Below are 57,671 nucleotides of genomic sequence, written 5' to 3' on the forward strand. Positions count from 1 at the left end.
TTTGCTTTCGCGGATGAAGAAAATGGGTATGTGAACCGGTAAAGGTCTCTGGGGTTAATGGCACGTTATTATAAAAAGGGCGGCATTTAATGAGACGCTTATAATTAACGCTGAAATTATCCCTGGGTATTTTTATCATTAACGTTACTGACACCTCTGGCTTGATGATTTTTTTAATGGCGCTCTGGCGAGTTTATAATACGTCACCTATAACTTACCGAGTGATTTTATTGGTGAGACGCTAAGTATGCTATCAATTCCAAGTGTATTAATATCCAACAGACACAGTATATTATTAAAGGATGATGTCAGATTGTTGCTCACGGCGCTCGAGGGCATTGAGGGAAACTTTCTGGTAAATATGGAACCTGCGTGCCGACAGATATTGAAGTTTTTAAATCACGAGGTGGCGAGGGCGGAAAAGGTCAGTAATGAAGTCTTCAGTATTTTTGATGATTACTTCGGTATAACACGAACCTCGGATCGGCCGTTAGACGTTTATATTTCATCAGGCATTCATTGTGCATTGCTTTTTAGTGAGGAAATAAAGGTGTCTGAAACGGCACTGCGGATTGATGAGCAAGAAAGATTATTGCAAGGAATACATGAAGCACTGTTAATTGGCGTTGATTACCTCAGTGCTTCACAACAGCATGTCAGGGAGCGGATATGAAGAGTCCAGAGTTAACCCGTTGGAAGGTTGGGCATAAGATTTTCACCCTTTTTATTCAGGCGGCCTTGTTGGCATTGCATAATGTTGAAGCGTATTTCCTGCAGGGTAACAGGCATGAGGGTATTCTCTCACTGAGAAATGCGGCCAATATGATGAGAATGTCGGCACTGGCAATGAAATACAGCGCTGACTTTCAGAAAGGAAAGTATGAAAGCATTATCCGGCCCTCTATGCCCGAGAGGTTCAGCGGGTTGGGGAGTATGGATCATGCTTATTTAATTAAAGTCATGGCACGCATAAAAAAGAATAAAGAACGAATGCGGGATTTTTTTGGTGAGGAATACGATGATTTTGTTGCCTCGGTACAGCAAGCCTACGATGCCCACATTTTTGTCTGCGAGCGCTTTGTGGAAAACCAAAATAGCCTGAGAAGCGCAAATTTACACCCTGCGGCTGAAGTGCTCACTGAGTTTAAAATTAAACGTTTGTCTTTTATTCAACCTAAATGATCGGGGGTAAGGAAACCATGTTTAATCAAGAGGAATTGGCCCTATTGGCCAGACAGCTTTCCGCCCTGGAGGCGAGTTTCTCCCTGTTGCCTGAGTATAAGGAAAATGAAGCCTTGGCGCCGATGGAGGCGGTATTGAGTGAGCTATCTTCAAGAATGGCCGATAATTACCCCTATTTTCACCCCTTTTATTTGGGGCAAATGCTGAAACCCCCTCATCCCATTGCGCGTCTCGCTTATTCCTTATGCCTGTATATCAACCCTAATAATCATGCACTTGATGGTGGAAGAGCCACCTCGGCGATGGAAAAGGAAGCGGTTGCCGAAATAGCCCGCATGTTTGGCTGGTCCGAGCATCTTGGCCATCTGACCAGTGGCGGGACTTTTGCCAATCTGGAAGCGCTCTGGATTGCGAAAATGCTGCGTCCAGGGACGACGGTGGCCGCTTCAGAACTGGCGCATTACACCCATGAGCGTATTAGTCAGGTGTTGGGCATGGGGTTTGAAAAGATCCCCTGCGATGCCGCCGGGCGGATGGATATCGTCGAGCTGGAAGCGAGGTTGCAACAAGGCAATATAGGTACCCTGGTCGTGACATTAGGCACCACCGCCGCAGGAACGCTTGATCCCCTGGATGCCATTCTCGCGCTAAAAAGAAAGTATCACTTCAGAATTCACGTCGATGCCGCCTATGGAGGCTATTTTTCTCTGTGCGAGGGGCTGTCGGTGGCGAGTCGGAGTGCGTTTGAGGCCATGGCGCAAGCGGATTCTATCGTTGTCGATCCGCATAAACATGGCATGCAGCCCTATGGATGCGGCTGTGTCTTGTTTAAGGACCCAGGGGTAGGAATACATTACAAGCACGATTCGCCGTACACCTATTTCAGTTCGGATGAATTGCATTTAGGGGAGATCAGTTTGGAATGCTCACGGGCAGGCGCATCGGCCGGCGCGCTTTGGGCCACCCAAAAACTGCTGCCTTTGGTGGCGGGCGGCACCTTTGCTGCTGCGCTTCAATGTTCCAGGGACGCCGCCATGTCACTGTTCCAGTGGTTGGAGGAAGAAGCGGACTGCGTGACGGTTTTGGAACCCGCGCTGGATATTGTGCTGTGGTTTGTGGCTGGCGCCAGTGCCCAGGCCAGTTCAGCACTGTCGCAAAGGGTGTTTGACAAGGCCGCTGAAATGAATCTCCATCTGGCATTGGCACGCGTCCCTAAAAAATTGCTGCGGGATAAAATCGCGCCGGACAGCGCATTTTGGGATGCGGAGTCGGTGTTGTGTTTACGGGTATGTTTGATGAAGCCGGCGCATATTGCCTGGTTGCCGCAGATTAAAACGCACCTGCGGGTGGCGATGAATGAGGCAGTCAGGACACCGGCGGAAAAAGCATAAATCATCAGTTGGGAAACCCTATTAAAAACCTTACGGGAGTTCAATGTATGACAGCAGATCTTCAGGCGCGTTTTGCTTATAGCGTGTTGGATGAGACTCACACCGAACAGACTATTGCATGTCTGTGTACGGTATTTAGCGCTCAGGAACCGCTGGGGAAGGCGATAGGCATATCGTCAGACGAGTTGACGCCTTTCGTAACGGATTTGGTTCATCACGCGATAAAAACCCAGCTGTCTTGGGTGGCAATAGAAAAAACCTCATCCCGGTTGGTGGGGGTAAGGATATTGACGGATTTTCATAATGACTTTATCCCCGGCGATTATGAAAGCCAAAAGTTGAATACCATCTTCGCTTTTCTTGAGTCGCTTTATGAGTTTCAACACTCTGACGAGGAAAACGAAAGTAAACCGCAGCTGCATTGCTGGATGACCGCAGTGTTGCCGGCATTTCAGCGGCAAGGGATTTTGCGAAGCCTTTATCGGGCGGCGAGTTTGTCGGCCATTGAAAAGGGATTTAGATTTGGTATTTCGGAGGTGACCAGCCCGTATAACCTCGCTTTTCTGGAAAGCGACGTGACTGTGAAGAAATTGAATACCCTTCATTATACGAAATATCAAAAAGACGGTGTTTTTCCTTTTTCATTGGCTGAAGACAGCGAGCTGTGCGTGTTATGCCGATATCCCCTGGTAGTACGATAGCCCTTTTCCAGGGCTGTGGATGATTGTCGGGCAGATGGCGGAAACGATGCGTGGATCGCCGACGGCCGATCAGTGCGCCGCTGGCGCCAAAATCAGGGTGATGACTTCGCTGTCGCGGACTAAGTAACGGCCTCTGACGCGATATCCTGCGGGCAGCCTGGGGGCCAGCCTCCGGGTCAGTTGTAAAGTAAACGCGTTCTGTTGCGGATTAAGTTCACATAGCCAAGCGGCTTCGAAACCAAACATATGCTGAACCTGCGGGAAAAGTGCTTTAAATAAACTTTCCTTGGCGGAAAAAGTGATCAGCAGCGCGGTTTCGTAGGGAAGCGGGCTCTTGGCCAGCAGCGCACGTTCATCTGGCGTGGTAAAAGTCGTCGCGATTTCTCGCATAACTTCCGGCTGGAGCCGCTCAATATCAACGCCCGGATTGACGCGATAACGCTGAGGAGAAAGCACCGCGATGGCCCATTTGCCGGTATGCGAAATACTGCCGCACCAGCCGGCTGGCCAGACCGGCGCACGATCGGGGCCGACAGCAACGGCATCGCGGCAGCCGGCATTCATCAACAGCTGACGCGCGGCATAACGCCCGGAAAGATAGTCGGCCCGCCGTTTCGCCACCGCCGAACTCAGCACGCCCGGCAAGGGGATCGACAGTTGGGCAAACAGCGCATTGTGGTAACCGCAGCCATCAAATTCCACAAGACATGCCGTAACGGCGGGAACATCGGTGACAAAGCCCGTGCTCTGTTGGCGTATAAAAGCGGAGGCGATAAACGCCGTTTCAAAAGTAAACATATGCCCAGCGTAATACGTTTATAGGCGGACATCGCAACCGATGCCCTTCGGCGCCTGGCACCCCATCAGGTTACCCCTCGCGTGCCGTCGCGTCGGGTTTATCCGCCGGCAAAATACGCACCAGTACGCGCTGCCCGATACGAATCTGCGGCGCATCCAGGGTCAGTACGCATTCAATAACCCGCGTATCCTGATTCACATTGGGGTCGTCCGTGGGTTGTCGGGCGCCAAACACTTCGCTCAGGCGCAAGACCTGCGCTTTATAGATGCGCTTATCGTTATTCTCCAGAGTGACCTCCGCATGCTGTCCAGGCTGAACGGCGTTAACGAAAACGTCCTCCAGCTCGGCGCGTACGATGCGTGGTGCATTGGGGGCCAGCATAAACAGCCGGGTCACATTCAGCGTGGACGCGCCTTCGCCCGGTTTGGCGTCGCGTTTGACAATGCGGCCATCCGCCGGCGCAACGACCAGATATTTTTCCACTTCCAGCTCAGCGGCTTTGACCCCCGCGTTTGCCGTTTCCAGCGTGGCTTTCTTCATCGCCAGCTCGCGCTGTTGCAGTGCCATCTGATCCGCTGCGTTGTCATGCTGCTGCTCGGAAATCACCGTGGTATTCAGCTTTGCCAAGCGGTTGAACTCCCGTGTCGCTATTATCAGCTTCTGCTGTGCCCACTCCAGATCGCGCACTGCCTCGATTTGTTGTTTGATCTTGATGTTTAGTGCATCAAGCGCTTCGTTATCTTCGATGCGCGCCAGCAGTTGGCCTTTTTTTACCACCGCGCCTTCTTCTACCAGAATCTCTTTGATAATGCCGGGGCGGGGGGCATCGATACTGATTAAGCCGCCTTCGATGCTGATATAGCCTTTAGCCACGGCGGCCCAAGGGGAGGGCGTGGCGGTGGCGGCAGCGGCGAGAGGGGTGTCATCGCAGCCACTCAAGCTCAGAGCCAGAGACATTGCCAGTAAGCAGAGACGCAGGACGTTTTTCATAGGGTGCACGATCTCTCAGGAATAGGACGAGTGTCGTCGGTTATGTGTCCATCTTCGATGGTAATTACCCGGTCGGCATGATCGATCAGGCGGCTGTCGTGGGATACGGCAAGCACGGTGTAGCCTTTTTCGCGGGCGATATTGTGCAGCAGGTCCACCACCGTCTGCCCGTTGTGCTTATCAAGCGCGCTGGTGGGTTCGTCGGCAAAAAGAAAAGGCGGATCTTTTACCAACGCGCGCGCAATCGCCACGCGTTGCTTTTCTCCCCCGGAAAGCTCGGTTGGACGCAGGGTTTTGCGCTGGCTCAGGCCAACGATGTCCAGCGCCTCGCTTGCCCGCCGGGTGGCTTCTTTTTTCGGGACTTTCGCGCCGTAGACCAGCGGCAGGATGACATTATCCAGCGCGGTCATCGCAGCGAACAGGTTAAAGCCCTGAAACACGAAGCCGCAGTTCATCAGCCGAAAATATTCCAGCTCATGGCGCGACATGGTCGTCAGCGTTGCGTCATTAACCTGTACGCGACCGCTATCTGGGCGCAGCAGCCCCGAAAGAATCGCCAGCAGCGTACTTTTTCCGGAGCCTGATGGCCCGATAATCAGGGTCAGCTCCCCATTGAAAATGCTGAGGTCAACATTTCTGATCACCGGCTGTACGATTTTCCCCACGGTGAAGCCGTGGGAAATCTGCTCGGCCAGAATTGTGGCAGTTTTTTTCATCGTATTTCTCAGCGTAGTAACGTAAAGGGTTCGGCACGATTAAGCGCGCGCAGGGCAGAAAGCCCGGAGAGCAGCGTAATGATCATCACCAACAGCAGAATGCCGGCAGCGGCAACCAACGGAATGGTAAAGGTGACATAAAACAGCTCAGCCCCGGCGGCGATAAGCACGCTGACCAGTGCGGCAATGCACAATCCCACCACGCCAATCCAGAAAGATTGTTCCAGCACTACGGCGCGCAGGGATGCGGACGATACCCCGAGCGCGCGAAGCGTGGCGTATTCGCGCAGTGCGGAAACAATAGCCGCCATCAGCGTCTGGCTGGTGATCACTACGCCTACGATAAAGCCAAGCACGGAGGAGAACAGGAATCCCCCGCCCGCGCCTGATTCAAACAGCCAGTACGCGACCGATTGAATGGAAAATTCCTCGGTGGTCCAGATTTGGTAATGGCGAAACGAACCGTGCGGCTGGAGCCGATCGCGTACCGCCTCAGCCTGCGTCGGGTCTTTTATTTTCACCAGGAAGTAGTCGACGTCGTTATTGAGCAGGCTCTTATCGATGGTGCGTGCGGTGGTGAGTGAAGAGATGACGTTGGCGCCGCCCATGGAGCGCATCCCTCTGACCGTCCCGGCCACATGTACCCGCTTGCCTTGCAGTTCGGTATAGTCGCCCACTTTCACGCCCAGCTTGTCGAGATCGCTTTCATCAACCAGCAGATTGCCGGGCACCCGCAACAGCTGTCTGAGTTGGGGGTTCAGCAGGCGCGAAAATGTCATGGATTCTGCTTTTGGATTGATGCCTATCAGGGTGGCGGAGATGCGACCGCCGGTCGGTCGTTTCCAGTCAGCCAGCGTCCAGGTATAACGTTCGACGTCGATGACGTCGGGATCCATGCGCAATTGATTTTCAACTTTTTCAGGAATGGAGCGCGGCTGATCGACACTTTGCGTACCGGGAAACCCAACCCATAAATCGGCAGAGGAACGATCGATATAAACGCTGACGGCGCTGAACATGCCGAGCAGTAATCCAAACTGAATCAGCACCAGTAATCCTGCAAAAGCCACGGCTAGCACGGCCGGTAAAAACCGTCGCCACTCGTAAATCAAAATAGCTCGGGCTAATGAAAACATAGGGCGGCTATTCCTTACCAGATAATGGGCCTGTGTCATAACAATGGGGTGATGTCATTAACCGGACAGGCGGCGTAGCGCGTCTTTCGGTTAACGCATGAATGAATTAATTCCCCTTCTAATTATTTTTAATTAATTAATTGGCTATAATTTTCTCCGTAATGCCCAATGGCAGGCCATATTTCTGCCTGCGTTGATAATAAAAAATACAGCGCTCGGACTATAGCACTTGCGATTTGTTTATGTAAAGGCCTTTTTATGAATATTTAATGAACCTAATGTCTTATTTTTGAAGTTGGTCAATAAAATGCACTATCTATTTGATTTTAATGGTTAAGTTGATAAGGTGTAAAATTCTGTTTTTCTATTTTTATTGGGTTGTAAATTCTAAAAAAAAGAATAAATGCAGATTTATGTAACAATCTGGTCAGGTTAAATCAAGCTAAGTGATTAATTTTTAAGTTGATATTCTTTTTTGGTTTCTAAGATTACGCAGACTATCGGTTAAGTTGAAATATAAGCTTTAGGCATGTATACCGTTATTTCATAAATTTGATGTGATATTATTCCCCACATAATTCATATGCATTATTTAACTTGTTTGTAACACTTCTTTGTTTGGCTATATATGGCGGGACTGGGTTCGTTATGACGCACATTTCTACGTATAACAGGTTGTCTGGGGCGGCTTTCATGAATGTCGCCATTCGCAGTGCACTGGATTGTCTAATAATCGGCGGTATTTTTTTTTACGTTAATCCGTCGGGGGGATTTACTTCTGTAGGAATTTTCCTAGCCTTGTTCCCGCTGGTGGCGATTATTTCCATCTCGGGTGAGGTTGTTTATGATCTCCTCAAAGGGTACGCAACAGAAGATTATGCTGTTCATCGCCGAACGTCTGAAGACATATCGCCTGCGGGCTGGGGGGAAACGCTCTGGGGGCGAATCGCCGGCTGCGCGATACTGCTGGCGCTGATTACCGTGCCACCGCTTTATTGGTTGCTACAAGCGTTTTCACCCGAAGGAAAAACGTTAACGGGCTGGGTGCTGGGTGCGGTCTGCCTGGTGGTTATCGCGGCGTGTTGCCTCACCCTGCGTATCGTCGGCGATCGGATTATCGACTGGTATGTCGGGCGGCTGGCCATGCCGCAGCAGGAGGCCAGCAAAGAAGCCAGCGACAGATTTATGGTCTTTAATTATTTTCTTCCCTGGGCCGTGATCGCGGCAATCATTGCCGGCCTGCTGTCGTGGGGATATTTTTCACCGAGAAGCGAACAGGCTCCCGCCTATATTGACGTTGCAGAAATGGCCTTCAGCTGCGGCGGAACCGCTTATATTATTGCCCTGTGGATCGCCTATATCACGCAAAAACAGGCAACCATCGATATTAGAGCCCATTTATTACGTTTCGACGACGATGACACTCTGGATGAAGGAACGATGTATTTTCTGATCCATGCATGGAGTGGCTGCATTATCGTCGCGATTTTCATCATTAGTCGCTTTTTTTCCTGGGCATCTTTTACGCCGCTGCAGGTGACGCTGATTGACGCACTGGTCGCGGCGCTTAGCGCTATCGTAGGTGCGCTGGGGGGATTGCTAAGAGCAAGGACCAGTTTGTTAACGCAGGAACTCAAGAAATAATAACGTAAAGCTTCATTCACTTTATTGAAATAAAACAGCGCTTATTACGCTGCCAATAATGGCAGTGATTGTACTGTGCCCGTAAGAAAATTATGGGCGGGACATGGGGTCCATTCATCTGAATCGCGAGGAATATATGTCAGAGACATATCTAACGCATGGTCAGAAAACACATGGCGATATTGCTATTGTCGGCATGGCCAGTCATTTTCCTGATGCATCTAACCTGCATGAATTCTGGGAAAATATTACCAATAAATGTGATTCGCTAACGGATATCAGTTCAATGTCCGACGCTGCATATTGGCGGAAAGAGGATTTCTACGATCCTGATGCGACGGCTGCGGATAAAACCTACGGCTATAAAGCGGGTTTCGTTCCCGCGATTGAATTTGATCCTGTCGCATTTAAGATCCCGCCGGCCATTATGGACTCCATCAGCACCGCCCAACTTTTCTCGCTCTATATGGCAAGGCAGGTGATGCAGGATGCAGGGCTGGCGGATAAAAAAGACGCTCAGGTCGATCGCGACCGTATCGGCGTCATTCTGGGGGGAGGAGGCAACGGCAATACCTCGTTCTCGCTGGCGGCGCGTCAGCAGGCTCCTTATCTGCGCGAAATCATGATCAAATCCGGCCTTTCCACGGAAGTGGCCGACGATGTGATCGCCCGTGCGCATGAACTCTACCTGGAGTGGAACGAAGACAGTTTTCCCGGTTTTCTGGGGAATGTCGCCTGTGGACGCATCGCCAGCTATTTTGATCTTGGCGGCACGTCATACATGGTTGACGCCGCCTGCGCCAGCAGCCTGGCGGCGATCAAGGCGGCGATAGGCGAGCTGAATTCCGGCAGCTGCGATGCGGTATTAACCGGTGGCGTTAATCTTGAAAACTCGGCCTTCTCGTTTCTTTGCTTCAGCAAAACGCCCGCGCTTTCAAAAAGCAATCGTTCACGTCCGTTTGATCGTGACTCAGACGGCATCATGCTCGGCGATGGCGTTGGGCTGCTTGTGTTGAAGCGGCTTGAAGATGCCGAACTGGCTGGCGATCGCATCTATGCGGTAATCAAATCTCTTGAAGCCTCCAGCGATGGCCGGGCAAAAAGTATTTTCGCTCCACGCTACGAGGGGCAAATCAAAGCGCTTAAGCGCGCCTACGCCAGCGCGGGTATCCTGCCTGGCGATATTCAACTGATTGAGGCGCATGGCACGGGCACGGCATCTGGCGATGGCACCGAACTCAAGAGCCTGCGCGCGGTATTTGACGAGTATCGTCTGCCGGCGCATTCGATTGCCGTCGGCAGCGTAAAATCTCAGATCGGGCACACCCGTTGCGCGGCGGGCGCGGCCTCGATGATTAAAGTGGCGCTGGCGTTACACCACAAAGTGCTGCCGCCTTCCATTAACGTCCAGCAGCCGATGGAAGCGCTGAGCGTTGAAGATAGCCCGTTTTATCTCAACAGCGAGACGCGGCCCTGGCTGCGTCCACTTGACGATTCACCGCGTCGCGCAGCGTTAAGCGCCTTTGGTTTTGGCGGCACTAATTTCCACGCCATTCTCGAAGAGTACGAACAGGATGCGCACGGCGCTTACCGGTTGAACGAGTCGACCTACACCCTGCTGTTCAGCGGCGATAATGCCGACCAGCTTTTGCAGCGTTGTGAAACGGCGCTGGAGAGCTTCAGTAGCGGCTCGGCCGCACGGGCTTTGCGGCAGCATCTTGCCGCCCAGGACATCAACACGCTGGAAGCGCATCAGGCACGCTTGTTGCTGGTCGCTACCTCGGCCGAGCATGCCGGGCAACTGTTGCAAACCGCCGTAAAACAGCTGCGAAATAACCAGGACAAGGGCTGGGAGCACCCGCAAGGCATCTATTTCCAGCCGAAAGGGAAGGATCTGGGCGGCAAAGTCGTGGCGCTTTTCCCGGGGCAGGGATCGCAGTATGTCAACATGGGACGTGAAGTCGCCATCGATTATCCAGAGATGCGCCAGGCGCTGGAAACCTTGGATAAATTTGCCGCTGATGTGCGCGGTCATGGCTTGTCAGACATTGTTTATCCGACCCCCGCATTTTCGGATGCCGAACGCACAGCGCAGCGGGAGCGTTTAACGGATACCGCCAACGCGCAGCCTGCCATTGGTGCGGTTAGCGCGGGTTATTACGCTATTTTGAAATCCAACGGCTTTACGCCCGATTTCGTCGCGGGCCATAGCTACGGCGAAGTGACCGCGCTATGGGCGGCGGGCGCGCTTTGCGATGCGGACTTTTATCGCGCCTCACTGGCTCGCGGTATGGCGGCAGCTTCGGCCGTCGCACAAAACGAGGGCGACGGCGGTGCCATGTTGGCTGCCGCCCTGACGGTTGAGGCATGTGAAAAGCTGCTGGTGCGCTACCCCGATATCGTGCTGGCTAACGACAACTCACCGGCCCAGGTGGTCTTGGGCGGCGCCACGGCGCGCATCCACGCGCTGTACGACGAACTGAAAGCCGGCGATGTTCAGTGCCGTATTTTACCGGTTTCCGCCGCGTTCCATACGCCCTTCCTGCAGGCTGCCTGCGCGCCATTCCTGGAAAGTCTGTCATCCATCCGCTTCGACACTACGCACTGCACCGCTTTCTCAAGCGCATCTGCGGCACCCTGGCCTGCCGACACCGCAACATACGCGGAAACCCTGGCCCAGCAGATGATCATGCCGGTTCGTTTCCGGGAAACCATTGAAGCCCTTTATCAGCGCGGCGGACGGCTGTTTGTTGAAATCGGGCCGAAAGGGGTGCTGGGAAAACTGGTGGCAGACATCCTGAAAGGGCGTGAGCACACGCTGATCTCACTGAATACCGGCGATTCGGGAGACGATCGCCTTCAGTTGGCCCGTGCCCAGGCTCGGTTATTGGCCGAGGGGGTCAAGCTGAACGCCCTGGATCGCTACGTGCGCCCGGCTCCAGAGCAGGGTGATCTTACCGGACGTTTGAGTTGCCGTCTGAACGGCGGCTTTTACCTGTCAGAAAAAAACCAGCGTCGGCGGCAGCATGCGCTGCGTGAAGGTGATACCGAAGTGGTCGAGAGCTTCATCCGTGCGCGACAGGGTGCAGCGCTGCCCGCGGCCCCCGTGCCCGCAGCCCCCGTGACCGCAGCGGCGAAAGCGCAGCCTGCCGTAGCGCCCCTGCCTGCCGCGGTGGTGTCACCCCTGTTTCAATCCACCAAATCCAACACGTCGGAAGCCCTTCACAAGCGAGATCAAGCTATGGAACAGATTAATCAGCGAGTTGAAAGTAACGATAACACCCCGTTGAATGGGGTTCTGCAGGCTCAGCAGGTGATGAGCCAACTGCATCAGCAGTTCCAGACCAATCAAAAAGAGTATATTCAGCTACTGGACTCGCTGCTGAATAAGCAGTACGCGCTGCTGGAAAACTTCCGCGATCACCACAACTTACCGACGATCCTTGCCAGCCTTGGGCAAAGCGTGCAACTGCTGGATAAAAATCTGGAGTTGTATCACAGCAACCATGAGCGCTATTTCTCGACTCAACAAAGTCTGTTCCAGCCGGGCCAGGCGCCGATGCCTGTTGCGCCTCGCGCGCTGAACACGCCGGTGCAGGCTTACCCTCAGGCCGCCGTAGTGTCCGTGTCGCCTGTCGCAGCGCCTGTTCATCCTGTCGCGGCGCCGGTCAGCCTCTCGGCACCGCGTCCTTCCGTCCCTGAAATGCCTGCCGTAGCCAAGGCACCGTCAGCCCCAGCTCCGTCAGCGCCTGCACCGCAGGCGGCGAAACCGACCGCCAGCCCAATGTCGCCGGACGTTGAAGCGCAGCTTTCCCGCTTTGCCAGCATCACGGAGGCCGAAATCACGGCGCGGTTGGTCACCATTGTCAGCGATCGCACCGGCTATCCGCAGGACATGATAGACGCGAACATGGATCTGGAAGCCGATCTCGGCATTGACTCCATCAAGCGCCTGGAAATTTTCGGTGCCATGTTTGACGCCTTCTCCGCCGATGCCGGCATCTACCACGACGCGTCGAAAAATAAGGACCTGGAGACGTTCGACATCGAGGCGCTGAGCAATGTCCACAAAATGTCGTTGTTCTTCAAAGAGATGATTGATGAAATCATTGCCGATATCCGTCGCAAGCAGGGCCTGGATGAAGGGGGTGAAACGCCGGATAGCGCGTCCTCTAAAGACTTCTTTACTGAAGATAATCAGCGCGAAAGCGAAGCGGAGTTGCCTGCGGATGCGTTGCGCGCTTCCGAAGATATCGGTGGCGACGCCAAACTGCGCACGCTCGGCTTTGTCACCTCTACGGTAGACGTCGCAGAGGTTGAATCGGCAAAAAAGTCTTCAACTGAATCGCAGCAGTATGTGGCGCCTGCGGTTCAGTCTGCAACAGAAGAAACAGTAAGCGTAAAGCCGCATACACAACGTTTTAGCGTGACTTCGCAACCCCTGCCGACGCCGGATTGCGATACGCAGACTTTTGCCGTTAAACGTCACTGGCTGATTGTCGATGAAGGAAAAACGTTCATCGATGACGTAACGAAACAGCTGACGCAACGGGGACAAACGGTCTCGGTGCTGGCGCTGCATTCGGCCGCCGCCAAAAATAAAAAGCAGGGGAAAACGCAACACGTCTACAGCCTCGCTCATCCGAATGAGGCGACGCTGGATACCGCCATCACGGAAATTGAGCAGGCTCGCGGCGCGTTAGATGGCGTGATCTGGCTGCAGGCCACGCGCGAAAAAGTGAAAAAGGTTACCGACGTTTTCAGCGCCAATGGCTACCGTTCGCTGGAAACCGCCTTCCTGTTGGCGAAGCGGCTGCAGGAGAGCCTGAACCGCGGTGAACAGCACCCAGGCTGGTTCTTTGTGGTCACTCGCGGTGACGGTCAGCTGTCCCTTTCAAGGGCAGGCGGTCTCTCCGCCATGCTCCCGGCGGGCATTAGCGGGCTGACCAAATCGCTGAATATTGAATGGAAAACGGCATTTTGCCGCACGCTTGATATCGACGCCGGGCTGAAAAACGGCGAGGCGGTGAGCATTCTGCTGGAGGAACTCCAGGATGCGCGCCGCGATCTGGCGGAGGTCGGGTGCAGTGCTCAAGGCGAACGGATGACGCTGGCTTTGAGCGCAGCGCCGACGGCGAACGAAGAGACGCCGCCCGACGTTAGCGAGCGGGATGTGCTGGTGGTCACCGGCGGCGCACGCGGGATAACCGCAAAATGCGTGATTGAATTGGCGCAGCGCAGCCAGGCTCATTTTATCTTGCTTGGCCGCACCGACATCGATGCACCGTTGCCGGCGTGGGCGCAGGGCACAGCCACGGTAGCGGAACGCAAGGCAGCGGCGATAGCCCAACTGCAATCTGAAGGCGTGCAACCAACGCCGGTAAAAATCGACGCCATGCTGAGCGGCTTGCTGCATAGCGACGAAATCAACGCCACTCTGCACCAGATTGCTCAGGCTGGCGGAGAGGCGATTTATCGCCACTGCGATATTACCGATGCGCAACAGGTTGCGGCGGTACTGAACGAGGCGCAGCAGGTTGTCGGTCCCATCACCGGCATTATCCACGGTGCGGGCAACCTGGCCGACAAGCGCATTGAGAAAAAAACGCTGGGTGATTTACGTTCCGTGTTTGACGTGAAGGTTCGAGGGCTGGAAAACCTCTGCCGCGCGCTGGATATCACCGGGTTAAGGCACGTGATGCTGTTCTCTTCCGTGTCAGGTTTCTTTGGCAACGCCGGCCAAACGGATTACGCGATGGCCAACGAGACGCTGAACAAGTTTGCATGGCTGCCGCTGCAGGCGGAGGGGCAACCGACAGTGCGCGCCATCAATTGGGGCCCGTGGGACGGCGGTATGGTGAACGATACGCTGAAGCGCGCCTACGATACCCATAACATGGTGATCATTCCGCTGGAGACCGGCACTGAATTGTTTGTGCGCGAGTTTACGGACGCGGCGCACCCTCAGGTCATCATCGGCGGAGACAACTATCGTGCGAAACGACGTTTGACGGCGCTCGCGGAAGGGTACGAAGCCACGCGCCTGCTCCAGCCGCAGAACAATCCGTTTTTGCAACATCATGTGATCAACGATAACCCCGTGTTGCCTGCCACCGCAGCCATCGCGTGGATGACGCGCGTCTGTGAAGAGCGGTTCCCAGGCTATCAATTGCGACGGGTCAGCCACTTTACCGTCCTGAAAGGCATCGTGTTCGACGGCAGCGAAGCGGAACGTTATCGCGTGAGCATGACGCCTCATGCCGGCGACAGGCCTGACGACGATCATCTGGCAGTCGATCTGATCATCAGCAGCCAGCAGGAGATGAAGCACTATCAGGCCACGCTGTTGCTCGCCCTACAGGGAAGAGAAGCGCAGTTTGCAGAATTGCACGGGGATCTCGACGTCGCGATCCCGCTGGCGGTACCGTTTTATGGCGATATGACGCAGGGCGCGCAGCTGTTTCACGGTAACGCTTTCCGCGGCATTCAGCAGGTGGTGCACATCGATGAGCAGAGCCTGATCCTCAAATGTCGCTTACCGTCGCTGGCGGCCCGGGAGCAAGGGCAGTTCCCGGCCAACTCCTTCAACCTGTTTATTAACGATGTCGGTCTTCAACTGCCGCTGCTGTGGTTGATGCAGCAATCGGACAAGGCGGGGCTGCCTGCGGCGATAGGGGCTATCGAGCAATATTCGCCGCTGGATTTTGACCAGACATTCTACGCCTCCATGCGCATTACCAGTCAGACGGCAACCCTGCTGCTGGCGGATATCACTTTGCACGACAAACTGGGCAACGTTTATAGCCGGTTTGAAAAAGTGAAATTCACCGTCTCCACCACGCTTCGGTCGCTGTTTACCTGCGCCGACGCAGCGCTGGAAAAAAAAGAGCACCGCTAAACGGCGCGCTTAACCGCTGACGATGTTCATCCGGGCGCGGTTAAGCGCCCGGCAACAGGCTTATGTTCAGGAGTGGCTGGTAATGGAAAATATTGCGATCGTGGGGTTGGGCTGCCTGTTTCCGGGGGCGGATTCCACGCAGAAATACTGGGAGAATTTGATTCAGTGCCGGGACTGCGCCTCGCCGCTTTCCGCTGCGGAAACCGGCATCGACCCTGCGGTTTATTACCATCCGGTGGCGGGAACGGCGGATAAAATCGGCTATAACCGCAATGGGCACATCCGCGATTTTCACTTTGATACCTCCGGCTACGCGCTACCGGCGCAAGAGCTGGAGACGCTGGATAACTTGTTCAAGTGGACCCTGCACGCCGCAGCGCAGGCGTTAAACGATAGCGGCTATCGCGGGCAGCCGCAGACGCTGGCAAAAACCGGCCTGCTTATTGGCAACATCGGCATGCCGACGCACAGCGGCAAGCGGCTGATGAGCCGTTTTTATCACCAGATGCTGACTCCCTATCTGCGTCAGTTGCTTGGTCGGGACGATTTTGCCTTCGACCGCGTCTGGCCTGAAGAGACGCTGTCCGACTTGAATCTTATCACGGGTGGCCATAATGCCACCGTCGCCGCCCAGGCGCTGGGGTTGCAGGGGCCGAGCTACGCGTTGGATGCGGCCTGCTCTTCTGCGTTCTACGCCATCAAAATGGCCAGTGATTACCTTGCCAGCGGCAAAGCCGACATGATGTTGGCGGGGGCGGTGTGCCATGCCGACCACATCTATATCGATCACGGTTTCAATGTGTTGCAGGCGTTTCCGCAGAAAGGGCAGTCGATCCCCTTTGACCGCACGTCGGAAGGCTTGAAGGCGGGAGAGGGCGCAGGCGTGATCGCCATGAAACGCTACGCTGACGCCATTCGCGACAACGATAAAATTTACGGCGTTATCGAGGCGGTCGGTCTCTCCAACGATGCAGGCAGCCGCCATATGCTGGTGCCCGACAGCAACGGACAGCAGCTGGCGCTGACACGCGCCTATGGCAAGGCCGAGCCGGATATCGATTATCTGGAGTGCCATGCCACGGGCACGCCGGTGGGCGATCAGATCGAGCTGGCGGCCATGGAAGCCTTCTTCGCGCAGGCGCCGACGCGCCCTCTGCTTGGCGCCAACAAAGGGATCAACGGCCATATGCTTACGGCCTCCGGCATGGGCAGCCTGTTCAAAGTGATCCTCGCCATGCAGCACAATCTCATTCCGCCTACGCCTGGCGTGCAGCAACTGGTTAACACGCCTGCCGGCCAACTCGGCCTGGAGGATGTGGTCCGCGAGGCCCGCCCCTGGCCGCAGCGCGATCGGCAAAAACGCGCCGGCATCAACGCCTTCGGTTTCGGCGGCGTCAACGCCCATCTGGTGCTGAGCGAGGATCACCCTGCGCTGCGTGCGGCGCTGCCGCAAGCCACAGAGCCATTAAAAGCAGAGCCGCTGGCGCTGGTCGGTATCGGCGTACACGCCGCCGATACCGAGGATACGCTAAGTCTCGATCGCACCTTCCGCGAGGGCAGGCAACATCAGCGCCCACTGCCCGCTACGCGCTGGTTGGGCGTAGAGCGCCAGCAGGATCTGCTGGCCACGCGCGGTATCGAACAGATCCCGCAGGGGGCCTGGATCGAGACGTTTGAATTTGACTGTAAACGCTTCCGGCTGCCGCCAAATGTGGTCGGCCCTCATCTGCTTTCGCATCTGTTTCTTCTGCCGGTGGCGGAACGCGCTTTTCTCGACGCGGGTTATGCCCTGGATGGCACGCGCCGTAATCTGGCCGTGATTGTCGCAGGCGGGGTGGATTACAGCTGTTTGCGTTATCAGGCGCGTAACGAGATTAGCTGGCAGCTGGAACAGAGTCTGCGCAGCCAGGGCATTGCGTTGAGCGAAGAGGATCTTCAGGCATTGCAGAATGTCGTGAAGGACAGCCTGTTCCCTGCGCCTTACCCCGAAGGTATCACCGGTGGCATCGGTAATGTGGTCGCCAGCCGGCTGGCTGCCCATTTGCACCTGAACGGACCGGCGTTCTCCCTTTACAGCGAAGAAAACGCCGCGTTTAAGGCCATTGAACTGGCGCAGTTCCTGCTGGCGCGCCACGAGGTCGAGGGCGTGCTGATCGCCAGTTGCAGCTTTGGCGGCGCGCTGGAGAATGTGCTGTGGGATCATCAATCCGTGCAGGCGAACCAGACGCCGGGCGATGGCGGCAGTGTGGTGGTCGTGCGCCGCGAGCAGGATGCGCAGCAGGCAGGAACGCCGATTTACGCCGTTATCGACGGGCTGGCCGTTGGGCACGAGTTGAGCCCGACGCTGGCTTACACCGCCAGCCGCCAGGGGATTGCCGATAGCGCCAGTCGCGCATTGCAGGCCGCTGGCTGTAGCGCGGCGGATGTCGACTATCTCGAACTCTATTCCGGAGCACGCCCGGGGGAGATGGAAACGGAACTGGCCGCACTGGCCGGCGTCTATGCCACGCCGGAACGGCAGGCGCCCGTGACGGTGGGAACGCTGAAGGCGCACTATGGCCATCTCGCTGCCGCTGCGGGGTTGCTGGGGATCGTGAAATGCGCGTTGCAGTTGTCGCAGCGCTATCTGCCCGCGGTGCCTGCGTTCAATCAGCACTCCTCGTTGGCGAAGCAGGCAGACGGACGCTTTAGACTGCCGCAGCAGACGCAGGAATGGGCACCGCCGAGGGGCGCTTTGCGTCGCGCGGCGGTCAACCATATCGGCATCGATCGCGCCTGTAGCCATCTGTTATTACGCGAGCCGCTGAGCGGGCCTCGCGCGCAGCCGGCCGCGGCGAACTCCGCAGCGAGAGGCGGGTTGACGGTCACCGTCTATACCGGGCGGGAGAAGCCGCTGGGCGAGTTCATCGTCAATGCGGATACGCTGGCGCGTTTTGCGCCGAGCAGCCCGAGGCAGACGCCGGCCGGGAATAGCCTGGCGAACAACATGGCCCTGCACCATCTGACGCGTCATGCGCAGACGCATCTGCATTACCTGCATGTTCAGCAAAATTACTATCATCTGATCCGCCAACTGCTGGCGGGGCAAGGCCCGGTCGCCGAGCCGCTGTTTAATGAGCAGCAGGTGATCGAGCTGACGGATGGGCTGGTGAGCAACGTTCTGGGGCAAGACTACGCGGGGGTGGATCAGTATCCGGTACGTACCCGAATGCCGTCGCCGCCCTACCTGTTTGTCTCCCGCATTACCGCCCTGAGCGCGAAAAAGGATCGGCTGGAACCCTGCTTTATCGAATGGGAATACGATATTGCGCCGGACGCCTGGTTCCTGGTCGACGGCAAAACGCCTCCCTTCGTCGCGCTGGAATCCTCGCATGCCATGATTGTCGCCTTCACCGTTATCGGTTGCGATCACCTGTTCAAAGGGCAGCTTTGCTACCGGGCGGTCGACAGCCAGACCACGGTCTACAGCGAAATGCCGCGTGCGGGCGAAATGTTGCGCGGGCGGGTAAATATCACCTCCTTTGTCAGGGCCGGCGGCGTGGCGCTGATTGCTTATGAATACTTCTGCTACGTCGGCGATCGGCTGGTGTTTAAGCTGGTCGCCAACTCGGGCTTCTTCGGCAAGCGCGAAATCGCCAACGCGCGGCAGATTGATACCACCGGCTATTTCGCGCGCGCCGCGCAGGCACGACCTTTTACGCCGCTGTTGCGTTGCGAGCGCCGCGAATTTGATGACGCTGCGCTGGATGCTTTGATCCGTGGGGACGTCGCCACCTGTTTTGGCCCGCACTACGCGGGGCACGCGGCCGGCACGCTGTGCGCACCCGATGCACGCATGCTGAACCGGGTCACATCGATCGATCCTTGCGGCGGTGCCTGGGGGCTGGGTGAGGCGATGGGCGAAGTGGATATCGATCCCGATCACTGGGTGTTCCGCGCTCACTTCAAGAATGACCCGGTGATGCCGGGCACCTTCCTTGTGGAGGGGTGTGAACAACTGGTGAAATTCTTCCTTATTACCTCGGCCTGAATGCCAGCCCCGACCTGGTGGCGCATACGCTATGTCACCACCAGTACAGCGCCAAGTTCCGCGGCGAAGTGAAATGCGAACGCGACGTGCTGCGCTACCGGCTGACCTGCAAGTCAATCGATGCGCGCTGGCGGCCCGATGGCAAAACGCCTGATGCCATCGCGTTGGTTTTCATCGTGGAAATTCTCTATCGCGGCTGCGTAATCGGCCTGTGCGATAACCTTGGCGCGGGCTACACGCACCGCCTTTCTCAAGACGCCAGTGCCCTGACGGCGCTTCAGACACAGGAAGTTTCATCATGAGCCCGCGTTTCTCCGTCAATCATTCGGGCGGTAAACGCCCGTTCGATGCCCTGCCGCTGGTGGCAGGTTCAGCCGCGCTTTATGACCTCGGACAAGCTTTACAGGTGGTTCAGTCCGGCGATGAGGCGCACCTCTGCGCCTTGGGCGAGGCGTTACCTTCGGCAGAGGCAAAGCCGATCGGCACCTTGCCTGCGGTAACGGAAGCGGAATTGGGTGACGGCAGCTTCTGCCGCGACTATGGCGTACGCATGGCTTACTACGCCGGCGCGATGGCGAACGGTATCCATTCGGAGGCGATGGCTATCGCGTTGGGGCAGCAAAAAATTCTGGGGATTTTCGGCGCGGGGGGGCTCGATATTCCCCGTATTGCCCAGGCCATAGCCACCCTGCGTCAGCATCTGCCCGATGGGCCTTTTGGCATTAACCTGCTGCATAACCCCGGCAACCCAGCCTGGGAAATGGCCTGCGTACAGCTTTGCCTTGAGCATCAGGTGACGATTGTGGAGGCCTCAGCCTATATCAACCTCAGCCCGGCGCTGGTCTGCTATCGCGCCTGCGGTCTGACGCGTGGACGCGACGGCACCATTGCACGCCGCAACCGCATTATCGCCAAGGTCTCGCGTCGCGAGGTGGCGCAATGTTTTCTGCGGCCGGCGCCGGAAAATATCCTGAAAAAACTGCTTGCCGACAACCTGATCAATGCCGAACAGGCTGAGCTGGCGCGTCAGGTGCCGATGGCGGACGACATTACCGTGGAGGGGGATTCTGGCGGCCATACCGATCAGGGCACGCTCGCCTGCATATTCCGCTCAGTGGTTCAGTTGCGAGACGACATTGAACGCGAATCGGGTCACCGCCATCGGGTGCGCATCGGCGCGGCCGGCGGCATTGGCACGCCGCACGCGGTGCGAGCCGCGTTCGCCCTCGGGGCCGCCTATGTAGTGACCGGTTCGATAAACCAGGCCTGCGTAGAAGCAGGCACGTCCGACGCGGCCAAACAGATGCTGGGGCGAGTGCGGATTGGCGATGTGGCGACCGCGCCTTCTGCCGACATGTTTGAGATGGGCGCCAAAGTTCAGGTGCTTAAGCAAGGCAGCATGTACCCGGTACGCGCGCAGAAACTCTATGCGCTCTACAAGCAGTATGAGGGTCTTGCTGCGTTGCCCGCCGACGACGTCACCCAACTGGAAAAACAGATTTTCCGTCAACCGCTGGCCAACGTCTGGCAGGAAACCGTGGCGTATTTTCAGCGCTGCGGCCGCCCGGAGGTCATTGAGAAGGCGCTGCAGCAGCCAAAGAAACAGATGGCGCTGGTGTTCCAATGGTATCTCGGACAGTCCTCGCGTTGGGCGATCCAGGGCGAAGCCGGTCGCGAAATGGATTATCAGATCTGGTGTGGCTCGGCGATGGGCGCCATGAACGAATGGCTACAGGGCACGCCGCTGGAAGATCCGGCCCAGCGTCACGTCGCGGAACTGGCGCATTTGCTGATGAGCGGCGCGGCCTGGCTGACGCGCACCGCACTGCTGGAACTGATGCACATCGCGCTGCCCGACACGCTCGGTCGCTATTCCCCCTTTAACCTGACGGTCGGCAGCGAGAGCCAGCCCGCCAGGCAGTCGCTGTCTATCCTTTCATCTTCCTGTAAACAAACGGAGAACGCACAGAATATGGACGCATCAACCAAGTTGTCCCTGGATGTATCGAAGAATTTTTATAAAAAATGCTGGGATCTGCTGCCCGGCGGCACGCACTACAACTTTGGCGATCCCGAACGACCGCTGGTGATTCCGTTCAATCGGGGGCGTAATTCGCGCGTCTGGGATCTGGACGGCAATGAACATCTCGATCTGTTCTGCAAGTTTGGCGCGCTTTTCGTTGGCCACCACAACGAAGCCTACAACGCGGCGTTGATGGATTACATGGGCAAAGTCACCTCGGTGGACACCTGCGATCTGGAGGTCGAGGTTTGCGAAACGCTGGTGAAACATATTCCCAGCGCGGAGATGGTGCGCTTCTGCCTGAGCGGTACCGAAGCGGTACAAAACGCATTGCGTCTGGCGCGCGGCTTCACCGGTAAAAACCGCTTTATCCGCTTCCACGGCCATTATCACGGCAACGCCGACAATATTATGGGGTGGCGCAAAAAACAGGATTTGAGTTACCCGGTACCGGAGCAGTTCAAAGGCGATCTGCTGGACACCTGGGGCCGCGCGACCGGGGCGATTGCCGATCAATCCTTTATGCTGCCGTGGAACGACATCGAGGTGCTGACCGCCACCATTGAGCGCTACCACGATGAGATTGCCGCCGTGTTGATGGAGCCGATCTGCATCAACGGCGGCGGTATTTTCCCGCGTGAAGGCTATCTGGAAAAAGCCAAGGCGCTGTGTGAAAAGTACAATATCGTCCTGATTTTCGACGAGATCATTACCGGCGTGCGTCTTGGCCTGGGCGGCGCGCAACAGCTGCTGGGCGTTACGCCGCATCTGTCGACTTTCGGTAAAGCGCTGGGCGGCGGCTCCATGCCGATCTCCGCCATCGTCGGGCGTCGCGACATTATGAACCTGTATACGCGCGGTAAGGTTATCCATGCCGGCACCTTCAACGGTTATCCGCTGGGCCTGGCCGCCATCAAGGCGACCTTCTCGCTGATAGAACAAGATCCCGGCTGTTATGAGCGCATGGCCGGCTTCACCCGCCAGATCTCGAACATCTTCGTTAAAGCCGCCGAATCGGTAGAGCTGCCGCTGGTGGTTCAGGGGATGCCGACGGCGCTGGTTTACCACTCGCAGAACTCGCCGGTCGATCGTTCCGAAGGGTACAGCGATAAGGTGAAATTCTGCGACATCATCATTCGTGAAATTTCCAAACGCTACGGTATCCAGTTCTCTCCGTTATCGCGCATTTACGCCAACATGCTGATGTCCCAGGACGATGTGCAGTTCTTTGAAGAGCGCATTTATGACGCAATGGCTAATGCGAGAAAAATCATCGACATCACCTTTAAAGAGGGCGTTGACGCATGAGCCATCAGGTCGCCGTGGTGACCGGTGCCGCAGGAGGGTTCGGCACGGCCATCGCCAGGGTGTTGCTGGATATCGGCTACCAGGTCGCCGCCGCAGACGTCAGTGCAGAACGGCTGACGCAACTGGCTGAGCGCCTGGGACACCCGGAAGGGTTGCATACCTTCGTTATGGATGTCACGCAGGAGGAGTCCATTGCCCAAGCCGCGCGCGAAATCGAAGCGCGCCTTGGCGCTGCGTTGACCGTGCTGGTGAATAACGCCGGCGTTATCGAACGCAGCTTCTGTCTTTCCGAGCGTGGTCTCAGCGGCGCGGCGCGCGTGCTGAACGTCAACCTGCTGGGCACCTTCAACTGTACCGCCGTGTTCTCCCGTTATATGGCGCGCCTGAAGTACGGGCGCATCATCAATATCGCCTCCATCGCCGGTATCTGGGGCGCTGCCGGCGGATCCGCTTACGCGGCCTCGAAGGCGGGCGTGATCTCGGCTACCGAGTCATGGGGGCGCGAACTGGGGCCGCTCAATATCAGCGTTACGGCGGTTGCGCCGGGCATCTGCAAAACCGAAATGCTCGCGCAATTCGTCGACCCGCACATGATCGATACCCCCGAAGAAGAGAAGATCGTGCGCTCCATCGTGCCGGTAGGCCGATGGGGCACGCCGGAGGATGTGGCGGAGGTTGTTGGCTTCCTCGCCAGCTGTAAAACCAATTACCTCAATACCACGGTGATCCCGCTGGATGGGGGGATGCGTGTCGGCACCCTTTAGCCGTCGCGGGTCAGGCTCATTTAATCGCTTTGTTGAGGGATGAACATGGTCAATGTTAATCAACAGGTAAAAAATATACTGCTTACCGGTGCAACGGGGGTATTGGGCGGCCGTATCCTGCTCGAAATCCTGCTGAGTACCGACGCCTGCGTGTACTGTCTGGTACGCGCCGCCAGCCCGCAGCAGGCGCTGGAGAGGCTGGAACAACTTCTCTATACCTACGATCCCGAACGGCGCAGCCGGGAACATCTCTGGCGCGTGATCCCGCTGATCGGGGACATCACCCAGCCACGGCTCGGGTTGAACCCGGCGGATTACCAGGAACTGGCAATGGGGATCGATCGCGTTATCCATTGTGCCGCTAACGTCAGCCTGGTGGCGTCGTACGGCAAAATCGCGCCGGTCAACGTCGGCGGTACGCAAAACCTGATTGCGCTGTGTCTGCTGGGCAATGTGCCGCTGCTCTATACCTCAAGCTTCAGCATCGTCGGCGATAAGCTTTACCAGGACGGGTTCACGCTGCAGGAAACGGATTTGGACGTCGGCCAGTCGTTTAATGACATGGACTACGAACGCTCCAAGTTCGAAGCGGAGCAGGCGGTACACGAGGCGGGTAAGCGCGGGCTGCGTTGGGTTATCACCCGGCCGGGCAATATCTGGGGCGACAGCCTCAGCGGGCGCTACCCGCTGGTGGAGACCCGGGTGAAGGGCATCTACTACGAGATGATCAAAGCGCTGGTGGAAACCGGCCTGACGTTTAGCTCGCGGGAAGATTTTGATATTACGCCGGTGGATTACGTTGCCCGCGCATCGCTTTGCGCGATAGTGGAAATAGACCGCTTCCAGGGCCGTACGCTCAACCTGACCCATCCCAACCCCATTACCTATGACGATATCGTCGACTTCCTGCGGCAGTACGGCTATCGCATCAGCACGCTGATCAACGCCGATTATTTCGACGCTCTGACCGAGAACCGCCTCTGGTTACAAGGCAAAGCTTATCGCTCCACCTTCACCGATCTGCTGGCGCTGTTCTACTGCGGCAGCGAAATCAGCGAGAAGGCCCGTTACGCCACGCAGCACACCCGTCAGCAGTTGTCGCATGCCGGGATTACCTGCGCGCCATGCGATCGGGCGCTGCTGTTCCGCTACTTCGATTATCTGGTGGAAAGTGGATTTATCGCCGCGCCCGGGCAGCAGGGGCCTGCCGCTGAAATTCGGGAAATCGTGCGTCAGGGCGGCTTCCTGGAGCAACTGTATGACGCCGATCTGCGCTGAAAACATCACACATTATTGAGGGAGATTAGAGACATGACAGATCAGGATCTGCGCGTCACCTTGGTCCAGAGCGACATTATCTGGGAAGACGCCGAACGCAATCGCCGCCGTATGGCGGAGCACATCGCCAAGGCCGAAGCCAGCGACATTATTATCCTGCCGGAAATGTTCACCACCGGCTTTTCCATGGCGCCGCGGGGGATCGCGGAAACCATGCAGGGGCCTGGGGTCGCGTGGATGCAGGAGCGCGCCTCTCATTCCGGCAGCGCGTTGGTAGGCAGCATGATCATCACCGAAGAAGGGCGCTTTTATAACCGCCTGCTGTTTGTCACGCCGGACGGCGGCATTGCGCACTACGACAAAAAACACCTTTTCTCTTTTGCCGAAGAGGACCGGGAATATACCGCGGGCGAGGCTCAGTTGGTGGTTAAGCATCGCGGCTGGCGCATTGCGCCTTTTATCTGCTACGACCTGCGCTTTCCCCTCTGGTCGCGCAATGCGGACGCTCGCTACGACGTCGCTCTCTATATCGCCAGCTGGCCGGAAAAGCGCGCGGCGCATTGGCAAGCCCTGCTCACCGCGCGGGCGATTGAAAATCAGAGCTACGTGATTGGCGTCAACCGCGTGGGAGAGGACGGTAACCGGCTGCGCTACAACGGCCACTCGATGCTTATCGACCCGCTCGGCGAGGTTCTGATCGATGAGGTGGAGGTGGAAAGCGTGCGCAACGCCACGCTGTCACGTGAGCATTTGCTGGGCGTCAGGGAGCAATTGCCTTTCCTCAGGGATGCAGACGCGTTTGCGCTGATCTAACCCCTTTTACCGTTATCCCCGTCAAGAAAAGCAAAGGAAGGATGGCAAATGTCTGTTTCCGCAGTATTTGAGCAGTCTGTAAATCGTGATCCGCAGCAGGTCGCCATTAGTCAGGGCGAAACGCGGGTAACCTATCAACAGCTATTGCAACGGGTCACCGCATTGAGCGCCGCGCTGCGTCGGCAGCCGGGTAGCCCCTTTACGCTGGTGCTGTTGGAGGAAGGGGCCGCGCTGGTGACGGCGGCGCTCGCGATTATGCATGCGGGGCAGGCATTTGTTCCTTTATCGCCGACGTTGCCTCGGCAGCGACTGGAAACCCTGTTGGCGCAGTTCCCCGATGCGCGGTTGATCTCGACGTCGCACGGGCTGGCTTCGGTTCGCCATCTTACCGACCGGCTGAACGTTGTCGAGGTGGATGAGCTGGGCGTGCCCGCGCTGTCCACCGGCGAGCCCCTTCCCTTAGCGCCGACGCGAACGCAGCCGTTGGCCTACGTCTATTTCACTTCCGGCTCCACCGGCATACCCAAAGCGGTGCTGGGGCGCAGTGACAGCCTGCTGCATTTTATCGAGTGGGAGAGCCGGGAACTGGCTATCACGCCGGACGATCGCGTCAGTATGCTGACGTCGCAGATGTTCGATCCTTTTTTGCGCGACATGCTGCTGCCTTTGCTCAATGGCGCCACCCTGTGTATTCCGCCGTCCCGCGAACTGATCCACACGCCCGCCGCGCTGCTGGCCTGGATGCAGGCGCAGCGGATTACCGTCACCCACCAGATCCCCTCGTTGCTGCAGGTTTTGCTGGAGTATCCCGATGCGGCGCAGCGGCTGCACGATGTGCGCTATGTGCTGCTGGCGGGCGAGATGCTGAAAGGTTCGCTGGTGGCGCGCTTTTATCAGAACGGCCCGGCAAACGCCCAGCTCCTCAACCTTTACGGCCCGACGGAAACCACGCTGGCTAAGCTGTTTTATCGCGTAACGCCGGCCGATGCCGCGCGCGCGGGCGTGCCCGTAGGGCGGCCCATTCCCGGCGCGAGCATCAGCGTGATTGATGAAAGCGGCAATCCTGTCGCCGATGGCGAAAGCGGTGAGGTCATCATTATTACGCCGTGGATGAGCGCCGGTTATCGGCAGCCCGCCGCCTCCGACGCCTTTTTCACCGACGAGCGCGGCACGAAAATGTACCGTACGGGCGACGTGGGTCGCCTGACGGCCACCGGCGATCTGGAACTGCTGGGGCGCAACGATTTTCAGTTGAAGATCAACGGACAGCGCGTGGAGACGGCAGAAATTGAAACGCTGCTAGAGCGCCATCCGGCGGTGCAGCAGGCTGCTGTCGTCGCCTTTGCGCAGTCGCAGCAACGGGTGGCGTTCATTACCCTGAAAAGCGAACTGAATCAGGCGTCAACCGAGCTGCGCGACTATCTGGCCGCGTCGTTGCCCGCCGCGCTGTTGCCGACCGATTTCAGCATCCTCGAGCTCTTTCCCCGCCTGCCTAACGGCAAGCTTGACCGCAAAGCGCTGCCTCAGCCTGCGCCGCGCCGAAGCGCCCCGCTGGCCGCGGCGCAGCAGCCCCACGCCGGTGAGGAGCAGAAGCTGGCGGCGATCTGGCAGCGTCTGCTGCCGGTGAACGCGGTCGGGCGCGATGACGACTTTTTCGCCCTCGGCGGGAATTCCCTGCTGGCGATGCGCATGATCGCCTGCGTGCGCGCCGAACTGGACCGGGAGCTTGAGTTCGCCGCTCTGCTGGCGCAACCGACGCTGGCGGGCTGCGCACAAGCGCTGCGCCAGGCCGAGCAAGATAGCGTGCAGACGCAAAGCAGCGTCACGCTCAGCGATGAGCAGCAGGGCATGTGGTTAATTCAGCAACAGGCTCCCGAATCGCCCGTATGGCAGTTGGCCTACCGTGCCGAATGGCAGGGGCCGCTGAACATTGAGCTGTTGCAGCAGGCGTTGAATCAGGCGCTGCGTCGTCATGACGCGCTGCGGACCCGCTTTACCCCGTATCAAGACGGCGTGACGGCGCAGATCGCCGAACAGGTTGTCGTGGATATCGACCGGCAGGATTTTGGCGCGCAAGGCAGTGAAGCGCGGGGAGCGGCGGAGGGTTGGTTGGCACAGTTAGCCGCGCGACCGTTCAATCTTGCTCAGGCGCCGCTGTTGCGCATCGCTTGTGCGCAGGTGCAGCCGCACCGGACGCTTATCGCTCTGGTGTGTCATCACATTATCGCGGATGCGGAGTCCGTGGCGCTGCTGTGGCGACAGATGTTGGCGGATTATGGCCGTCTGCTGGCGGGCAAAACGCTGACGCCGGTTGCAGCGACCTCCTGCCAGACAGTCCACGCACGCCGCCAGCAGCAGCGTAGCGCGGGGCCGCGAGGCGAAGCGCTGCGAGCCTGGTGGCGACAGCAACTGGCGGGGCCGCTGCCGTTGCTGCAGCTGCCTTATGATTTTCCCGTCCCGGCGGTGCGCAGCTACTGCGGCGGCCGTATTCCTTTCCACTTGGCCCAGGCGACCGCAGATGCGCTGGCGGCGCTGGCTGTGCGTCACGGCGTTACGCCTTACGTGGCGTTATTGACGGCCTACACCGCTTTTATGGCGCGCTATACCCGCCAGCAGGATCTGACGATAGGTACGCCGATCAGCTCACGCCATGCGCTGGATAACGAGCAGGCATTCGGCCTGTTGTTCAATGTGGTGGCGTTGCGTCAGACCGTGGATTTGCATCAGCCGTTTAGCCGGTTGATGCGGCAGGTTGCCGCCGGCTTTATCGCGGCCGTTGCCCATCAGGATTTGCCGTTTGGTCAGGTGCTTACGGCGCTGGAGGAGGCGCGTCATCCGGGCATTTCCCCGCTGTTTCAGACGCTGTTCGTCTGGCAGCAGAAACCGGATGCGGCAACCCGCCTGGGCCAGAGCAGCGTCTCGGCGTTGCAGGCGGTGGATCGCGGCAGCGCCACTTATGAACTGACGCTGGAGATGTGGCCCGACGAGGCGGGCATCGCAGGCCAGTTTGAATATGCCGACGATCGCTTCCTGCCGGACACCATTGCCCGTATGGCGGCCAACTTTACGACTTTTGTCGAGCACTGCATCGCGGACAGCGAAGAGGCGGTGGGGCGTCTGCCGCTGCTTTCCGAAGCGGAGCGTCGGCAAATCCGGCAGTGGAACCAGACGGCGCAACCTTTCAGCAGCGATATCGGCATTCATCAGATGTTCGAGCGGCAGGTGGCGCGCACGCCGGACGCGCCTGCGTTGGAGTTTCTCGATGAGGTGCTGAGTTATCGCGAACTGGACGCGCGCGCCAACCAGCTCGCCCACTGGCTCATCGCGCAGGGGGTTGGGGTGGACGTCGCGGTCGGGCTGTGTATCGAGCGTTCGCTTTCGCTGGTGATTGGCTTCCTGGCCATCCTTAAGGCGGGCGGCGTCTATGTCCCGATCGATCCGGACTACCCGCAGGAGCGCAGCGATTATGTGATTGCCGATTCCGGGCTGCAGTTGATGCTGACGCAGGCGCAGTTTGTCGACCGCTTCACCCGTGCCGCGCAGCACATAACGCTGTTCACTGTCGAAGCGCTGGAGCCGCAGTTGAACGGCTTGCCGACCCTGGCCCCGGCGCCGCGCGCCGGCGCCGACAACACCGCCTATATCATCTATACCTCCGGCTCCACGGGCCAGCCTAAGGGCGTGCCCATTCGTCATCGCGGCGTGTGTAATCTGGCGGAAACCGAAGTGGCGCTGTTGGATATGCAGCCCCCTGGCCGGGTGTTGCAGTTTGCTTCGTTCAGCTTCGATACGTCGGTCTGGGAAATCGTCATGACCCTGTGCTCCGGCTGTACGTTGCTGATGGCGCCGCGCCTCTCGCTGCTGCCCGGACCGGATCTGCTGGAGCAACTGGAGCAGCGCCGAGTCAGTCACGTCACGCTGCCGGCCTCGGCGCTGGCGGCATTACCGGAGGCTCCGTTGCCGGATCTGCGCGTGCTGATCGTGGCGGGCGAAGCCTGCGGACTCGATCTGCTGCAAAAATGGGGCAAAAACCGCCGTTTCATTAACTCTTATGGCCCCACGGAAACGACCGTCAGCGCTACCAATGCCGAGCTGACGCCGGCCGACAGCCGTGTGCATATTGGCCGCCCGGTGCATAACACCCAGGTATGGATCCTGGATGAGTTCCGTGAGCCGCTTCCCGTGGGCGTCGTCGGAGAGCTGTGTATTGGCGGCGTCGGCGTTTCACAGGGCTATTTGAACCAGCCCGCTCTGACCGCCGATCGCTTTATCGCCGATCCCTTCAGCGCGACGCCTGAGGCGCGGCTCTATCTCACCGGCGACCTCGCCTGCTATCGCAGCGACGGCAATATTGATTACCTGGGACGCATCGATAACCAGGTGAAAATCCGTGGTTATCGCGTTGAGCTGGGCGAGATTGAGACCGCGTTGCGTCGCCATCCCGCCGTGGCGGATGCGGTCACCCTGGTGCGCGAGGATTACCTGGCCGCCAGCGCCGTCGTCGCTTATGTGTTGCCGCATGCGGGGCAGCAGCCGGATCGGGCTCAGTTGCATGCCTGGCTGGCCGCCACGCTGCCGGAGTTCATGTGCCCCGCCTGCTATGTATTGATGACCGCGTTTCCTCGCCTGCCGAACAATAAAATCGATCGTAAGCGTTTTCCGACGCCGCAACCCGATGCCGTGGCGAACGCGCCAGGCGAGGCGCCGAAGGGCCGGGCGGAGCAGGCGATTGCCGCCGTCTGGAGCCGGGTGCTGGGGATCGAGGGCATCGGCCGCGACGACTCCTTCTTCGCGCTGGGCGGACATTCGCTACTGGCGGCGCGGGCAGTGGCGCTGCTGGCCGCTGAGCACCAACTGCATTTGCGCGTCAGCGACATCTTTACCCGTCGCACTCCGCGCCAGTTGGCGCTCTGCGCAGGAGAAACCCAGGCGGACAGCGCGCTGTGCAGGCAGCCGGCGCTGAAAGAGGCGCCGCTGAGTTTCGCTCAGCAGCGTATCTGGTTCCTTGAGCAGCTTCATCCCGACGGCAACAGCTACATTACGGGGGAAATCAAAACCTTTACCGCGCCGACGGTGACCCCCGAGCGCCTGAGCGCGGCGCTGGACGCGCTGTTCCGTCATTTCCCCTTGCTGAATACCCGCCTGCGCGCCGACGGCGCCGTACCCCATCAGTATTGGTCTGACGCTCCCGTTGAGTTTACGGCTGAAGGCGTCGACGATGACGCGTGGCACGCCCGTGTGCAACAGCGCGCGGCCGCGCTGATGAGCGAGCCCTTTACGCTGCTCGCGGCGCCGCTCTATCGTCTGTGCTTTATCCATTCCCTGCAGGGACAGAGCGCGCTGATCTTCTGCGTACATCACCTTCTGGTCGATGAACACACGCTGTCGCTGATAGACCAGAGTCTGACACTGTTGATTGACGATCCGCAGGCGACATGCACCGCGCCTGCCGTCAGCTATTTGCAGTATGCCGCGTGGGAACGCAGCACCTCGCATCAGGAGGGGCTTGATTGGTGGCGCGAAGTGTTCCTTACGCCACCGCCGGTCATCGCCCTGCCGCAGCGTCCGCAGCCCGATGAAACGGACTGGCGGGCGGCTTATCAGACGTTGACGTTGCCCCTGCCGCTGACCGAAGCGCTGCGCCAACTGGCGCGGCAGCAGGACACCACGCTGTTTACCCTGCTGCTGTCGACGTTCCAACTGCTGCTGCAGCGTTACAGCGGCGAAAACGATTTAACTATCGGCCTGCCGGTGTCGCTGCGCGACAGCGACACCTTGCAAAGTCTGCCGGGGTTGCTGCTCAATACGCTGGCGTTTCGTCAGACCCTGGACACCAGCCAGCCTTTCGCCACTTTTCTTGCCGCCAGCGAGGCGGCGCTGCGTGAAGCGCTGGCTCATAAAGAGACGCCCTTCGAGCAGGTGGTTAATGCGGTATTGCCGGCGGAGGGGCGCGCTACGTCCCCGTTGTTCCGCATTATGTTCGTTTATAACGCCTCACCGGATGAGCGCAGAGAGGGGGCCGAAGCGCGGCTCAGTAGCCAGACACTCAACGCGCCGGACGCCAAGTTTGATCTGACGCTGTTTGTGCAGGAAACGGCGACGCAGTTGACGCTGAATATTGAGTATCGCCCGTCGCTCTATAGCGCCGAGGCTATCGAGGCTCTTGCCGCGTCCTACGGTCGCCTGCTGGCGAGTTTGAGCCGTCGGCCGCAGTTGCCTGCCTGTCGGCTGGATATGCTGTCGGAGGCAGAGCACCGCCATTTGCTCGATACCCTCAGCGCAGGTCCACACCGTGCGGCTGCGCCGCTGTTGCAACAACGTTTCGAACAGCAGGCGCGGGCGACTCCGCAGGCCACGGCGTTGGCCTGGGGCGAACGGCAGATGAGTTATCAGCAGCTCAATCAGCAGGCCAATCGGTTGGCGCATCTGCTGGCGGGGCTGGATATCGGGCCTGGCGCGCGCGTGGCGGTGCTGCTGCCGCGTTCCCCTGCGCTGGTCTGCGCGATCCTCGCGACGGTCAAAAGCGGGGCGGCCTGGGTGCCGGTGGATATCGCTTATCCGGCGGAGCGCATCCGTTACATGCTCGACGATGCACGCGTGGCGCGCGTCATCACCACGCGCGAACAGGCTCTGCGGCTGGAACTGACCGAGCAGCAGACGATGTTGTTGACGCCGGAGATGACGACAGACGGCGACGTCGGCATGGCTGACCCGGCGCAGGGCGCCGTTGCGGACGATCCCGCTTATGTGCTCTATACCTCCGGCACCACCGGCGCGCCGAAAGGCGTGGTCATTCCCCATCGCGCGCTCGCCAATTACCTGCAGCATGCCTGCGATAACTACGATTGCGCGCAGGGACGCGGCAACACGCTGCACGCCTCCATCTCGTTCGATGCCACTCTGACCAGCCTGTTCCTGCCGCTGTTGAGCGGTAAAACGCTGTTTATTCTGCCCGATGAAGAGGATGTCCCCGCGCTGGTGTCGGCCTGGAAGCAACTTTCCGGCATGACAATGGCGAAGATAACGCCTTCTCATCTTGAACTGCTCAGCCAGCAGATTCCCCCTGCGGCGGCCGGCCATGCGGCAACGCTGGTCATCGGCGGCGAAAACCTGGCGGGCGCCGCAGTGCGCTTCTGGCGTGAACATGCGCCTCAGGTCTCGATCGTGAATGAATATGGGCCGACGGAAACCACCGTCGGGTGCTGCGTCTATGCGCTGGCTGCGGGCGAATGCGCCGTCTCGGGCGCGGTTCCGATTGGGCGGCCGATTGCCAATATGCGCATTTTCCTGCTGGATGAACACCGGCAACTGACGCCGCCGGGGGGCGTAGGGGAGATCTATATCGGCGGGGCGGGTGTGGCGCTGGGCTATTTTAACCGCCCGGAACTGACCGCCAGCCGTTTTATTGACGATCCCTTTGCCGCCGAACCCGGCGAGCGGCTCTACCGTACCGGCGATCTGGCCCGCTGGTTGCCGGATGGCAATCTGCTCTATCTCGGCCGCCGGGATAATCAGGTGAAGCTGCGTGGGCACCGCATTGAGCTCGAAGAGGTTGAAGCGCAACTGGTCGCGTGCGAGGGCGTCAGTCAGGCTGCGACAGGTATTCGTCAGGTCAACGGGCGTCCTCACCTGGTGGCCTATGTGGCCCTGGCCAAGGGGGCGGCAACGCTGGATAGCGTGCGTCAGCAGATAGCGCGCCGTCTGCCGGAAATCATGCGCCCGACCCAGTGGCTATTGCTGCCGTCCATTCCCCTGACCGGCAACGGTAAAGTCGATCGCGCCTGGCTGGCCGCACAACCGCTGCCGGTGACGGTCGCGCTCTGCTTCCGGGCGGCGGAGAGTGAGACGGAGCGGCAACTGGCGGCTATCTGGCAAAAGGTGCTGGGAGGCGAAACGCCAGGGATGGATGACGACTTCTTTGCCCTGGGCGGCGACTCCATTCTTAGTCTGCAAATCGTCTTCCTCGCTCGCGAGGCGGGGCTGCGCGTTCAGGCGCGTATGCTGTTTGATTATCCGACGATCGCCAGCCTCGCCAGCGTGGTGGAGCCACTGGCATCCGCGCCGACGCAAGCACGCCCGCCCATGCAGGCTTATAAGTTGCTGCCTGCCCAGCGCTGGTTCTTCGCGCTGGGCTCGGAAAACGCACATCACTACAACCAATCTTACCTCTGGCGGTTGGACGCGCAGGTCAATTTGCCGCAGCTGGAACGGGCGCTGCGCGGGGTTTTGCAGCAGCATGAAGGATTGCGCGCCCGCTTCAGCGCAGCCGATGCGCCGGCCACTATCGCCGCCCTGACGGACGCACCGCTGCTGCGTGAAACGCGCCTTGGCGCGCCTCACGACGACGAGGCGGCGGTTATCGCCTGGGCCGGAGCGCGGCAGTCGCAGCTGGACATTGCCCAAGGGCCGGTGTTCAGCGCCGATGTTATCCGTGCGGCATCCGCCGATTACCTGCTGTTAAGCGTTCACCACCTGGTGGTGGATGGCGTCTCCTGGCGCATTATTATCAGCGATCTCAGCCGTGCGTATCAGGCGCTGGCACGGGGCGAAGCACTGCCCTGCGAGCCGGCGACGGCTTCGCTGGCGGAATGGGGCGCATGGTTGCAGCAGGTCGTCGATCCCGTTTCGGCTGCCGATGAGCACCGCTATTGGGAAACGCAGCGGCATGCCGGCGCCGCTATTCCGGTAGACAGCGGCACGCGTGCGCTGCCTGGCCGTACGGGAGAAATGCGCAAGGTTCAGATTACGCTGGATCGCGCGGCCACCCAGGCGTTGGTGCGTCAAACCGGGCGGGCTTATCACACCCATGTCGGCGATCTGCTGCTGGCGGCGCTGGCGCAGACGCTAAGCGAATGGACCGGCAGCCGCCAACTGCGTATCGATTTCGAAGGGCACGGGCGCGATGACGAGCCGGATGCGCCGGATGTCAGCCGTACTGTGGGCTGGTTTACCGCTATTTACCCGATCCTGCTGCAATTGCCGTCGACGGGATCGTGGGGAGATCTGATCCAGGACGTCAAAGAGGCGCAGCGTCGGGTGCCCCACGGCGGCGTGGGTTACGGCATGCTGTATGACGCCGCGGCACAGGCAGCGGAGGTCTGCTTCAATTATCTTGGGCAGTTCGACGGCGATTTCCATCAGCCTCCGCTGAGCGGCGTGGCCGATCTGCTGATGGTGCACCGTTATGCGCCGGAAAACCGTCGTGGTTGGGCGCTGGAGGTGGACAGCTACATCGATGAGGGCGAACTGGTCATCGTCTGGAGCTACAACCCGAACAGTTGGCGGGCGGAGACCATCGCCGCGCAGACGGACGCGATGAAAAAGCATCTCGATGCGCTGATCGCCCACTGCCAGGCGCAAGCGCGCACGACCTGGACGCCGTCCGATTTTCCTCTCGCAGGCCTGAGCCGGGCATCGCTGTTGCAACTGCAGCAGCGTCATTCGCAGATTGTGGATATTTATCCTCTTACGCCGACTCAGGAGGGGATGCTTTACCATTCGCTGGCCGACAGCGATGCAAGGCTCTATCACGAGCAGATCTGTTTTGATCTTGCGCGCGGGGTCGATCTTGCTCGCCTGCAACAGGCGTGGACGCAGGTGATCGCCGCCTGCCCGGCGCTGCGTACCACCTTCGATCTGAACGCCGAAGTCGGGCCGCTGCAACTGGTGCATCAGCAGATGCCTGACGCCTGGCGCGTGGTGGATTATCGCTCGCCGCAGGAGGAGGACATCACGGCGCTGTGGCGTGCGGACCGGGAGCAGGGGTTCGATCTGCATCAGGGGCCGCTGTTCCGCATCACCGTGCTGCTCGCGCAGGATAGCGTGCAGATGCTGTTCAGCCATCACCACGCCATTCTGGACGGCTGGTCGGTGACCCTGCTGCTGGCGCAGGTGGCTGCGGCCTATCATCAGACACCGCCGCCGTCTTCGGCACCGGCATTCAGGCACTATATCCAGTGGCTGCGCCGTTCCCGCGCCGGCAGCCAGGCGCACTGGCAGCAACGGCTGGCCGGCCTCAGCACCGCGACGCCGTTGCCGGCCGCTTATCCGGGGCGTACGCCGTCTCAGCAACGCCAGCGGCAGGATTTTCAACTGGATGTCGCCCTTTCCGCGCAACTGGCCAGCTTTGGTCGCCGTCATCGCCTGACCATCAGTACGCTGGTGCAGGGCGCCTGGGCGCTGCTGCTGCAACGCTACAGCGGTTCGACGGAGAGCCTGTTCGGCGTCACCCTTTCTGGTCGCCATGCCGATCTCAGCGGTATTGAGCGCATGGTCGGTTTGCTTATCGGCACGGTGCCGATGCGGGCGAGCGTCCAGCCGGACGTTCGCGTGGTCGACTGGCTGCATGCGCTCCAGCGTCAGCAACTGGAAAATGAGCGCTTTAGCGACATTTCGCTGGCGGAGCTGAAGCACAGTTGCGGGCTGGCCGGTTGGCCGACGCTGTTTGATACCCTGGTGGTCTTTGAGAACTACCCGCAGCAGGAGAATAACGGGCTATTCAGTTTCACGGCGGCCCAGGAGAGCACCAACTATCCGTTAACGCTGGTGGCTTCGTTTGGCACGGCCCTGAGCGGGGCGCTGGTGTATGACGACGGGCTTTACTCTCCGCACACAGCCGGCCAGTTGACGCAGCACCTGCTGCATATATTGCAGCAATGGATAGACGCGGATGACCGGCGGCTGTCGGAGATCTCTCTGCTGGACGCCTCGGGAAATGCGGCTCTGCTCAAAGGGCTGCAAGGGCCGGTTCTGCCGCTGCCTGCGGGCGGCGTTTACGCGCTGTTTGCCCAGCGCGCCGCAGCCATGGGCGACCATATCGCGGTGATTGAAGGCGAGCTGAGCCTGACCTATGACAGCTTGCGGCAGCGTGCCGAGCAGATCAGCGCCCGTCTGCATCAGCGCGGACTGCGCGCCGGGGATCGCGTCGCGCTGTTTTTGCCTCGCGGCGTGGCGTATGTCGCGGCGATGCTTGCCGCCAGCCGCATCGGCCTTTGCTATGTGCCGATCGACGCCGCCAGCCCTGCCGAACGCGTCCGTTATCTGCTGTCCGACAGCCAGTGCCCGCTGACCCTCACCCAGCAGACCCTGGCGGGTGCGCTGCCGTCCGATCAGCCTCTGCTGCTGGTTGACGAAGCCTCGCCCGATCTGCCTTTGCCGCCGGAGGTCAGCCAGGGGAACTCACTGGCTTATATCCTGTATACCTCCGGCTCAACCGGCAGGCCGAAAGGCGTCATGATTGAGCACCGCAGCCTGATGAATTATCTCCTCGATGCGTGCCGACGCTATCAGCTACGTGCCGGTATGCAGAGCCTGTTCCATTCGTCGGTGAGCTTTGACGCGACCCTGACCAGCCTCTGGCTGCCGCTGCTGACGGGCGGCACCCTCGTCGCCATCCCCGGTGAGGGCGATTTGCAGGCCATGGCGCGCCACCTGAGCACCTCTTCTGCGGAACAACTGCTGAAAATCACCCCTGTCCATCTCGCGCTGTTGCAGGAGCAACTGGATCCCGCGGCGAAAAGGCGCGTCAGCGCGCTCGTCGTCGGGGGCGAAGCCCTCAATTGCGAAACCGTGCAGCGCTGGCTGCGGGAGGCGCCCGACACTCGCATATACAACGAATATGGTCCGACGGAAACCGTGGTGGGCTGCTGCGTCCATTTGGCGGATGCGGCGCGCGATCGTCAGGGCGCAATGGCGATTGGTCTGCCTATCGCCAATACCCGCCTGCTGGTACTGAACGAGGATCGGTCGCCGACGCCGCCGGGAGCGGAGGGTGAGCTGTATATCGCCGGCGCCGGGCTGGCGCGGGGGTACTGGAACCGGCCTGATTTGACCGAGGAAAAATTCATTACGCTGGATTTGGCCGGGGAAGCCGTACGCGCCTACCGCACAGGCGATCGGGTCGGCCTGATGCCGAACGGCGAACTGATGTATTTCGGCCGCTGCGATCGCCAGCTCAAAGTGCGTGGCTACCGTATCGAGCCGGGTGAGATTGAGGCGCAGCTGATGCGTCATCCTCAGGTGCTGCAGAGTGCCGTCGCCCTGCTGCCCGGGCGCACGCAGGAAGATGCGCAACTGGCGGCCTGGGTCGTGCCGCAGCAGGCGGGGATGGAGAGCGAGGCGCTGCGTGCGTTTCTGGCGCTGACGCTGCCTGGGTACATGATCCCGGGCGCGATCCTGGTGCTGCCCGCGCTGCCGCTGACGTCGAACGGGAAAGTGGACTATGGCGCTCTGCCTCTGCCCGTTCGTCCGCAACATACCGAGCTGCTGGCCCCCGCTACGCCGCTGGAGAGCGCCATTCAGGCTACCTGGGGAGAAATCTTACGCTGCGGGCCGGTCAGCTGCGACCAGAACTTTTTCGCGCTGGGTGGGCATTCGCTGCACGCCCTGAGGGTCGCCGCGCGACTTGAAAATCAACTTAATGTCAGGGTCTCCCTGACCGATCTGCTTAACCATCAGACCGTCCGGCAGTTAGCGGCGGTACTGGCACAACGGACGACGCCGATATCGGAAGAGCGGGCCATCACCCGCGTGTCGCGCCGACAGGAGAGGCCATTGTGATGCACAACCCAGAATACGATAAACCGCAATTTACCGGAGGCGACATGCAGGAAAACCATTTCCAGTTCAGGGCATCGCTGGCGCAAAAGCGTCTGTGGCTGCATGAACAACTGGGACATGATTCAGCAATTTATCACATCAGCACGTTACTGGAGCTGGAAGGGGAGCTGGACGAAACGGCGCTGCAGCAGAGCGTGAATGACCTGGTGGCGCGCCATGAATCTTTCCGCACCGATTTTGTCTGGCAGGATGAGGCGCTCTTTCAGCGCTGTCATGACACCATGACGCTGCCGCTGGAGAAGGTGGATTGGGTCGCGGCGGATGAAGCGGCGTTGCAGGCGCAGCTGAATGCGGCGAGCGAACGCCCGTTCAATTTACAGCAGGCGCCGCTGTCGCGTTTCGTGCTGTTCCGCCGCGGCGCCTGTCACCATATGCTGCTTATCGTGTTGCATCATATTATTTCCGATGGCTGGTCGGCCGGCATTATCAGCCGCGAGTTGGCTTCCTGCTACAACGCCCGGCGTCAGGGACTGGCGGCGGATCTGCCCCCGCTTGACATTCAGTACATCGATTATTCCGAATGGCAGCATCAGCAGCAGGAGGGGGATGACGTCGCCCGCTCCCTGGACTGGTGGCGCGAAAAACTGCGTAACCTTGAACCGATAGATTTGCCCTGCGATCGCCCACGGCCAAATCGGCTCAGCCTGCGCGGAAAAACCCGCTTCTTCTCGCTGCCGCCGGCGCTGGCGCAAACGCTGGGTGAACGCGCCCGCGCACGCAACAGCACGCTTTATTCGCTGTTGCTTAGCGCCTTCTCGTTGATTTTGCATCGTTATAGCGGACAGCGCGACCTGGCCATCGGCTCGCCGGTATCCGGGCGTGGGCGGCTTGAGCTGGAAGGCGTGGTGGGCTTCTTCGTCAATACGCTGGTTTACCGCATCCAGATCGATCCGGAAGAGAGCTTCACCGCCTTGCAGCAAAGCGTTTTCCGCACGGTGGTCGAAGCGCTGGAGCATCAGCAGGTGAGCTTCGATCGGCTGGTTGAAACCCTTAATCCAACGCGCGATCTCAGCTACTCGCCGCTGTTCCAGGTGATGTTTTCCTTTGATGAGAGTGGGCAGCAGGGCTGGACGTTCGATGGCCTACAGGTTAAGCAGCATTCTCTGGCCGGTGAACAGGCAAAATTTGATCTGACGTTGTCGATGGAGAGCCGAGGCCGGCAGCTACAGGGTGCCTTCGAGTACAGCAGCGATCTGTTTGATGACGCCACCATCGCCCAGTTGGAAGCGGATTTCCTGTTCCTGCTCGGTGAAGTGGCCCAGGATGACACCCAGCGGCTGGAGTGCTACCCCTGCATCACCGCGCGCGATCTGCTCAGCGAACGCCCCCATAAACACCCGGTCAGCCAGGCGTTGCATCAGCGTTTCGAATATCAGGCGCAGCGCTATCCAGATGCCGTAGCTGTCGGAACGGGCGGGGGACGCGGGCTGACCTATCAGCAGTTGAACGCGCGGGCGAATCAGCTGGCGCACTACCTGCTGCTGGGCATGCAGGATCGTCCGGCACAAGGCGGCGATCTGGTCGGGATCTGCATGGATCGCGACGAAGCCTTGCCGATCGCCATTCTGGCGGTGCTGAAGGCGGGGATGGCCTATCTCCCCATTGACAGTGGCCACGGGGCGGAGCGCGTCCGCTTCTACGTCGAGGACGCCGGGGTTCGTCAGGTGATCGGCGTCTCGGCGCATCAGTCGCTGTTTGAGGGCTGCGAGGTCGATTATCTGTGCACCGATTGCGAAAGCGGCTTGATCCAGACGATGCCGGAGACCAATCCCGATCGGCCGGTTACGCCCGATGCGCTCGCCTATGTCATCTACACCTCAGGCTCTACCGGCACGCCGAAAGGCGTGGAAATCCCTCATGCCAACGTTATGCGCTTGTTTGCTGCCGGCGAGCGCCATTTTGCCTTCAGCGAGCATGACATATGGACGCTGTTCCACTCCAGCGCCTTTGATTTCTCCGTCTGGGAAATCTGGGGCGCATTGCTGTATGGCGGTCAGCTCAGCGTGGTGCCGTACTGGGTCAGCCGCTCCCCGGAACAGTTCCGGCAGTGGGTAAGCGATGAGCGAGTGACCGTGCTTAACCAGACCCCTTCCGCCTTTGCGCAGTTTATCGCCGCCGATGCGACGGCCCCGGACGCGGCACCGCTGTCGCTGCGCTACGTGATTATGGGCGGTGAAGCGCTGGAACCGGCGACGCTGCTCGGCTGGCTGGCGAAATATGGCGAAGATGCGCCGCAGATTATCAATATGTACGGCATTACCGAAACCACGGTGCACGTCACCTGGCGGCGCATCACGTTGGCGGACGCGCGACAGGGGGGCAAAAGCCCCATCGGCGAGCCGCTGGACGACCTTGAAATCTATCTGCTGGATGCGCAGCGGCGGCCGGTGCCGCCCGGCGTGGTGGGCGAAATGTATGTCGGTGGCGCCGGGGTCGCGCGCGGCTACCTGAATCGTCCCGAACTGACTCGCGAGCGGTTTTTGAATAAAGCCGAGCTGCTGGGTAGCGGCGATGACGATGGTGCGCGTCTCTATCGCAGCGGCGACTTGGCGCGTCGACGTCGCGACGGTTCGCTGGAGTATCTGGGGCGCGCCGATCATCAGGTCAAAATACGGGGTTTTCGCATTGAGCCGGGAGAGATTGAAGCGGCGCTGCAGCGGCTGGATGGCGTGGATCAAGCGGTGGTGATTGCCCGTGCGGACAGCGCCGATCGTCAGATGCGTCTGATTGCCTGGGTCGCCACGCGTGAAAACGGTCTCAAGGTGGAAACGCTGCGCAATGGGCTGCGCCGCACGCTGCCGGATTACATGCTGCCCTCCGCCTTTGTGTTTATGGAGGCGTTGCCGCTAACGGCGAACGGCAAGCTGGACCGGCGCGCGTTGCCGGATCCGCAGGCGCTTCGTCCGCAGTTGGCGAGCGACTATCAGGCGGCGCGCACCGAGACCGAGGCGGCGCTGCTGGCGCTCTGGCGCGACGTGCTGAAGGTGGATGACATCGGCGTTTATGACAACTTCTTTTCGCTGGGCGGCGATTCGTTGCGCGGAGTCCAGGTTGTCGGACGCGGGCGCGAACGGGGGTTGGCGCTGACGCTGGTCAATCTGTTCCAGCATCAGACCGTGGCCGAACTGGCGGCGTTACTGGACGCCGGCAGCGGGCAGGGCGTCGGCGGGCCGATAACCGCTGCGCCATTCAGCCAGATCACGCAGGAAGATCGCGAGCTGTTACCGCCGGAGGTGATTGACGCCTATCCGCTGAGCCGTATGCAGGCGGGCATGTTTTACCATATGAACCTGACGCCGGACGCCAACGTTTACCACTGTACCGGCACCTCGCACTTGCGTATCAACGCCGCCTTCGACGAAGCGGCTTTTAGCCGGGCGGTGGCGGAGACGGTGGCGGCTCACGATGTGTTGCGAACCGGGTTTGATTTCGCACGCTACAGCCAGCCGTTGCAGTTAGTCTGGCCGCAGGCAGAGTTGCCGATCGTAGTGGAGGATCTGCGCCATCTCGACAAGCAACGGCAGGAGGAGCGTATCAGAGCCCTGTTGGATGAAGAACGCCATACACCGTTCGATTTGCACAGACCGACGTTGCTGCGTTTCTTCATTCAACTGCGTTCCCCGCAAAGCTTCCAGTTCACCATGACCGAATGCCACCCGGTATTCGATGGCTGGAGCTATCACACCATGATCGTTGAGGTGTTTAACCGTTATGCCGTGCTGACCGGTGGCAGCCAGTGGCAGCCGCCGTTCAAGCCGCAGCAGGAGTACCGCGACTTTATCGTTCAGGAACAGGCCGCCATCCGGGACGATGCGCAGCGCCGTTACTGGCAGCAAACTCTGGCGGATTGCACCCTTCTCAGGCTGCCTCATCAGGCGCAGGAGGCGACGCCGGGAGTTGCGCCGCGCCTGAAATCGCTCTCGTTTACGCTCGACGATACGGTTTATCAGGGGATGCGCCAATTGATGCAGCAACTGGGCGTGCCGCTAAAAAGCGTGCTGTTGGCAGCCCATATCAAAGTGATGAGCGTGTTCAGCGGTGAACCGGATATCCTGACCGGCATTCCGACCAATGGTCGTCCGGAGGCGGAGGGCGGCGATTGGCTCTACGGCCTCTATCTCAATATTTTGCCGTTCCGCCAGGTGCTGGGCGCGCAAAGCTGGGCGGAAGTGATTCGTCAAACCTTCGCCAACGAATGTGCGGCGATCCCTCATCGCTGCTATCCCCTTGCCGAAATTCAGCGCCACTTTGGCCCTCAGCCGTTGCTGGATGAGGTGCTGTTCAACTATATGGATTTCCATATTTACGATCAGATGACGCCGGCGCTGGGATTGGCCGTGGTGGATAAGCTGAATGTGCAGGATGTCCATGAGGGGACGCACTTTACCCTGAATGCTCATTTCCAGCACAAAACGCTCTCTTCAGCGCTGGCCAGCAATCAGGTGAGCGTCCAGCTGGATTATAACGCCAGGCTGCTGAGCCGGGAGCAGGTGGAGCAAATGGCGGCCTGCTACCAACGCGTCCTTGGCGCGATGGCGGCAGAGCCGCAGGCATTGCACCTTGCCGTCGATTTTGTTCCCGCAGAGCAGCAGCGGCAGTTGGCCGCATTTACGCGCGGGCCGGCAGGCTACGCCGGTACAGAAACCCTGGCGACGCTGTTCGCCCGTCAGGTGGCGCAGCAGCCCGATGCCGATGCGGTAGAATGGGAAACCCAGCGCCTGAGCTATCGCGAACTGGACCGGCAGTCAGACCGGTGGGCGTCCTTGCTGGCGCAGCGCGGCGTGACGCGCGGCAGCCGCGTAGCGCTCTATCTGGGCCGCAGCGTCGGCCTGATTGTTTCAGTGTTGGCGCTCAGCAAACTGGAGGCGGTTTATCTGCCGCTCAATCCGGAAGATCCGCATGCGCGTCTGGTGGAGCAGATAACGGATGCGCGCTGTTGCCTGCTGATCGCGCACCAACCGGAAAGGGCGCTGGCGGCAGAGACCGGCGTGCCGCAGTTGACGGAGAAGGAACTGAGCCAGAGCGATGCCCCGGCGATGCCTTTTGCTGTCGCGCGAGGGGAGAGTTCCCTTCCTCTGTACGTGATGTACACCTCCGGTTCGACCGGCAAAGCCAAAGGGGTGCTTATCGCTCAGCAGGGGGTGATTCGCCTGGTGAAAGAGGTCGGCTATCTCGATTTCACCCATTGCCGCCGCTTTTTGATGCTGGCCGCCGTGAGCTTTGACGCGTCTACGCTGGAAATCTGGGGACCGCTGCTGAACGGGGGCACCATCGTCATCTATCCGCAGGGCCCGGTGGCGATACCGCAACTGGAGACCTTGCTGGTCGGGCAACGGGTAGAGAGCCTGTTTCTCACCACGTCGCTGTTTAACCTGATTGTCGATGAATGCCCGCAGGCATTGCGTGAAGTCCGCCAGGTGATAAGCGGTGGCGAGGCGATGTCGCTGCGTCATGCCGCCCGCATCAGCGGGCTCTATCCGGCGCTGACGCTGATCAATGGCTACGGTCCGACTGAAAACACCACCTTCACCACCAGTTGGCATTATCGCGCGACCGAAAACGGCAGCGTGCCAATCGGCAGGCCCAATGAGGGAAACATTGCCTGGATTCTGGACGCCTTCATGCAGCCGACGCCTCTCGGCACGCCTGGCGAGCTCTATATCGGTGGGCCGGGTCTGGCGCTGGAGTACCTCAATCAGCCCGAACTCTACCAGCAGCGTTTTATCGCGAATCCTTTCGATCCGGAACGATCCGAGCGCCTTTATCGCACGGGCGATCGCGCCCGTTTCCTGGCCGACGGGGCGATCGAATTTTTGGGGCGGATTGACGATCAGTGCAAGATCCGCGGTTTTCGTATCGAGACGGGCGAGATCGAAGCGACGATCGGTCGCCACCCTGACATTGAACGGGCTGCGGTGCAGGTGGTGGAGGAGCCCAGAGGCAAACGCATTGTCGCTTGGCTGGTGATGCAGCCGGAACGTGCTTTCGATGCCGCTGCGCTGCGCACCTGGCTACTCCAGCATCTTCCGCGCTATATGGTTCCGGCCCGCTTCCAGGTGCTGGATGCGTTGCCGCTGACGGCCAACGGCAAGCTGGATACCTCCCGCCTGCGCGCGGAAGATCGCCAACCCGTGCCGACCGACGCGGCTCCGGTGGAACTCACCGATCCCACGGCAAAAGCGATACAGCAGGTCTGGAGCAGGGTGCTGGGCGTGGCCGCGCCAAATCAGCAGGAGAACTTTTTTGACCTGGGCGGCGATTCGTTGCTGCTGGCGCGTGCGCACCTGCGGCTTGCCGCGCTGGGCTATAGCGGGGTGAGCATCGTTGACTTGCTTAACTACCCGACCATTCAGCAACTGGCGGATTACATCAACGGCGGCCAGCGGCAGCCCGACGCCAGCCTTGATGCCATTCAGTTACAGGTGAATGCCGGCCGCAGCCGTCTTGCCGGCTTGCAGCAAAGAAGGAGCGGTAAACAATGAGCAATGCGGAGATGTTAAAGGACGCACTTCCTCAATCCCTGCACGGTTTTGAGATCGCGATTGTGGGTATGGCGGGGTCGTTTCCCGGCGCGGCAGATATTGAGGCTTTCTGGCGAAACATTGCCGCAGGGGTTGAAGCGATACGCGAACTGAGCGATGAGGAACTGGATGAGGCCGGTACGCCGCACGCTGAACGCGAACAGCCGGACTTTGTGCGCCGGGCGGCGTTGCTGGAGGATGCCGAGGCGTTCGACGCCGCTTTCTTCGGCTACTCGCCGCGCGAAGCGCAGGCGATGGATCCGCAGCAGCGGCTGTTTCTGGAAACGGCGTGGCTGGCGCTGGAACATGCCGGTTATGCGCCGGGGAAATTTCCCGGACAGATTGGCGTTTTCGCCAGCGCGTCCAACAGCAGCTACGCCATGAGTTATCTGCTGCGTCATCCCGATATCCAGCGGCATGTGGCGCTGGACGGTCTGTTGTCGGGCAATAATAACGATCTGTTATCCACCCGTGTTGCTTACAAGCTCAACCTGCGTGGCCCGGCGATGACCATCGGAGCCGCCTGTTCCAGTTCGCTGTTGGCGCTGCACGCCGCCTGCCAGTCGCTGCTGGCGGGCGAGTGCGATATGGCGCTGGGTGGCGGCGTGCACGTCGGCTTCCCGTTAAAAAGCGGCTACCGCTATGAAAACAGCGGAATTTTATCGCACGACGGACGCTGCCGCAGCTTCGACGCCGATGCCAGCGGCACGGTGGCGGGCGATGGCGTCGGCGCGGTGGTGCTGAAGCGGTTGCAGGATGCTCTTGATGGCGGCGACAGAATATACGCCATCATTAAAGGCTCGGCAGTCAACAACGACGGCTCCAGCAAACCGGGCTTTACAGCGCCGTCGATCAACGGTCAAACCGAGGTGCTGCGGCGCGCGCTGGTCGCGGCAGACGTGGCCCCGGAAAGCATCGGCTATATTGAAGCGCACGGCACGGCCACGCGGCTTGGCGATCCCATTGAGTTAAAGGCGCTGCTGAATGCTTACGGCAAACAGCGGGGGCCGGATCATCGCTGTGCGGTCGCCTCGGTCAAAGCGAACGTTGGCCATCTCGATTCTGCGGCGGGCGTCACCGGCGTGATCAAAGTGGCGCATATGCTGATGCATCGCTATCTGCCGCCGGCGGTGAATTTTTCCCGGCTGAATACCGAGATCGACCTGCGGGGATCGGCGTTTTATATCCCGCAACAGGGGGAACCCTGGTCCAGCGACCGGCCGCGTCGCGCCGGGGCCAGCGCCTTCGGCATCGGCGGCACCAACGTGCATATGGTGCTTGAGGAGTCGCGCTTTGTCGCCCCCTCCGGGCCGGGACGCCCGCAGCAGTTGCTCTGTTTCTCGGCGCGTTCGGCGGCGGCGCTGCGCGACGGGATGGCGCGTATGCAGGCATGGTTGTCATCCGCAGAGGAGAACGAATCGGAGGGCGAAGCCCTGGCCGATATCGCCTGGACGTTGCAGGTTGGACGCGAGGAGATGAACCATCGCTGCGCGCTGGTCTGTCGCGATCGTCAGCAGGCGCGGGCGGAACTGGCCCACCGGTTGGCCTTGCCCGACGGGGGCAAGGCGATGGCGGATGCGCGGACGATTTTTATGTTCAGCGGTCAGGGATCGCAGTATGCGGGCATGATGCATGATCACTATCAGCAGGAGCCGTTTTTCCGGGATGTGGTGGATGAATGCGCCGGTTTGTTGAAACCGCTGCTGGGACGCGATATTCGTCCGCTGCTGTTTGAAGCCGCCGACGATGCTTCGCTCTCGGCGCTTTATCAAACGCGTTTTACCCAGCCTGCGCTGTTCGTGGTGGAATACGCGCTGAGCCGGCTGCTGATGTCCTGGGGCCTGGCGCCTGCGGCCTGCATCGGGCACAGCATTGGCGAATATGTTGCCGCCTGTCTGGCGGGCGTATTTTCGCTGGAGGACGGACTGCGCATTGTCGTCCGCCGCGCGGCGCTGATGAACGAGATGCCGCCGGGCAAAATGCTGGCGGTTGGCCTGAGCGCCGCAGAGCTGGCGCGCTGGCTGCCGGATGGCGTGTCGCTGGCCAGCGAAAACGCGCCGGAGTTTTGCGTGGCTTCAGGAGAAAGCGAGGCGATTGAAACGCTACAGGCTCTGCTGGATGCCCGCGGCGTCGAGGCGAAACCCCTGCACACCTCGCACGCCTTTCACAGCGCCATGATGGAGGGCTGCTTGGCGGATTTTGAACGTGCTTTTGACGACATCACACTCTCGCCACCTGCGCTGCCGTTTATTTCCTGCGTCACCGGCGATTGGATACGCCCTGAGCAGGCGACCTCTCCGGACTATTGGGTCAGTCAGTTGCGTCAGCCGGTGGCTTTCAGTCAGGGGGTAAAACGCTTGCTGGACGAACCGCAAAACCTGCTGCTGGAAGTGGGGCCGGGCAGTACGCTCACCGGTCTTGCACGTATGCAACTGGACGGTGTCGCTGCCCGGCGCCGGGTGTTTAACGGCGGCGTCGGCGTCAAGCAGCCGCGCGCCGGCCTGCAGACGCTGTTGGCGGCACTGGGCGAGCTATGGTGTCAGGGCGTGGCTGTCGACTGGCCGCGTCTTTATCAACATCAGCAGCGGCGACGCGTGCCGCTGCCCGGCTATGCGTTTCAGCGTCAGCGCTATACGCTGGCGTCATTGGTCAACAGCCAGAGTGCGCCACTCCCGGCGGTCGGCGAGCGTCTGCCGATGGCACAATGGTGTTATCAGTCACGCTGGAAGCAACTGCCGCCGCTGTCGTCAACGCCGGATTCCTGGCGCGGACGGACGGTGGTTCTGTTTATGGATCGGCTGGGCAGCGGTAAACGGCTCGCGCGCATGCTGGAAAATCAGGGCGCGCGCGTCAGGCGCGTCAGTAAAGGAATACGCTTCCGTATCCTGAGATCCGGCAACGCCACCGTCAATCCGCAGCGTCCACAGGATTTTCATCTGCTGGCAGAGTATCTCCGCAGCCAGCAGCAGGCGCCGGACGCGCTGATCCACGGCTGGAGCATCACGCGCAGTCGTGCGCTGTCGGCAAAAAACGCCACCCTTCATTATGAATCGCTGCTGCATATCGCTCGCCATTTTCACCCGGAAAATGACGACGCCCCGTTGGATCTGTTTGTGCTGTCCAATCATCTGCATGCGCTGGCAGGCGATGAGCAGATCGATCCGGGTAAGGCGCTCATCATCGGCCCGAGCCGCATCATTCCGAAAGAGTTCAGCCAGATTCGTTGCAAAAGCATCGATTTCATCCCGCCGTCGCGCTACCGGGGGCTGGCGACTACCCGCGCTTTGTCGACGCTGCTGGCGGAGATGCAGCACACCGATGAGTCTCCGATGGTGGCGCTCCGTGGCGCGCAGCGCTACGCACCGCTGACGGAGCTGGATTGCGGGCAGCAGACTGAACCGCCGTTTAGCTTCTGCGATGGCGGCAATTACCTCATCACCGGGGCATTCGGCGGCATAGGCTCCACCATTGCCGAGAATTTGGCGCGCCGCCATCGTGCCCGGCTGCTGTTTATTGCCCGTGGGGAGCTGCCGCCCGAAGCGGAGTGGGAGAGCTGGCTGGCGCAGCATGATGCCAGCAACGCCAAATCGCGACGCATCGCTTTCTTGCAGCAACTGCAGCAGGCCGGCGCCCAAGTCACGGTGATCAGTGCCGACCTGGCCGATAAGCGCAGCGTCAGTCGCGGTATCGCCGCTTTTACCCAGCGTTATGGCACGCTTAACGGCATATTCCACTGCGCAGGCGTGGCGGACGGCGGTTTGATCCAGAACCGCTCGGCGGACGATTCGCAGCGGGTATTTCAGGCGAAGGTGCAGGGGACGCGCGTGCTGGAAGCCTGCCTGCGCCAGCATGCGCCCGATTTTTTTGTCGTCTGTTCTTCGCTGGCCGCTTTCGTCGGGCCGGTCGGCCAGGTGGCGTACTGTGCGGCTAATGCCTGGCAGGATGCCTGGGCGCTCAACGCTCACCAGCGGCGCGATGCGCGCACCCGTTATCTGGCCATCGGCTGGGATGCCTGGCGCGATGTCGGCATGGCGGTTGACAGCCTGCGGCAGTGGCACGGCGACAGCGGCGAGAAGACGTTGCGTGACGCCATTTCACCCAAGGAGGGATGGACGTTGCTGACGCAACTGCTGGCGCGCAATGGCGGCCATTATCTGATCTCGACCCGCGGTCTGCCGCTGGTCGACAGCGACGCGAATGTGCAGACGGATATCGCCCAGCAGGATCGGGACGGAGAGAGGCTTCAGCCGGCCTTGTTTCCGCGCCCGCCGCTCAGCAGCGAGTATCTGGAGCCGCGCAATGAAACCGAACGTCAAATCACCGCAGCCTGGCAGGAAAAAATGGGTATCGGACCGCTTGGCATTGAGGATGATTTCTTCGAGCTGAACGGCCATTCGCTGATGGCCGTGCAGATCATCGCTCTGATTCGCCAACGGCTGAATGTTTCCCTGCCGGTCGGTTTTATCTATGACCACCCGACAGTGGCTGCGCTGTCGGAGCAGGTTCTTATGCGTTTGCAGGAGCGTCAGCCCGCGGTGGAGGAGGCTAAATGAGTGTTCATAATGACGTTCAGCATGCACGCAACCACTATGGCGACGAGTGGACAAGCGCCGCACCGCAGGAGGGCGTCGTCTATCCGCTGGGTTATGCCCAGCACTGCTTCTGGTTTGTTGCCGCCACCCTCGGGGATACGGCGAATAACCAGAGCTGTATTCAGATTGAGGGAGAACTGCAGCCCGCGTTGCTGGAGCGGGTATTGAGTGGCCTGATTGCCCACCACCCGATATTGCGCAGCGCCATTTCGCGCTGGGCGCCCACGCAGCGTATCCGGCCGGTCGGCGGCTTCGATTTGCCCTTTGCCGATTTGACCGGCGAGCCCCCGGTGCAGGCGCAGCAACACGTCAAGGACGTAGCGCGTCGTTTGCTCGCCGAGCCATTCGATCTCCAGCGGCCGCCGCTGCTGCGCGCTCAGCTTTTTCGCCTGCAACCCCAGCAGCACGTTCTGGTGCTCTGCTTTCCGCATATCGTGGCTGATGGCGCGGCGGTGCATCTCTTCTGTCAGCAGCTCTGGCAGCGCTATCGTCTGCTGGCGCGCGGAGACAAGCTGCCGTTAGCCGGACAGGCAGAGATGCCCTTTACTGCGTTAATCGCCAGTGAACGGGCGCGCTATCGTCGTCATGGCAGCGAAGATCAACGCTTCTGGCGCCGGCATTTGCAGGGCTATCCGTGGGCCACTTTTCCCCAGTGCTATATCAATCAGCAGCAGGCGCACGCCAGCGACCGCTATGTCTCTTTTCCGGCCGACAGCTATGAACGGCTGGAGAGCGTGGCGCGTCAGCATAAGGTGAGCCTGCAGATGGTGCTGTTGGCGCTTATCGGCAGGGTGGTGCGCGAGATGACCGGCGCATCGCGTTTCGCGTTGAATTCCGTGCTGGAAGGGCGTGACCGGCCGGGGAGCGAGTCGCTGATGGCGCCGTTGCTTCGCGTCATGCCTGTCCCCCTGGATATGAACGATGCGCCAACCTTTCCCACGCTGCTGGCCCAGGTGCGGGAAAGGGTGCTGCGCGCCTACGAACATATCGATTGTCCGTGGAGCTTGCCGGTTGGCGTGATGGCCGAACAACGTTGGCGCAACAGCCCGCGTCTGTTAACGCTGTTGATCCGTGCCGTCAGCGGGATCTATACCGCGATCTGCCCGCGTGCAGCCCTCTATCCGCGCTTTCTTGCCGATTTCCTGCTGATGGAGCCGCAGCCGCCGCGCGCCTTGTTCCGGCGCGTTCCGCAAAGCGTCGGTGTCGCAGATCCGATCATCAACATCAATATTCTCCAGGATGCATTTCGGCAGAAAGCGCCGAGCGGCGGGGATGATCCGTTACGCCTGAGCGTCTGGCGGCAACCTGATTCGGCGGATGAGCAAGAGGAGGCGGATAACTGGGAGAACGACTCGATCAATATTTATCTCACCAGTTCGGCGGAGGGAAAACCCGTTTTACATATCACCTGCTGCTGCTTCAACGCTGACGGGATAGAACAATTTATCAATCTGATGCAGCGGGAGCTTAGTGCTGTTGCGTTTGCGGCCTCCTGATAACGGACAAAAAAATTATGGAAAATAAAAGCAGTGAAAAAGTCATCGCCTTCGATGGGGTGCGTAAGCGCTACCGCAATCATGAGGCGCTTAAAGGGATTACTCTGGATATTTTTCGTGGCGAGTTTATCGGCCTGCTGGGCCCTAACGGCGCCGGTAAAACCACGCTGGTGGAGATCCTGGAAGGGTTAAAACAGCCGGACTCCGGTTCGGTAAGGGTGCTGGGAAAAAGCTGGGCGCAGGATGCGCAGTTTCTGCGTCAACGGTTGAGCGGCGTGCTGCAGGAGACCCTGTTTATCAACAAACTGCGGGTTGAGGAGACGGTGAATCTGTTCGGCAGCTTTTACGGCTGCCCGCGCCGCCGTACCGGCGAAGTGCTGGAATTGGTTGAGCTGTCGGCCAAGCGTCGCACCTTTGTGGAGGGGCTTTCCGGCGGCGAGCGTCAACGTCTGGCACTGGGGGTGGCGATTCTCAACGAACCCGAGATTATGATCCTCGATGAGCCGACTACGGGCCTGGATCCGCGCATCCGTCACGATACCTGGAATATTTTGCGTCGCCTCAACCAGGAGAATGGTTCAACCATGATGCTGACTACCCACTATATGGAGGAGGCCGAGTATCTCTGCGATCGCATCTGCATTATGAACCAGGGGGAGATCCTGACGCAGGGCACCATGACGCAATTGCTGAAAAAGCATTGCGACGGTGAAGTGATTGAATGTCGGGCCACCCGGCCCGAGCGCCTGGAGGCCATGAGGCAGCATCCTCAGGTGCTTGAATACGATTTCAACGAAAAGGACGGAAAAATCAGCATGCTTATTATGGATGCGAGCAGCTTTATCAGTCACCTGCTGGCATTTGCGCAAAACGCCGGCGTCGAAATAGCCGAACTGATCGTGCGGAAAAAAACGCTCGACGATCTGTTTATGTCGCTGGCTGGGAGGGGGTTCCATGAATAGCGCGCTGTTCAACCTGATGCTCACTCAATTCCGGCAATACATTCGTGAGCCGCAGATCCTTTTCTGGTCATTTGGGTTTCCACTGCTGCTGGTATGGCTGTTGGGCCTTTCTTTTTCCTCGCAGGACATACCGGAGCGGCGTATTGGCATTGTTATGCCGCAGGATCAGAAGGCGGCGGCGCAGGTTCGCGAGTGGAGTGAGCAACTGGCCGGTACCGATCACCAACTACAAGGTATCGTCAATCTGCAAGAGGTGAAGCGCCAGCATCTGATTAAGGTGAAATACCTCGTCAGTTATTATCAGAACCGCGATGAGGTTATCTTGGCGCTGAAACGCGGCGACATTCAGATGTTTGTCGAGGTCATTCCGCAGCAGACGGGGCAGAAGCGGATTTACTATCTCGATCCGCAGGACAATGAAGCCATGCTCTCGTACTATTTGATGAATGAGAAGGAACAGGGCGAGCGGCAACCGACGGAGAAAAATCTTTCCGTTCTCGAAACTGCCGGCCTCCGTTACGTTGATTTCCTGGTGCCGGGGCTGCTGGCGATGGCGATCATGGAAACCTGCCTGATCGCCGTTGGCTGGGCGTTGGTGGAGAAGCGAATTACCCGCGTCACACGGCAGATGTGTATCACGCCGATGCGAAAATCCACCTTTCTGATGGCCCATATCGGCGCCTGTTTTCTGATCAACTTCATTGAGATTCTGATCATTAACCTGTTCGCGCGCGTTTATTTTGATGTGGAAATTCAGGGGTCGTTCAGCGCGTTTCTGCTGCTGCTGTTCGCCGGTAATGTCTGTTTCTCTGGCATAGCGGTGCTTGCCTCGTCACGGGCGATGAAGGCGCAAACGGCAAACGGCCTGCTGGAAGTGACCATTCTGGTCCAGGTGCTGTTTTCCGGCATCTTCTTTAGCTACAAAAATTTCCCGCACTGGATGGTCAGCATTATTGAATACCTGCCGCTGACGATGCTGGCGGACGCCATGCGCAAAGTCTTTATCGAAGGCGGAGATATCAGGTTGATCATGCCGGCTACGCTGATGCTAATGGGATTTGGCGTATTTACCTTTGTTCTGGGGATGCGGATTTTCCGCTGGCACTAGATAAGGAAGAGGGCGGGGAGGAAGACTCCCCGCAGAGGTTTTTTTACTGGCAATGACGGTGCTGCCACGCGAAATCCTGCTGATCTTGTAAAAAACCGGGATAGAAAATGGCGCGTGGGAACAATAAACCTTTGTACCAGGTCTCTATTAATGAGTCCTCGGTGCTTTTTTCCAGCATGGAGTGCGTCGCCTGCGGATAAAATTTGATATCCAGCTGGCCTGCTTTGCTTAAGCGCTTGCGGTATTCATTTTCGGTATTTTTAATATCGACGTTAATGTCTTTTCCGCCCAAGGCCAAAAAGACCGGCGAGTGAACCTGGCCAAGGTCTTGCGTAGCGTCCGAACGGTAATTTTTCATCACGAAGGTCCAGCGGTCGGCGGTGAAGTCGGCGGCATTCCCCTCTTTTTGTTGATATTGTTCGAAGCTGGCGTTGGCGTCGAGCAATGCCAGGACCTGCTGCTCGCGCTTTAATTCCGCCGCTATCTCACTTTCCGAACGGCCTTTTTGCTTCATGCTGGCGATAGTATTATAGCGACCCTGCTCCAGCCAGTTAACGGCGGGCGAAACGGCGATCATGAAACAGATATCGGGATATCGCGTTGCGACTTTCGGTAATACCCATCCACCTTGGCTGGCACCCCAGAGTGCGATGCGCTGGCCGTCCAGCTGGGGCTGATGTTTTATCCAATCGATGGCGGAGATCACTTCGCTGGTGCGATCGTCCATGCTTTGTTGCAGCCAGTTGCCCGGCGCGCCGCCAACGCCAGGTTTATTCCAGGAAAGCGAACTGAAACCGGCTTTGGATAGCGCTTCCCAGATGGGGCGGTAAAAACCGCCGTGAGTGGCGTTAATCTCTCCGTCGCCGTGAACAAATATCACTACGCCGGGTTTCTCGCCAGGGAGAAGATGGCGCGGCATCGCCAGGACGGCATCAAGATTATTCGGCTTGTGAGGGATCGTTACCGTACTTTCAACCAACTGATAATTATTCTGATAAAGAATAAATGCCAGAATGGAGGATGTGGCGGCAAGGGTGACAACTATTTTTCTTTTTAAAAGAAAACGCCTGATTAATTTCATTACGTATATTTTTAAAAATGTTATTTCTTGTACAATAATGAAACTGTTTTGGCAGGTCAAGCTTAAAGCTCTGTCACCGTAAAATGAGTGGTGAGCGGGATGTCTTGATAACAGCGTTGAATTATTTTCCAGGAAAGTAATTCACTGCTTATGAGAAAGGTTAACGCGAAAGAATAACGGCGCAGCGGGCAGTCGGCAGGAAGTCGGTTGGGTTAAATACGTCGAATGTTGGTTGTTATCCGGCGCAAATCGGGAAGCGTCTGACGATACCTAAGCCATTTTGCGGCAAAGCAAAATTTTAACATCACCCATTGGAATGTTTGCATAAGGCGTTCATTGATCGCAGTGATTGATATTGGGTTCCGCGCAGTTATCGGCGTAGTACTTCGGCACTCGTTTATATAATGACGGCACAGGTTTTTGCGGGGAAATAATTAGCGGTAAATTAATTACATATCGTGGGCAGAGTTTGCCATTATCCAGCCAAGCCTCTTTTAAAACCCGTTCAATCTATGGGGAAAGGTTGACGAAAATGGCTGACCAGCTTGGGAATAATGTTGTAACCCGCACACTGATAAATGCTGGCGATAATGTTCCCGGCTCTCCTTTACCAAGCCTGTCGGCTATATCGGGCAGCGCATGCAAACTGTTCAGTGAGTTTTTAACGTAAAATAACCCCTGTTCGCCGAAAGGCGTGAGTCTCATATTTCTTTTGTTACGAAAAAAAGAGTGTGTTCTCACTCTTTTTCCAACGACATTATTGTCTGTCTCAAAGGAGACTGCTCCATATTGTCAGCGCTCCCGTTTTAGTTCCACACACTTTTTGCGATTTCCGATTCTTCAGCCTTCAGCCGGTATTCTTCCGGTGTCAGGTTATTCAGGGATTCAGCATTGGCCCGCAGGGTGAGGCCTTCGGCCGAATAATCGAACAAAAGTGAAAAGGGGGCGTTTACCGGTGCCAGCACCCAGCATATGGGGCGTCTCGAGCTGGTGGACAAAGACACGCCGTTTTTGGGCGAGGTGGGGGAAATCCCGATCGAGTCGCCGCTACCCACCGCGACCTGCAGCAGAGGGTCGCCGACCGCGAATTCCGCAGCGATCTCTATTACCGGCTTAATGTTTGCCCGATACTCATTCCGGCAGAATTTGCTGTTCGGCGTGATCGCACCGGATTTCTACGACGCATTGTTCGGCCCCCGTACGCTGTCGGCGATGGGGCAAGTCGGTGAAGTCGGCCTGATACTGCTGATGTTTCAGGTGGGTCTGCATATGGAGTTGGGTGAGACGCTGCGTGGCAAGCGCTGGCGCATGCCCGTCGCGATCGCCGCGGGCGGGCTCGTCTTACCGGCCGCGATCGGCATGATCGTCGCCACTGTCTCAAAAGACATGCTCGCCGGCGACGCGCCGGCGCTGCCCTATATACTCTTCTGCGGTGTCGCGCTTGCGATATCGGCGGTACCGGTGATGGCGCGCATCGTCGACGACCTGGCGCTCAACGCCATGGCGGGCGCACGGCACGCCATGTCTGCCGCGATGCTGACGGATGCGCTCGGATGGATGCTGCTTGCCGCTATTGCTTCGCTATCGAGCGGGCCCGGTTGGGCATTTGCGCGCATGTTCCTCAGCCTGCTCGCGTATCTGGCGCTGTGCGCGCTCCTGGTGCGCTTCGTGGTTCGGCCGACGCTTGTGCGGCTCGCATCGACTGCGCATGCGGCGCGCGACCGCTTGGCCGTGTTGTTATGCTTCGTCATGGCGTCGGCACTCGCGACGTCGCTGATCGGATTTCATAGCGCATTTGGCGCACTTGCGGCGGCGCTGTTCGTGCGACGCGTGCCCGGCATTGCGAATGAGTGGCGGGACAACGTCGAAGGTTTTGTCAGGCTTGTGCTGATGCCGGTGTTTTTCGCGTATGCGGGGCTGCATGCGTCGGTCGGCACGATCGACGACGCGGCATCATGGATGTGGTTCGGCGTATTCCTCGCGGGCGGGTTCATCGGCAAGTTCGGCGGCAGTTATCTGGGCGCACGTGCCACCGGGCTTGAGCCTCGCGATGCGATGTTGGTGAGCTCGCTGATGAATACGCGCGGCCTGATGGAGCTCATCGTCCTGTCAATCGGTCTGCAGATGCAGATCCTTCCGCCAAAGGTCTACACGATCCTCGTGGTGTTCGCGCTGGTGACGACGGCGCTGACCGTACCGCTGGTTCGACTCACGCTGCGCGTGCAATCGCGCGCGACGTCTGCAATTCCGGGCACCGAAAAGTGACGCGCATCAGGTAGGTTGCGCCAATTGAAAATTGTTCCTCTGGCGGATCGCTACGCATACGCGCCAGGGCTATTATCCGCAGGGCATTATTTGCTTCACGTGAGCCACCACGTTTAATCGGTGCCCAGAAGAGCCTGGTAAGGGATTCACGCCACAGAGTGATGCCAGCGCCGCTTCACTTTTCAACCGTTCGGGGTTATCACCAGTGATCGAGAAAAGGACGCCTGTGCGCCAACACAGGCATCCTTTTTTAAGAGAAGCTTGGTTATTAATATAGAGTGTGCAAGTTCGAAAACACTGTGATATCAACTTGCCAGTTCTTTTGGGTAGTCTGTAGCGTGACGTTCCGACAACCGCTGAGCTTTACGGTCGCCAGTACGGGGTCGAATGGCCGTCTGGTCACAGTATTGGGTGTGTGCGAGAAGGTATCAACACGTTGACAGTGCACTTTGATTCTCCATGGTACCCGCCAGCCGGCGAGGTTATCGGGATGCTGTCTGAGCAGTTCAGTTGCCAGGTGGAACATTCCTGGTATATGGCTGATGTGCAACGCAATGGCTATGACCGCTACGATCGTGGCGAACATGTTGGCGGTGGACGAATATCGACTGAAGCCCCTGAAAGTGAGGTGATTTACCTGACTTACGCAGATAATGATTCAGTGCCGTTGTCACCCAATTCAGTCGCCGGCTAATCGCTGGCTTTTGTTATCGCAGTAACCTATGGTCGCCGAAGTTCGGTGGCTTTTTTTAGAGTTATATACTTTTTTCCCTAAATGGTATCGTTCCGATCGCACAATCCGGGCTGAGTTCCTTTCACGTGAATAATCATTTGGCGTAACTATTTATTATTAGTGGTGCATCAATAAAACAAATATAATAAACATACTAATATTAATTGGTGGTAATTATTAAAACTACTGTTTGATTTTATTTATCTGGCGGATCAAATAAAATCCGTCTAAATTAACCCCCTTCTGGATTGATTTTTTATTATAGTCATGTCCCAAAAAGCATAATTTCATATATGGAGGCAGAAATTGTTTCGCCGGGAAGCGATAGAAAGTCAGAGGTCAAGATGGCGTGGCCGCGCTATTTTATTACCAGGCATCCCCGTATGGCTCGTTACTGGATTTTGCATATCATTTATCATCGCCTTTTTGGTGTTTGTGATTGCTGGTACTTATACGAGACGCATCAATGTAACGGGAGAGATAACCACATACCCTAGAGCAGCAAGCGTGTATTCAAGCGTACAGGGTGTGGTCGTCAGGCGATTTGTCAATGAAGGGCAGATAATCAAAATCGGCGACTCTATTTATCAGATTGACGTCAGCAAAAGTACTCGCAGTGGCG

25 protein-coding genes and 4 pseudogenes (1 of these 29 running past the window's edge) are annotated in these 57,671 nt (G+C 58.8%); 22 read left to right on the forward strand and 7 right to left on the reverse strand.

Features of this window, described 5'->3' with window-relative positions; all coding sequences use genetic code 11:
* Positions 1-313: 313 nt before the first annotated feature.
* From SPL01S_RS13140 to SPL01S_RS13155, 4 genes are read left to right on the forward strand one after another with little or no spacing between them, the layout of a single operon-like run.
* On the forward strand, positions 314-673 hold the full coding sequence (locus tag SPL01S_RS13140; protein ID WP_232245973.1) for a hypothetical protein: 360 nt from the start codon (positions 314-316) through the stop codon (positions 671-673).
* Positions 670-1,182, forward strand: a complete 513-nt coding sequence (locus tag SPL01S_RS13145) for a 3-methyl-L-tyrosine peroxygenase-related protein (protein ID WP_063200389.1) — start codon at positions 670-672, stop codon at positions 1,180-1,182. The genes SPL01S_RS13140 and SPL01S_RS13145 overlap by 4 nt, the downstream gene beginning before the upstream one ends.
* Positions 1,183-1,199: 17 nt before the next feature.
* Positions 1,200-2,573: a pyridoxal phosphate-dependent decarboxylase family protein gene (locus SPL01S_RS13150; protein ID WP_063200392.1), complete on the forward strand. Its 1,374-nt coding sequence runs from the start codon at positions 1,200-1,202 to the stop codon at positions 2,571-2,573.
* Between the two features lie 47 nt (positions 2,574-2,620).
* Complete coding sequence (locus SPL01S_RS13155) at positions 2,621-3,274, forward strand: GNAT family N-acetyltransferase (RefSeq protein WP_063200395.1); 654 nt, start codon at positions 2,621-2,623, stop codon at positions 3,272-3,274.
* 69 nt (positions 3,275-3,343) lie between these two features.
* Here the strand turns inward: SPL01S_RS13155 and SPL01S_RS13160 are convergent, their stop codons facing one another.
* From SPL01S_RS13160 to SPL01S_RS13175, 4 genes are all read right to left on the reverse strand, one after another.
* Entirely contained in the window at positions 3,344-4,072 is a 729-nt protein-coding gene (locus tag SPL01S_RS13160; RefSeq protein WP_063200398.1) for a 4'-phosphopantetheinyl transferase family protein, read from the reverse strand.
* Between the two features lie 70 nt (positions 4,073-4,142).
* Positions 4,143-5,063, reverse strand: coding sequence for an efflux RND transporter periplasmic adaptor subunit (locus SPL01S_RS13165; RefSeq protein WP_062868677.1), 921 nt, complete (start codon positions 5,061-5,063; stop codon positions 4,143-4,145).
* Positions 5,060-5,779, reverse strand: coding sequence for an ABC transporter ATP-binding protein (locus tag SPL01S_RS13170; RefSeq protein ID WP_063200401.1), 720 nt, complete (start codon positions 5,777-5,779; stop codon positions 5,060-5,062). The genes SPL01S_RS13165 and SPL01S_RS13170 overlap by 4 nt, the downstream gene beginning before the upstream one ends.
* A gap of 8 nt (positions 5,780-5,787) precedes the next feature.
* Positions 5,788-6,915, reverse strand: a complete 1,128-nt coding sequence (locus SPL01S_RS13175) for an ABC transporter permease (protein WP_062868675.1) — start codon at positions 6,913-6,915, stop codon at positions 5,788-5,790.
* A 648-nt stretch (positions 6,916-7,563) separates the two neighbouring features.
* Between SPL01S_RS13175 and SPL01S_RS13180 the strand changes: the two genes are divergently transcribed.
* From SPL01S_RS13180 to SPL01S_RS13240, 14 genes are all read left to right on the forward strand, one after another.
* Entirely contained in the window at positions 7,564-8,559 is a 996-nt protein-coding gene (locus SPL01S_RS13180) for a DUF6347 domain-containing protein (protein ID WP_063200404.1), read from the forward strand.
* Positions 8,560-8,695: 136 nt separating this feature from the next.
* The gene (locus tag SPL01S_RS13185) at positions 8,696-15,457 is read left to right on the forward strand and encodes a type I polyketide synthase (RefSeq protein ID WP_063200552.1); all 6,762 of its coding nucleotides are present in this window, start codon (positions 8,696-8,698) and stop codon (positions 15,455-15,457) included.
* An 82-nt stretch (positions 15,458-15,539) separates the two neighbouring features.
* Entirely contained in the window at positions 15,540-19,487 is a 3,948-nt protein-coding gene (locus SPL01S_RS13190) for a polyketide synthase family protein (protein WP_232246950.1), read from the forward strand.
* Between the two features lie 17 nt (positions 19,488-19,504).
* Positions 19,505-19,789 carry a hypothetical protein gene (locus tag SPL01S_RS25705; protein WP_232246951.1) on the forward strand — a complete coding sequence of 95 codons (285 nt, stop codon included), beginning with the start codon at positions 19,505-19,507 and terminating at the stop codon, positions 19,787-19,789.
* Positions 19,786-22,818 carry a PfaD family polyunsaturated fatty acid/polyketide biosynthesis protein gene (locus SPL01S_RS13195; protein ID WP_063200407.1) on the forward strand — a complete coding sequence of 1,011 codons (3,033 nt, stop codon included), beginning with the start codon at positions 19,786-19,788 and terminating at the stop codon, positions 22,816-22,818. The genes SPL01S_RS25705 and SPL01S_RS13195 overlap by 4 nt, the downstream gene beginning before the upstream one ends.
* Positions 22,815-23,582 (forward strand): SDR family NAD(P)-dependent oxidoreductase, encoded by a 768-nt coding sequence (locus SPL01S_RS13200; RefSeq protein WP_006328024.1) that lies wholly within the window; start codon positions 22,815-22,817, stop codon positions 23,580-23,582. Before SPL01S_RS13195 ends, SPL01S_RS13200 begins: the two co-directional genes overlap by 4 nt.
* 45 nt (positions 23,583-23,627) lie before the next feature.
* Complete coding sequence (locus SPL01S_RS13205) at positions 23,628-24,860, forward strand: SDR family oxidoreductase (protein ID WP_063200409.1); 1,233 nt, start codon at positions 23,628-23,630, stop codon at positions 24,858-24,860.
* Positions 24,861-24,893: 33 nt separating this feature from the next.
* Positions 24,894-25,673: an amidohydrolase gene (locus SPL01S_RS13210; protein WP_063200412.1), complete on the forward strand. Its 780-nt coding sequence runs from the start codon at positions 24,894-24,896 to the stop codon at positions 25,671-25,673.
* A gap of 48 nt (positions 25,674-25,721) precedes the next feature.
* Positions 25,722-38,231 (forward strand): non-ribosomal peptide synthetase, encoded by a 12,510-nt coding sequence (locus SPL01S_RS13215; RefSeq protein WP_063200415.1) that lies wholly within the window; start codon positions 25,722-25,724, stop codon positions 38,229-38,231.
* A complete protein-coding gene (locus SPL01S_RS13220) occupies positions 38,231-44,773 on the forward strand; it encodes a non-ribosomal peptide synthetase (protein WP_232245976.1) in 6,543 nt (2,180 codons plus the stop codon). Before SPL01S_RS13215 ends, SPL01S_RS13220 begins: the two co-directional genes overlap by 1 nt.
* On the forward strand, positions 44,770-49,365 hold the full coding sequence (locus SPL01S_RS13225; protein WP_063200421.1) for a type I polyketide synthase: 4,596 nt from the start codon (positions 44,770-44,772) through the stop codon (positions 49,363-49,365). Before SPL01S_RS13220 ends, SPL01S_RS13225 begins: the two co-directional genes overlap by 4 nt.
* On the forward strand, positions 49,362-50,900 hold the full coding sequence (locus tag SPL01S_RS13230) for a condensation domain-containing protein (protein ID WP_063200424.1): 1,539 nt from the start codon (positions 49,362-49,364) through the stop codon (positions 50,898-50,900). Before SPL01S_RS13225 ends, SPL01S_RS13230 begins: the two co-directional genes overlap by 4 nt.
* A gap of 17 nt (positions 50,901-50,917) precedes the next feature.
* A complete protein-coding gene (locus SPL01S_RS13235; RefSeq protein ID WP_063200427.1) occupies positions 50,918-51,862 on the forward strand; it encodes an ABC transporter ATP-binding protein in 945 nt (314 codons plus the stop codon).
* Positions 51,855-52,970, forward strand: coding sequence for an ABC transporter permease (locus tag SPL01S_RS13240; RefSeq protein ID WP_062868657.1), 1,116 nt, complete (start codon positions 51,855-51,857; stop codon positions 52,968-52,970). Before SPL01S_RS13235 ends, SPL01S_RS13240 begins: the two co-directional genes overlap by 8 nt.
* Positions 52,971-53,013: 43 nt before the next feature.
* Here SPL01S_RS13240 and SPL01S_RS13245 read toward each other — a convergent pair whose 3' ends face one another.
* On the reverse strand, positions 53,014-54,051 hold the full coding sequence (locus SPL01S_RS13245) for an alpha/beta hydrolase family protein (RefSeq protein ID WP_063200429.1): 1,038 nt from the start codon (positions 54,049-54,051) through the stop codon (positions 53,014-53,016).
* Between the two features lie 806 nt (positions 54,052-54,857).
* A pseudogene (locus SPL01S_RS25545) lies at positions 54,858-54,938 on the reverse strand (integrase); the annotation flags it as partial.
* Positions 54,939-54,987: 49 nt separating this feature from the next.
* Here SPL01S_RS25545 and SPL01S_RS25255 point away from each other — a divergent pair.
* A pseudogene (locus SPL01S_RS25255) lies at positions 54,988-55,190 on the forward strand (sigma 54-interacting transcriptional regulator); the annotation flags it as partial.
* Entirely contained in the window at positions 55,168-56,316 is a 1,149-nt protein-coding gene (locus tag SPL01S_RS13250) for a cation:proton antiporter domain-containing protein (protein WP_073972050.1), read from the forward strand. The pseudogene SPL01S_RS25255 and the gene SPL01S_RS13250, both read left to right, overlap by 23 nt.
* Positions 56,317-56,361: 45 nt before the next feature.
* Here the strand turns inward: SPL01S_RS13250 and SPL01S_RS25710 are convergent.
* Positions 56,362-56,535 (reverse strand): annotated as a pseudogene (locus SPL01S_RS25710) (transposase); the annotation flags it as partial.
* A 118-nt stretch (positions 56,536-56,653) separates the two neighbouring features.
* Between SPL01S_RS25710 and SPL01S_RS13255 the strand changes: the two are divergent.
* Together SPL01S_RS13255 and SPL01S_RS13260 are read left to right on the forward strand one after the other, a co-directional pair.
* Positions 56,654-57,010: pseudogene (locus tag SPL01S_RS13255) on the forward strand (DUF1281 family ferredoxin-like fold protein); the annotation flags it as partial.
* Between the two features lie 345 nt (positions 57,011-57,355).
* Positions 57,356-57,671, forward strand: the beginning of a protein-coding gene (locus SPL01S_RS13260; RefSeq protein WP_063200432.1) for an HlyD family secretion protein. The gene runs 959 nt beyond the window's last position; only the first 316 of its 1,275 coding nucleotides appear in the window; its start codon is at positions 57,356-57,358; its stop codon lies off the right edge, out of view.

The sequence above is a fragment of the Serratia plymuthica NBRC 102599 genome, assembly GCF_001590925.1.
Classification (GTDB): Bacteria; Pseudomonadota; Gammaproteobacteria; order Enterobacterales; family Enterobacteriaceae; genus Serratia; species Serratia plymuthica.

Bases quoted from the DNA above. Each gene is read 5' to 3' on its own strand.
- SPL01S_RS13180 (WP_063200404.1), top strand. From the start codon at position 7,564: ATGACGCACATTTCTACGTATAACAGGTTGTCTGGGGCGGCTTTCATG.
- SPL01S_RS13250 (WP_073972050.1), top strand. From the start codon at position 55,168: ATGTTTGCCCGATACTCATTCCGGCAGAATTTGCTGTTCGGCGTGATC.
- SPL01S_RS13235 (WP_063200427.1), top strand. From the start codon at position 50,918: ATGGAAAATAAAAGCAGTGAAAAAGTCATCGCCTTCGATGGGGTGCGT.
- SPL01S_RS13225 (WP_063200421.1), top strand. From the start codon at position 44,770: ATGAGCAATGCGGAGATGTTAAAGGACGCACTTCCTCAATCCCTGCAC.
- SPL01S_RS13155 (WP_063200395.1), top strand. From the start codon at position 2,621: ATGACAGCAGATCTTCAGGCGCGTTTTGCTTATAGCGTGTTGGATGAG.
- SPL01S_RS13185 (WP_063200552.1), top strand. From the start codon at position 8,696: ATGTCAGAGACATATCTAACGCATGGTCAGAAAACACATGGCGATATT.
- SPL01S_RS13150 (WP_063200392.1), top strand. From the start codon at position 1,200: ATGTTTAATCAAGAGGAATTGGCCCTATTGGCCAGACAGCTTTCCGCC.
- SPL01S_RS13175 (WP_062868675.1), bottom strand. From the start codon at position 6,915: ATGTTTTCATTAGCCCGAGCTATTTTGATTTACGAGTGGCGACGGTTT.
- SPL01S_RS13200 (WP_006328024.1), top strand. From the start codon at position 22,815: ATGAGCCATCAGGTCGCCGTGGTGACCGGTGCCGCAGGAGGGTTCGGC.
- SPL01S_RS13145 (WP_063200389.1), top strand. From the start codon at position 670: ATGAAGAGTCCAGAGTTAACCCGTTGGAAGGTTGGGCATAAGATTTTC.
- SPL01S_RS13245 (WP_063200429.1), bottom strand. From the start codon at position 54,051: ATGAAATTAATCAGGCGTTTTCTTTTAAAAAGAAAAATAGTTGTCACC.
- SPL01S_RS13230 (WP_063200424.1), top strand. From the start codon at position 49,362: ATGAGTGTTCATAATGACGTTCAGCATGCACGCAACCACTATGGCGAC.
- SPL01S_RS13195 (WP_063200407.1), top strand. From the start codon at position 19,786: ATGAGCCCGCGTTTCTCCGTCAATCATTCGGGCGGTAAACGCCCGTTC.
- SPL01S_RS13190 (WP_232246950.1), top strand. From the start codon at position 15,540: ATGGAAAATATTGCGATCGTGGGGTTGGGCTGCCTGTTTCCGGGGGCG.
- SPL01S_RS13215 (WP_063200415.1), top strand. From the start codon at position 25,722: ATGTCTGTTTCCGCAGTATTTGAGCAGTCTGTAAATCGTGATCCGCAG.
- SPL01S_RS13170 (WP_063200401.1), bottom strand. From the start codon at position 5,779: ATGAAAAAAACTGCCACAATTCTGGCCGAGCAGATTTCCCACGGCTTC.
- SPL01S_RS13210 (WP_063200412.1), top strand. From the start codon at position 24,894: ATGACAGATCAGGATCTGCGCGTCACCTTGGTCCAGAGCGACATTATC.
- SPL01S_RS13205 (WP_063200409.1), top strand. From the start codon at position 23,628: ATGGTCAATGTTAATCAACAGGTAAAAAATATACTGCTTACCGGTGCA.
- SPL01S_RS13240 (WP_062868657.1), top strand. From the start codon at position 51,855: ATGAATAGCGCGCTGTTCAACCTGATGCTCACTCAATTCCGGCAATAC.
- SPL01S_RS13220 (WP_232245976.1), top strand. From the start codon at position 38,231: ATGCACAACCCAGAATACGATAAACCGCAATTTACCGGAGGCGACATG.
- SPL01S_RS13165 (WP_062868677.1), bottom strand. From the start codon at position 5,063: ATGAAAAACGTCCTGCGTCTCTGCTTACTGGCAATGTCTCTGGCTCTG.
- SPL01S_RS13160 (WP_063200398.1), bottom strand. From the start codon at position 4,072: ATGTTTACTTTTGAAACGGCGTTTATCGCCTCCGCTTTTATACGCCAA.